This window comes from Rhodococcus tukisamuensis NBRC 100609 (assembly GCF_001894985.1).
GTDB lineage: Bacteria > Actinomycetota > Actinomycetes > Mycobacteriales > Mycobacteriaceae > Rhodococcus_G > Rhodococcus_G tukisamuensis.
In genome coordinates this window covers 1-42,991 of the sequence record NZ_BCXG01000034.1, presented here as the reverse complement: position 1 = coordinate 42,991, position 42,991 = coordinate 1, and the positions used below count along the sequence as shown (strand labels likewise).

The following is a 42,991-nucleotide window of genomic DNA, read 5'->3' as shown; positions in this document are numbered from 1 at the left end:
GCGACCCCGCAGAAGTCGACCACCACGGTGGCGATGGACTTCGGCCGGATCAGCCTCGCGGACGACCTGGTGCTGTACCTGTTCGGGACGCCGGGCCAGCACCGGTTCTGGTTCATGTGGGACGACCTGATCCGCGGCGCCATCGGGGCGATCGTGCTGATCGACACCCGGCGCCTCGACGAGTCCTTCGCCGCCGTCGACTTCTTCGAGGCCCGCAATCTTCCGTTCCTGATTGCGGTGAACGAGTTCGACGACGCGCCGCGTTACGCGACGGAGGACATCCGGCAGGCGCTGGCGGTGTCCCCGGACGTGCCGATCGTCTCCCTCGACGCCCGGGACCGGGAGTCGGCGAAGTCGGGGCTGGTCGCGGTCACCGAGTACGCGCTGAGCCGGGTCGACGCGCTGCTCCGCTGACACTCACCTGAGCCGCCCCGGGTTCGATGTCGCCTCCACTCTTGCGAAGGATGCAGAACCAAGCAGCGTGAGCGAGCTGTGACGATGGTCCTCGACGACCTCGACGGTGCTCGCCGAGCTGAGGTCGACAGTCGTCGTCAGGCGGTGGTCGGGACGAGTTCGGCGATGAGTGCCTGGACCCGGGCGCGGATCTCGTCGCGGATCGGCCGAACGGCGTCGACGCCCCTGCCCGCCGGGTCCTCGAGCGCCCAGTCCCGGTAACTGACGCCCGGGAACACGGGGCACGCGTCGCCGCAGCCCATCGTGACCACCACGGTGGACGATTCGACGGCGTCCGGGGTGAGGATCTTCGGAGACTGTGCCGAGATGTCGATGCCGACCTCGGCCATCGCCTCGACCGCGGCCGGGTTGACCTGGTCGGCGGGGGCGGAGCCGGCCGATCGAACCTCGACTGCCTCGCCGGCCAGGTGTGCGAGGAACCCGGCGGCCATCTGGGATCGGCCGGCGTTGTGGACGCAGACGAACAGCACGCTCGGTGTGGCCATCGGTCAGGACTCCTTCGGTGCCACCGAGATCGGCGGCGGCGAGATCAGGGGCGGGGGTTGGTGGAAGCGCTTGCGCAGGGCGAGCGAGACGTAGACGAGGCCGACCAGGACCGGGACCTCGATGAGCGGGCCGACGACCCCGGCGAGCGCCTGGCCGGACGAGGCGCCGTAGGTGGCGATGGCGACGGCGATCGCGAGCTCGAAGTTGTTGCCCGCCGCGGTGAACGCGAGGGTGGTGGTGCGCTCGTATCCGAGCCCCATCGCGGCGCCGAGCAGGTAGCCGCCACCCCACATGATCGCGAAGTACGCCAGCAGCGGGATGGCGATCCGCACCACGTCCACCGGGTTCGAGGTGATCTGGTCGCCCTGCAGGGCGAAGAGGATCACGATGGTGAACAGCAGTCCGTACAGCGCCCACGGCCCGATGCGGGGCAGGAACCGCTCCTCGTACCAGCTGCGCCCCTTGGCCTTCTCCCCGTATCGGCGGGTTAGATAGCCGGCGAGCAGTGGAATGCCGAGGAAGATCAGCACCGACTTCGCGATCTGCCACACCGAGGTGTCGATGGTGGTCTGCTCGAGGCCCAGCCAGCCCGGCAGGACCGAGAGGTAGAACCAGCCGAGGGCCGCGAACATGACGACCTGGAAGACGGAGTTGACGGCCACCAGTACGGCGGCGGCCTCCCGGTCGCCGCACGCGAGGTCGTTCCAGATGATCACCATTGCGATGCAGCGGGCCAGGCCGACGATGATCAGTCCGGTCCGGTACTCGGGCAGATCCGGCAGGAAGGTCCAGGCGAGGGCGAACATCAGCGCCGGGCCGAGGACCCAGTTCAGCGCAAGGGAGCCGACCAGCAGCCTGCGGTCGCCGGTGACGGTGTCGAGGCGGTCGTAGCGGACCTTCGCCAGCACCGGGTACATCATGATCAGCAGGCCCAGTGCGATCGGCAGTGAAATCCCGTCGAGCTCAACGGCACTGAGGGCGTCCCCGAGTCCCGGGATCATCCGCCCCAGGAGCAGGCCGGCGACCATGGCGACGCCGATCCACACCGGCAGGAACCGGTCGAGGGTCGAGAGCTTGCCGATGACGGCGGGGTGCGGGGCGGTGGTGGCCTCGCTCATGCCGTGACCTCCGCGCACCGCGGTGACGGTGCCGCGGGTTCACCCTCGGTGAGCAGCACCGCGGAAAGTTGTTGCAACGCTGACGGGATCACCCAGTAGTACACCCAGGTTCCCCGCCGCTCGCAGTCGAGAAGGCCCGCTTCACGGAGCACCTTGAGGTGGTGGGAGATGGTCGGCTGCGACAGGTCGAACGAGGCGGAGATGTCGCACACGCACGCCTCGCCGCCGGCATGGGAGGCCACCAGCGACAGCAGGCGCAGGCGTACCGGATCGGCGAGGGCCTTGAACATCCGGGCCAGGTCGCCGGCCCGGACCTCGGCCAGCGGCTCCCGCATCAGCGGTGAGCAGCATGGGCCGTCGTCGGGCCGTTCTTGATTCGACATCTGTCGATATTGACACTCGTCGAATCAGGGTGCAAGTTCAGCGACCGCGGACCTAGGGGACCCGGAGGACCACGACGCCCGGGCTGACGGGGAGGTGATCCCCGGTCTGCCAAGCGTCGGCGGTTGCGGCGACGACGCCGCTGCCGGTGTCCACCGTCGAAGGGGTGTACGCGCACAGTCCTGCGGAGTTGTGCGGCTGTAGTCGATCGGGACGCGTCGGACCTGGGTGGTGCCGGTCGCGCGGGTCGTCAGGTTTCGCCAGTTCACGGTCACGCCGATGCAGTCGTACGGGGCGATCAGGTACGTCGTCGGTCGGGCCGGCTGAAAGGTCACTTCGCCCGGCGCTCCCGTCGTGAACATGCCCGCCCACCCCTGCCCGGGGTGGGCGGCCGCTCACGTCGACAGCGGCCTGTCGTCCGGACCCGCCGCCTCGACCTCGTCGAGCCGTCGCCGCAGGTGCGCACGCTCCGGCGCGGTGCCGACCAGGTCGAGTGCCTGCCGGTAGGCCGCCGCGGCCTCCGGGAACCGGCCGAGCCGGCGCAGCAGGTCGGCGCGGGCGGCCGGGTACGGGTGATGCCCGCGCAGCCGCGGTTCGCCGGCCAGGTCGTCGAGCAGGGCCAGCCCGGCCTGCGGGCCGTCGCGCATCGCCACCGCCACGGCCCGGTTCAGCGCGACCACCGGGGACGGCGTCAGCGCGAGCAGCACGTCGTAGAGCGCCACCACCTGCGGCCAGTCGGTGCCCGCGAGACCGGTGGCCTCGTCGTGCAGCGCGGCGATCGCGGCCTGCACCCCGTACGGGCCCGGCGGGCCGCCGGTCAGCGCGACCAGCACCAGGGCGGAGCCCTCGTCGATCATCGCGCGGTCCCAGCGGCCCCGGTCCTGGTCGTCGAGCAGCACCAGCTCGCCCGCGGGGTCCGTCCGGGCGTCGCGCCGGGCGTGAACCAGCAGCATCAACGCGAGCAGGCCGGCGACCTCCCGCTCGGTGGGCAGCAGCCGGTGCAGGATCCGCGCCAGCCGAATGGCCTCCTCTGCCAGGTCGAGCCGCTGCAGGTCCGGCCCCGAACTGGCCGCGTAGCCCTCGGTGAAGACGGGGTAGACGACCTGGAGCACCCCCGGCAGGCGTCCGGGTAGCTCGTCCGCACCGGGCACCCGGAACGGGATGCGGGCCTCGCGGATCTTCTTCTTGGCCCGGACGATCCGCTGCGCCATCGTCGCGGTCGGCACCAGGAACGCCCGCGCGACCTCCGGCGTGGTCAGGCCTGCCAGGCAGCGCAGCGTCAGGGCGACGCGGTCGTCGGGGGCGAGGGCGGGATGCGCACACGTGAAGAACAGCTGCAGTCGCTCGTCGGGGAGGTCGCTGTCCGCGCCCGCCGGCGGGGCGGGTTCGGAACGTTCGAGTTCCACCTGCAGCACGGCGAGCCGCGCCGCGTAGGTCTGGTCGCGCCGCAACCGGTCGACGGCCTTGCGGCGCGCCGTGGTCAGCAGCCAGGCCCCGGGCCGGGTCGGCACGCCGTGGACGGGCCAGTGCACCAGCGCCGCCTCGACGGCCTCGGAGGTGACCTCCTCGGCCAGGTCGAGGTCGCCGTACCGGTGGACGAGGGCCGCGAGGAGCCGCCCGCGTTCCTCTCGGAAGACCGACTCCACCGCCGCGTCCACCGGTACGGCGGCGCCCTGGCCGTCCATCGAGGTCACACCCCGAAGTCGGCGATCGGTCGCACCACCACGGATCCGCCGCCGCGCGCACCGGGGCAGCGGGCCGCCCAGTCCAGCGCGACGTCGAGGTTCGGCACGTCGATGACGTAGAAGCCGCCGAGCACCTCACGGGTCTCGGCGAACGGGCCGTCGGTGACAGTCCGGGTGCCGTCCGCGTCGACCCGGACCGCGGTCGCGGTGGTGAGGTCCGCCAGCGACTCGCCGCTCACGAAGATGCCGGCGTCCTGGACCGACTTGTCGTAGACCATCCAGTCCTCGACGGTGCACTGGTCGCCGGCGTCGGCGGACTCGGCGTTGATCAGCATCATGTACTTCATTTCGGACTCCTGGTGTGTGGGTGTCTCGCGCGGCCGGGTTGCCGTACAGCATGACGACGAACGGGGCGCGGCCGAATCGACACGCCCCGGGCAGAATCTTTTGACCTCTGGCGTTCACCGCTGCGCCGGCGCGACCTCAGAGGTCGAATCCGGCTTCGAGGTGGGCCAGCGACGTGTCGACGAGGGCGAGCAGGTCGGCGGAGGGGTCGTCGGTGAGGGCGAAGGCGGCCGCCATCATGGCGCCCACCACGGCCCCGGCGAGGGTGCGCACGGCCAGGTCGCCGGGATCGTGCCCGGTACGAGCGGCGATCGCCTCGGTCAGCCGGTGCATGGCGTCCGCGAACTGGTCCAGCATGGCCGCGCGCAGGTCGGGCACGGAGAAGACCAGGTGCATGCGCTCGCGCATCGCGAACACCTCCGGTTCCGACAGCCGCGCGAAGGCGGTCCGGAACGAGACCCGCAGGGCCTGAATCGAATTGAGTTCCGGCGGCTGCGCGAGGAAGGCCTCGACGATCAAGGGGTCGAAGTCGTCCGAGAGCACCACGTCGGCCTTGGTGGGGAAGTACCGGAAGAAGGTGCTCTCGGAGACCTCGGCCTCGTCGATGATCTGCTGCACCGTGGTGGCATCGTAGCCCTGCTCCTGGAAAAGTCGGAAGGCGTGCGCCGCGATGGTCGCCCTGGTGCGCGCCTTCTTCCGCTCCCGCAGCCCGAGAGTGTGGTGAAGCGAAGGTTTCTCCTGCAGGTCAACGGGTTTCGACATGCTGACTTTCCTGTTCCTGGCCGCTCGGCAAGGCCACCCGGGGGAGGAAGATGACGGTGAGCACCAGACCGACCACCGCGATGCCCGCCGACACCACCATGGAGCTGTCCATGCCGTGCACGAACGCCGCCCGCACGGAGTCGAGCAGGGCCGCGGACCCGGTCTCGTGCGCCACCGCCACGCCACCGAAGATGCTCTGGCGCACGGCCGTCGCCGCCGGTTCCGGCAGTCCGGTCAGGTCGAGGCGGGACAGGTAGCCGGCCGTGAGCACGCTCCCGAGGACCGCCGTGCCGAACGGCCCGCCCACCTTGTTCACCGCCTGCAGCACGGCGGAGCCGACTCCGCTGCGATCCGGTGTCAGCTCGGCGAGCGCGGCGGCGGACGCGGTGGCCATGGCCAGGCCCAACCCCATCCCGACCACCGCCATCCAGGCCGCCACGAAGGTGCCGCTCGACGTCACGTCCGTCCTCGAGCCGAGTAGGAATCCGGTTGCGAGCAGCGCGAATCCGGCTGCGACGGTGACCTTCGCGCCCAGCAGGGCGGCGACCCGATCCGCGGGCAGGGCGCCGACCACCAGGCCGCCGATCAGCGGCAGCAGGCGAACACCCGAGCCCATCGCGTCGGTGCCGAGCACGCCCTGGAAGTACTGCGGCATGGTGAACAGTCCGCCGATCATCGCCATCACCGCGACCGCGGCCAGCACCACACCCCAGGTGAACGACGCGGACCGGAACAGCGTCAGGTCGAGCAGTGGCTGACCCTCCGGGCGCCGGGTCAGGCGGCGTTCCCAGCCGACGAACCCGACCAGGATCGCGACGCCGACGATCTGCGCGAGCAGTGCGTGGGTGTCGGTCCACCCCGCCTGGCCGGCCGTGATCAGGCCGTACGTCACGGCCACCAGCCCGGCGGACGACGCGGCGACCCCGACCGGGTCCAGGCCCGGAGCCTGGGCCGCCCGGGACTCCGGCACCAGGGCGGCGACGGCGACGCAGCCGACCGCGACCACCGGCAGGTTGAGCAGGAACACCCAGCCCCACCAGTAGTGGGTGAGCAGCCAGCCGCCGAGGATCGGCCCGAGTGGGAGCGCGAGGAAGTTGGCGGCCGCCCACACCCCCACCGCCTTCGGGCGCTCGGCCGGGTCGAAGAGCACGGTGAGCGCGGAGATCGCCATCACGATCACCCCGGCGCCGGCCAGGCCCAACAGCACGCGGGAAGCGAGGAACTGCGGCACCGTCGTCGAGTACGCGGAGGCGACAGAGCCCGCCCCGAACAGCGCCAGGGAGGTGAGCAGCACCCTCTTGTGGCCGTAGCGGTCGCCGAGCAGGCCGGCGGGCAGCATCGAGGCGGCGAGGACCAGGAAGTAGGCCGACGAGAACCACTGTAGGTCCGACTCCGAGGCGTGCAGGGCCCCGGCGAGGGTCGGGATCGCCACCGAGAGCACCGTGCCGTCGAGGCCGACCGCCAGTACCGCGAGGCTGACTGCGCCGAGGGCCCACCACCGCCGCGTCCCGAGATCCGTCATGACCGGGTCATTCATGACTGTCTCCTTCAACTGAAGGCAACTGTCTTATCAGCGTAACTCTCGGAATCGGTGGCGGGAAGGGGGCGGAACCCGCGGGGATTCGGCCGCGTCAAACCTCGGTGAGAGCACGATTCGCCCACGGAGGGGAGTCCCACGATGACCGGGTGCACGGCGGCGCAGGGGTGGCGTCAGGGGATCGGCCGCAGCGATCGGCGGCGACAGTCGGGGCCTCGGGGTGCCGGGTGCCGCGATGCGGGAGGTGTTCGCGGAAATCCGTGCGCCAACGGACATCCGGCGACCCGGTCGACAGTGGCGGACGACGAACAGACCGACGGCCCGACGCGGGAGTGAGTCACACGTCGGGCCGTCGGCCGGGTTTCGCGGTTCGCCGCGTCGGTTGCTACCTGTCCGCGGGCAGGTCGGCCGCCGCGGCCCGGTCCAGCATCCACACCGTGGACTCGGAACCCAGCGCGCCCGCGGCGGGGATGTCGGCGGGCTTCGCCCCGCCGATCGCGGCGGCCACCGCCTCGGCCTTGTCCGCGCCCGCGACCAGCAACCACACCCGGCGGGCCCGGCGGATCGCGGGCAGCGTCAGGGTGACCCGCTCGGCAGGCGGCTTGGGGGAGTCGGTGACGGCCACCACGTGGCGGGTCTTCTCCCGGACGGCGTCGGTGTCGGGGAACAGCGAGTTGACGTGTCCCTCGCCGCCCATGCCCAGCAGGTGCACGTCGAACTCGGGGATCGGTCCGCCGTTCGCGTGCGCGGCGAGCACGTGCTCGTACGCCACCGCCGCGGCGTCCGGGTCGCCCGCGTACTGGCCGTCGCCGTAGGGCATCGGATGCAGCCGGGCCGGCGGCACCGGCACGTGGTCGAGCAGGGCGTCGTGCGCCTGGACCTCGTTGCGGTCGGGGTCGCCCGCGGGCAGGAACCGCTCGTCACCCCAGAACACGTCGACGGCGGACCAGTCGATCTTGCCCGGGTTCGCGCGGACCTTGCGCAACAGTCCGATTCCGTTGCCGCCGCCGGTGAGGACGATGGAGGCGGACCCGCGTTCGGCCTGCGCCGCCTCGATCACCGCGACCAGTTGGGCCGCGGCTGCTGTGGTCAATTCCTCGGCATCGTCGTACGTCTGAACTGCGATGTCAGTCATGAGCACCCATCACTCGTAGATGACCTTGGCCAGTCCGGCCAGGGCTGCGTGGTAGATCTCGTCGGGGTCGAGTCGGCGCAGGTCCTCGGCCAGGCAGTCCCGCGTCTCCCGGCGGGCCAGCGAGACCAGGGAGTCCGGCGCACCGGTGCGGCTGAGGGTTGCGGTCTTGCCGGTCTGCGGCCGGCTGAGCGACAGTGTGCTGGTCTCCCGGTGCAGGTCCGCCCGCAGCAGGCCGGTGCGCCGGTGGACCGGGCCGTCGATCCGGCTGGCCAGCCACCCGGCGATGAGGTCGACGGCGGGCTCCTCCGCGAGGCCGGAGACCGTCGCCGAGAGGATCTGCTCGTGGGGCGGCTGGTCGAGCGCCGAGGTGAGCAGGGCGCGCCACGGCGTGATCCGCGCCCACGCCAGGTCGGTGTCGCCGTCGGTGTACGACGCCAGCCGCGAGATGATCGTGGACCGCGGGTCGGGCGCGCCGGTGGCATCGGTGATCCGGCGGACTGCCAAGCGGCCCAAGGGGTCCTGGGCCGGGACCGGGGGTGACTTGTCGGGCCACCAGGCGACCACCGGGGTGTCCGGCAGCAGGAACGGGGTGACCACCGACGACTCGTGGCCGGCCAGCTCTCCGTACAGCCGCAGCACCACCACCTCGGACGCGCCCGCGTCGCCGCCCACCCGGATCTGGGCGTCGAGCCGGGACTCGACGGACCGGTTGCCGCGGGTGACCACGATGACCCGGCAGGGGTGCTCGCGGCTGGCCTCGTTGGCCGCGTCGATGACGGCCTCGGAGTGTTCGCTGTCGTCGGTGCTGACCACCAGCGTCAGCACCCGGCCCAGGGTCACGGCGCCGCCGGTCTCCCGGAGTTCGACGAGCTTCTTGTTGACGGTCCCGGTGGTGGTCGCGGGTAGGTCGATGATCACCGGCGGGCCCCCTCGGGCGTCGGTCCTGCGTGGAATGCGCTCACGGCCTTCTCCATTCGCGTCCGGTGCGGCGCAGCATGTCCTGTGCGGACTGCGGGCCCCAGGTGCCGGACTCGTAGGGCTCGGGGGTGCCCTCGGCGGCCCAGCGCTCGAGCACCGGATCGAGGATCTTCCACGACAACTCCACCTCGGCGTTGACCGGGAACAGCGACGGCTCGCCCAGCAGCATGTCGAGGATCAGCCGCTCGTAGGCCTCGGGGGAGGACTCGGTGAACGCCTGGCCGTAGCTGAAGTCCATGTTGACGTCGCGGACCTCCATGGAGGACCCGGGCACCTTGGAGCCGAACCGCATGGTGACGCCCTCGTCCGGCTGGACGCGGATCACCAGGGCGTTCTGCCCCAGTTCCTCGGTCATGGTGGCGTCGAAGGGCAGGTGCGGGGCACGCTTGAACACCACCGCGATCTCGGTGACCCGGCGGCCCAGGCGCTTTCCGGTGCGGAGGTAGAACGGCACGCCCGCCCAGCGCCGGGTGTCCACCTCGAGGGTGATGGCCGCGTAGGTCTCGGTGACCGAGTCCTTGGAGAAGCCCTCCTCGTCGAGCAGGCCGACCACCTGCTGGCCGCCCTGCCACCCGGCCGCGTACTGGCCGCGGGCCGTCGTCTCGTCCAGCGGTTCGGCGAGCCGGGTCGCGGAGAGCACCTTGATCTTCTCCGCCTGCAGTTCCGACGGCTCGAAGCTGACCGGCTCCTCCATCGCGGTGAACGCCAGCAGCTGCAGCAGGTGGTTCTGGATGACGTCACGGGCGGCGCCGATCCCGTCGTAGTAGCCGGCGCGACCCCCGAGACCGATGTCCTCGGCCATGGTGATCTGCACGTGGTCCACGTAGTGCGCGTTCCAGATCGGGTCGAACAGCTGGTTCGCGAAGCGCAGCGCCAGGATGTTCTGCACCGTCTCCTTGCCGAGGTAGTGGTCGATGCGGAACACCGAGTCCTCGGGGAAGACGGTGTTGACCACCGCGTTGAGTTCCTTGGCGCTGTCGAGGTCGTGACCGAACGGCTTCTCGATCACCACTCGGCGCCACTGTTCCTCGGTCTGCTTCGCCAGCCCGGAGCGGGAGAGCTGCTCGCACACGGTGGGGAAGGCCGCCGGTGGGATGGCCAAGTAGAAGGCGTGGTTGCCGCCGGTGCCGCGTTCCTGGTCGAGCGACTCGAGCGTGCTGCTCAGCTCGGCGAAGGCCGCGGCGTCGTCGAAACTGCCCTGCACGAACCGGATTCCCTCGGCGAGACGTTCCCACACCTCCTCACGGAAGGGGGTGCGGGAATGCTGCTTGACCGCGTCGTGGACGACCTGGCCGAAGTCCTCGTCCGCCCAGTCCCGCCGCGCGAAGCCCACCAGGGCGAAGCCCGGCGGCAGCAGCCCGCGGTTGGCCAGGTCGTACACCGCCGGCATCAGCTTCTTGCGCGCCAGGTCGCCGGTGACCCCGAAGATCACCAGCGAGCACGGGCCCGCGATACGGGGCAGCCTCTTGTCCCGCTCGTCCCGCAGCGGATTGACCCACTGCGGCGCGGCGCCCGTGCTCGGCATCGATCAGCCCTTGTCGGCCGCGGCGGCGAGCTGGCCGGAGATGGCCTCGAGCAGCTCGTTCCAGGACGCCTCGAACTTCTCCACACCCTCGGACTCGAGCGTGTCGAAGACCTCGGGCAGCGACACACCGACGCCGGTCAGCTGGTCGAATACCTGCTGGGAGGCGGCCGCGGTGCCGGAGATGGTGTCCCCGGAGACGGTGCCGTGGTCGGCGACCGCGTCCATCGTCTTCTCCGGCATGGTGTTGACGGTGTCGGGCGCGACCAGTTCCGTCACGTAGAGCGTGTCCGGGTAGGCCGGGTTCTTCACACCCGTCGACGCCCACAGCGGACGCTGCAGCCGGGCGCCGGACCTGGCGAGTGCGGCGAACCGCTCACCCTGCTCGAACACCTCCTGGTAGGCGGCGTAGGCCAGGCGCGCGTTGGCGAGGCCGGCCTTGCCGCGCAGGGCGAGGGCGTCGTCCGTGCCCAGCGCGTCCAGGCGGGCGTCGATCTCCGAGTCCACGCGGGAGACGAAGAAGGAGGCGACCGAGTGGATCTTCGACAGGTCGTGCCCGGCGGCCTGAGCGGCCTCGAGGCCGGCCAGGTAGGCGTCGATGACGGCCTTGTGCCGCTCGACCGAGAAGATCAGCGTGACGTTGACGCTGATGCCCTCGGCGATGACCCGGGTGATCGCGGGCAGGCCCGCGAGGGTGGCCGGGATCTTGATCAGCAGGTTGGGCCGGTCGACGATCTTCCACAGCTCGACGGCCTGCGCGACCGTGGCGTCGGTCTCGTGCGCGAGACGCGGGTCGACCTCGATCGAGACCCGGCCGTCGACGCCGGCGGTGGCCTCGTACTGCGGGGCCAGCAGGTCGCAGGCGGCCCGGACGTCGTCGGTGGTCAGCGCGCGGACCGTGTCGTCGACGTTCGCGCCGTGGCCGGCGAGCTCGTGCAGCTGCGTCCGGTACTCGGGGCCCTTGAGCGCCGCCTGGAAGATCGACGGGTTCGTGGTGACACCGACGACGGACTTCTCCGCGACGAGCTGGGCGAGGTTGCCCGACTCGAGTCGTGCGCGGGAGAGGTCGTCGAGCCACACCGACACACCGGCGGCCGACAGGTCGGCGAGATTCTGGTTCTGTGGCATGGCGATCAGCCCTTCACTCGGTCCAGGGTGCGGCGAGCCGCGGCGGTCACGTTCTCGGCCGTGAAGCCGAACTCGCGGAACAACGTCTTGTGGTCGGCGGAGGCGCCGAAGTGCTCGATGGAGACGGCCTCACCGGCGTCGCCGAGGATGCGCCACCACGGCATCGCGATGCCGGCCTCGACCGAGACGCGGGCACGCACCGCGGGCGGCAGCACCTCGTCGCGGTAGGCCTGGTCCTGCTCCTCGAACCAGTCGAGGCAGGGGACCGAGACCACCCGGGTGCCGATGCCCTCGGCCTCGAGGGCCTCGCGGGCCTCGACGGCCAGGTACAGCTCGGAGCCGGAGGCCAGCAGGATCACCTGCGGGGTCCCGGTGGACGCCTCGGCCAGCACGTACGCGCCGCGGGCGACGCCGTCGACGGCCTTGTCCTTGGTGCCCTCGAGCACCGGGATGTCCTGACGGGTCAGGGCCAGGGCGGACGGGCCGGTCTTGTTCTCCAGGGCCGTCTTCCACGCGTGCGCGGTCTCGTTGGCGTCACCGGGACGGATCACGGCGACGTTCGGGATGGCGCGCAGCGCGGCGAGGTGCTCGATCGGCTGGTGGGTCGGGCCGTCCTCGCCGAGGCCGATGGAGTCGTGCGTCCACACGTAGATCGCCGGCGTCTTCATCAGCGCGGCGAGCCGCACGGCCGGGCGCATGTAGTCGCTGAACACCAGGAAGGTGCCGCCGTAGGGGCGGGTCGGCCCGTGCAGCGCGATGCCGTTGAGGATCGAGCCCATGGCGTGCTCGCGGATGCCGAAGTGCAGGGTGCGGCCGTACGGCTGCGCGGTCCAGTCCTTCGTGGAGATCGACGCGGGACCGAACGAGTCGGAGCCGTCGATCGTGGTGTTGTTGCTGCCGGCCAGGTCGGCGGAGCCGCCCCACAGCTCGGGCAGGATCGGGCCGAGCGCGTTGAGCACCTTCGCCGAGGCCTTGCGGGTGGCGGCGCCCTTGGCGTCGGCCTCCCACGTCGGCAGGGTGTCGGTCCAGCCGGCCGGGAACTCGCCGGACTCCAGGCGGTCGAAGAGCGCCTTGCGCTCCGGCTCGCGGGCGGCCCAGGCGTCGAACTCGCCCTGCCACTGCTGGTGCGCCGCCGCGCCGCGGGCGACGACCTCGCGGGCGTGCGCCAGGGCGGCCGCGTCGACGTCGAAGCTCTTGTCGGGGTCGAAGCCGAGCGCCTTCTTCACGCCGGCGACCTCGTCCGCGCCGAGCGCCGCGCCGTGCACGTCGCCGGTGTTCATCTTGGTCGGCGCCGGGTACCCGATGATGGTGCGCAGCACGATGATCGACGGCTTGTCGGTGACGGCCTTCGCGGCGGCGACGGCGTCGAGCATCGCGGAGACGTTCTCGCCGCCCTCGACGCGCTGCACGTGCCAGCCGTACGCCTCGTAGCGCTTGCCGACGTCCTCACCGAACGCGATCGCGGTGTCGTGCTCGATGGAGATCTCGTTGTCGTCGTAGAAGACGATCAGGTTGCCCAGCTGCTGCACACCCGCCAGCGACGACGCCTCGGAGGTGACGCCCTCCTGCAGGTCGCCGTCGGAGGCGATCACGTAGATGTGGTGGTCGAACGGGCTGGTGCCCTCGGGGGCGTCCGGGTCGAACAGGCCACGCTCGCGGCGGGCGGCCATCGCCATGCCGACCGCGGAGGACAGGCCCTGCCCGAGCGGGCCGGTGGTCATCTCGACGCCGACGGTGTGGCCGAACTCGGGGTGGCCCGGGGTCAGCGAACCCCAGGTGCGCAGCGCCTCCAGGTCGGCGAGCTCGAGGCCGTAGCCCGACAGGTACAGCTGCGTGTACAGGGTGAGGCTGCTGTGGCCGCAGGACAGCACGAAGCGGTCGCGGCCGACCCACCCGGCGTCGGCCGGATCGTGGCGCAGGACACGCTGGAACAGCGTGTAGGCCAGCGGGGCGAGGCTCATCGCGGTGCCGGGATGGCCGTTGCCGACCTTCTGCACGGCGTCGGCGGCCAGCACCCGGGCGGTGTCGACGGCCTTGGTGTCCAGCTCCGTCCAATCGGCGGGGTGGACCGGCTGGGTGAGGACACGGATCTCGTCAGTGATCGACACGAGCAGAAGTCTCCTGAGATAGATGTGAGCGCAACGCGGGTAGGACCCAGCGTAGTTCTCCACTTCTGGTACGCAGGGTTCGGACACAACAGTAGTGGTCGGGCGCGTCGAGGTCGATTTGGAAACGCCAACCGGTGACCTGCGGTTCGGTCCTGAAGCGGTGGCCGTCTACCATCGGTTGTAGTAGTGGCTGGGTCCGCGCCGAGTGGTGTGTCCGGGATCCGCCGTCGAATGTGTGTCGCAAGGAGAAATGGTGCGGATAGTGGAGCGTGGCGGACATGGTCTCGCTGGTGGCTCCGCCGCCACCCCGGCAGGGGGATCCGACACCCTCTGGGGCGCGGTCAGCGGCAAGGTGCTCGCCTACGTGGCGTTGACGAAGCCGCGGGTGATCGAGCTGCTCCTGGTGGCGACCATCCCCGCGATGCTGCTGGCGTCGCGCGGCACCGTCGACTTCCCGCTGATCCTGAGCACCCTGTTCGGCGGCTGGCTCGGCGCGGCGAGCGCGAACACCCTCAACTGCGTGGTCGACGCGGACATCGACAAGGTGATGAAGCGCACCGCCCGGCGCCCGCTGGCGCGGATGGCGGTGCCCACGTCGCACGCGCTGGTCTTCGGCCTGGCCCTGGGCATCGCGTCGTTCGTGTGGCTGTGGTGGGCGACGTACCCGCTGGCCGCCATCCTGATCGCGTTGACCATCGCGTTCTACGTGCTGGTCTACACCATGGTGCTCAAGCGGCGGACCTGGCAGAACGTCATCTGGGGCGGCGCCGCCGGCTGCATGCCGGTGATGGTCGGCTGGGCCGCGGTCACGGGCAGCCTCAGCTGGGAACCGGTGGTGCTGTTCCTGGTCATCTTCTTCTGGACGCCGCCGCACACCTGGGCGATGGCCATGCGGTACAAGGAGGACTACAAGGCCGCGGGCGTGCCGATGTTGCCGGTGATCGCCAGCGAGGAGCGCGTCACCAAGCAGATCCTCGTCTACACCTGGCTGACCGTCCTGACCACACTGGTCCTGGTGCCCGCCGCGGGCGTCGTCTACGCCGCGGTCGCGCTGGTCGCCGGCGCCTGGTTCCTGCTGATGGCGCACCAGCTCTACGCCGGCGTGCGCCGCGGTGAGCCGGTCAAGCCGCTGCGGTTGTTCCTGCAGTCGAACAACTACCTCGCCATCGTCTGCCTGGGCCTGGCGATCGACTCGGTGTTCGTCACCAACACCATCGGGTCCTACTTCGGCTGACCCGTCACACGTAGAGAGGCTCGCCCCGGTCGCACAATGCGACCGCGGCGAGCCTTTTGTGGTTTCCGGGCCGGTGCGCGACTCCTCCCAATCTTTGAGAGGGTTCGTTGACAATGGGATTCGCGTGGCCGACTGTTTGCGCGGGAGTTGTTGCGCAGAACACACTCGGGAGGAAATGTGACGAACGCCAAGCCGCCGGACGGCATGAGGATTCAGCGAACGAGCCGGGACATGACCGTCGTGCCGGCCGCCTTGGCCGGATGGCTCGGCGCGTTGCTCCCCGCGGGCGCGGAGCCCACCGTCACCCTTCACTCCGGGATCGACGCCAACGGGATGTCCTCCGAGACCCTGGTGTTCGACGTGTCCTGGCGCGAAGGCGGCGAGGAGCGGACCGCCGAATACATCGCTCGAGTTGTTCCCGCGGCCGAGGACTTCCCGGTTCTCGAGCGCTACGCCTTGCAGGACCAGTACGACACGATGCGGATCATCGGCGAGTTGAGCGACGTCCCCGTGCCCAGCGTGGGTTTCATGGAGCCGTCGGGTGACGTGCTGGGGATGCCGTTCTTCCTCATGGACCGTCTCGCCGGAGTCGTCCCGCCCGACATGATGCCGTACAACTTCGGCGGCAACTGGCTCTTCGACGCCTCGCCGGAGGACCAGCGGCGCCTGCAGGACAGCACGGTGAAGGCCCTCGCGGACCTGCATTCGATCCCGGCGGCGGACGAGGTGTTCGCCTTCCTCGACCCCAGACAGCCCGGCGCCACCGCGTTGCAGCGCAACCTCGCCCGCACGCGCGCCTGGTACGAGTTCGCCGTCCGTGACCTCGAGCGCTCACCGCTGATCGACCGCGCGCTGAGGTGGCTCGAGTCCAATCTGCCGGACACCACCGAGTCGGTGCTGGTCTGGGGGGACGCCCGCCTCGGCAACGTGATGTACGTCGACTTCGAGCCGGTGGGAGTCCTCGACTGGGAGATGGCGAGTGTCGGTCCGCGCGAGCTGGACCTGTCCTGGCTGATCTTCGCCCACCGGGTGTTCGAGTCGATGACGACCGGCTTCGATCTTCCCGGCATGCCGGACTTCATGCGGGAGGAGGATGTCGTGGCGAGGTACGCCGAGCTCACCGGCGTGGAGATCGGCGACCTGACCTGGTACCACGTCCACAGCGCGGTCAACTGGGCCGTCCTGTTCATGCGCACCGGAGCGCGATCCATCCACTTCGGGGAGGTCGAACGCCCCGACGACATCGAGACGCTGATGTTCCACCGACCGCTGTTCGAGAGCCTGCTCGACGGTCTGGACGCGGTGGCCCCGTGAGCGAGCAACTGAACGAGCTCGGCTACTACGCCGTGACCCGGCACCCGGCAGACGCGCGGGTGATCTTCTCGGAGGCCCGCGCGGCGGAGGAGCTCGGGCTGGGCTCCTGCCACGTCGGAGAGCGATTCACGGTGAAGGACGCGGCGGTCCTGTCCGGCGCGCTGGCGGGCTGCACGTCGACGCTGGGTATCGGCCCGTCGACCAACCCCCACACCCGGCACCCGACCGTCACGGCGACCGTGGGATCGACGATGCACGCGCTGACCGAGGGGCGCTACTCCATGGCGTTCGGCCGGGGCATGGCTGCCTACTGGCGGGCCGTCGGGCTTCCCGTGGTGACCGAGGCCCGGCTGCGCGACTACTTCGGCATCCTGCGGCGCCTGTGGGACGGCGAGACGATCCTGAACCACGACGGCCCGGCAGGGAAATGGCCGATGTTGCGCCACGCGAACGGGCTGGACGACGCGCCACCCATCGGCCTGGTGGCAGTCGGCCCCAAGACGATGGAGCTGGCCGGCGAGATCGGCGACTTCGTGGTGCTCCACACCTTCTTCTCCGACGAGGCGACGGTCGCGTCCGTCGAGGCCGTGCGTCGCGGTGCCGAGCGGGCGGGCAAGGACCCCGACAGCGTCCGGATCTGGGCCTGCCTGGCGACGGTCGGCGACAACCTGCCGGAGGAGGACCGCCTGCGCCGCCGGGCAGGGCGGCTCGTGACCTACCTGCAGGCCTACGCGGACGTGCTGATCGGAGCCAACGGCTGGGACCCTGCCGTGTGGGATCGGATGCGCCGGACCGAGCTCTACACGCACGCGGCCGCAGCCGGCCCCATCGACGCCAGTGCATCGGTCGAGACGCTGGAGCAGCTCGCCGCGATGCTCCCCGACGAATGGCTGGACTCGGCCGCCTCGGGGTCGCCGGAGGACTGCGCGAAGACCATCGCCCGGCAGTACGACCTGGGCGTGCACTCGGTCATCATGCACGGGGCGACCCCGCAGGAACTCGCGCCCGTCGTGGCTGCGTACCGCGCCGATCGACCGACGCTACGCAGGGCGGTCGCGGCGAATCCGGGAAGGTTCGCCTGATCGTGTCCGGTAGGTTGTGCCCCATATGACGAGCCACTTCCCTCAGGCCGCCCGTGCCCTGGAGCAGTGGCGGGTGGCGGTCCCGTCGCCGGTCACGCAGTCTGCCGCCGGGACCCGGCTGAACAAGCGTGGCCTCGAGACCCGGGCTCGGCTGCTCGATGTGGCCATCGCCTGCCTGGCCGACAGCGGCAGCGAGCCGGTCTCCGCGAACCGCGTCGCCAAGGAGGCCGGCGTCACCTGGGGCACGGTCCAGCACCAGTTCGGTGACCTGGACGGCCTGTGGGTTGCCGTCGTCACCGAGATCCACGCCCGCAGCTGGGTCGAGATGCCGGGCCCGTGGCCTGCCCGGAGCGGTTCGCTGCGCGAGCGGGTCGAGGGGGCCATCGACTCCGTGTGGACCTACCTCGACACGACCGAGGGACGGGCACTCACCGCGCTGCGTACCTGGCTGCCCCCGCGCCCCTCGGACCTGGCGGCCGAGTATCCGAGGACGGCCGCCGCCCTCGCCGCCCGCGAGCACGACTGGATTCATGGCTTCGACTACCTCATGGACGGCCTCGACCTCGACTCGGCCAAGCTGTACCAGGTGCGGTGCCTGCTCCCGGCCGCTGTGCGAGGCCTGAGCAACGAGCGCCAGCTCGGCTTCACTTCAGAGCTCGATGTCGCCCGTCGGACCCTTGCCGAAGCCCTCGTGGCCTTCTTGACCTGATCGGCGTTGTCGTCTTGCCCAGGCGATGTTGCCTCAGGGGATGAGCACCACCGACCCCGTGGTCTGACGGCCCTGCAGGTCGCGGTGCGCGTCGGCCGCCCGGTCCAACGGGTACTGCGCGCCGACCCGGATCCGCAGGCGGCCGTCGGCGATGGCGGCGAACACGTCACCGGAACGCCACAGCAGTTCCGCGCGGTCGCGGGTGTAGTGCGCGAGCGTCGGACGCGTCAGGAACAACGAGCCCAGCGCGTTGAGCCGCTGCGGGTCGAACGGCGGCACCGGGCCGCTGGCCGCGCCGAACAGCGCCACCGTGCCGCGGATCCGCGTCGAGGTCAGGCTCGCCTCGAACGTGCTCGCGCCGACCCCGTCGTAGACGGCGGCGACGCCCTCGCCGCCGGTGAGGCCGCGGACCTGCTCGGCCAGGTCGTCGCCGTACCGCAGCACCTCGGCGGCCCCCGCCGCGCGCGACAACTCGGCCTTGGCGTCGGTGGAGACCGTGGTGATCACCCGGACCCCGCGGGCCGCGGCGAGCTGCGTGAGGATCAGCCCGACGCCGCCCGCTCCGGCGTGCACCAGCACCGTGTCGCCGGGCTGCGCCGGGTACACCGAGTGCAACAGGTAGTGGGCCGTCATGCCCTGCAGCAGCGCGGACGCCGCCTGCGGGGCGGGCACGCCGTCCGGCACCGGCACCGCGGCGGACGCGGGCACCACGACCAGTTCCGCGTAGCTCCCGGGCGCCGACGACCACGCCACCCGGTCGCCGACACGGACGTCGCGCACCTCGGCGCCCACCTGGGTCACCACGCCGGACCCCTCGGCACCGGCCACGTAGGGCAGGTCGACGGCGTAGGCGCCGGTCCGGAAGTAGGTGTCGATGAAGTTGACGCCGATCGCCTCGGTGCGGACGAGCAGGTCATTCGGACCCGGTGTGGGGTCGGGTACGTCCGCGACCTCGAGGACGTCGGGACCGCCGAACCGGCTCACTGTGATTGCGCGCATGCCGCCATCCTTGCACTCCCGTATCCTCACTCCCATGAGTGTCGACACCCACGATTCGGGCGCGCCCGCCGCCACTGTCACCGTGCCGCAGCGCACCGTCGCCGCGGTCCAGAAGTTCGTCGCAGAGCACGGTGGTTCGGCGACCGCCGTCATCCAGCCGGTCGGCTACGCCGGCGTGCGGATCACCCTCGTCGGTGCCGACGGCATCCTCGGTGACCAGGTGGTCGAGGACGTCGCGACCGCCAACGCGGTGGTCGCCGCGGTGGCCGGGGTGACGGTCTCCGAGTGGGAGCGTGAACTCGTCAGCGTTGTGACCCCGCGCGTGGGCCACTGGCGCAAGATGGCCGGCTGGGTCGCGAACCAGACCCGGTTCCCGAAGGCGCGCAACGGGCTCTGACGGCCAGCACAGACAGCGAAGCCGGGTGGTCCCTGAGAGGGGGCCACCCGGCTTCTGTGTATGCGCGGGCCTGTGTGCCGGGTGTCGGTCAGGCCGCGCTGGTGGCGGGCGCGTCGACGCCGGTCGGTTGGAGCTCGCGGACCCGGCCGGCGGCGTACAGGGCGGCGGTGGCGGCCACGCAGGCTCCGGCCAGCGCGACGTGCACGGTGACCAGGACGGCGGGCACGTGGGTCCAGAACTGGACCAGGCCGACGCCCGCCTGCGCCACCACCAGAGCCACGACCACCTTCAACCGCAGCGTGATCGCGGGGCGGGCCGCGATCGCGTACAGCGCGAATCCGAGGCCGACGAGCAGGGCCAGGTACGCGACCAGCAGTTCGGCGTGCAGGTGCACCAGGTTGGTGATGTCCAGGTTGAGCCGCTCCACCGTGCGCTCAGGGTTCTTGTCACCGGCATGTGGCCCGGCGCCCGTCACCATGGTGCCCGCGACCAGCGTCCCGGCCAGTGCGACGCCGGACAGCGCGGTCAGCCAGCGCAGCTGCTTCGGCAGCGGGTACACCTCGACGCCGTCGTCGGGCTGGTCGATCTTGTGGAACAGGATCACCGACAGCCACACCATTACCATCGACACCAGCAGGTGCACGGCCACGGTCCACCAGAGCAGGCCCGTGAGGACCGTGATCCCGCCGATCACCGCCTGCGCGACGGTGGACAGCGGCATCAGCCACGCGTAGAACAGCACCTCCCGGCGACGGGCCGCGCGGGTCACCGCCAGCACGATCGCGGCCGCCGTCGCCACCACCAGGAAGGTGAGCATCCGGTTGCCGAACTCGATGGCCTGGTGGAACCACGGTGCGGTCGACGCCGCGGTCGGCACGAAGCTGCCGGGGTGGCACTGCGGCCAGGTGGTGCAGCCCAGGCCCGACGCCGTCACGCGAACGACGGCGCCGGTGACGGCGATGCCGCCCTGGGTGAGGATCACGGCGACCGCGATCCACTTCTGCACCGCCAGCGAGGGCAGCGGGAGACGATTGACCAGGCTCACAAACCCGCGATACAGCACGTCCCCGATGGTAGTGGCCGATCAACTACAGCCTGTCGTTGGGGCTGTCAGCTGGCGGAACTCCCGAGGCCGCCCAGGCTGCCGAGGCTGCCGCTGCCCCCGCCTTCGCCGGCGCTCACGCGGACCATCCCGGTGACGGTGCCCTGGAGGTAGTCGCCCTTCGCGGTGATCAGCGCCGACATCTGCAGGGTGTCGTTCGCGGTGGTGCCGGGCATGCCGGTGGTGGAGAGCACCTGGCCGGTGGCCGGGTCGATCACCGTGAACTCGTACCCGTCCAGTGGCCCCCCGGTGCCCTTGCGCTGCACCGTGTACAGGTGGCCGTCGGCGGTCGAGAGGTGCGGTACCGCGGAGCTGCGCACCGTGTTGTCCCACACCTCGTGGCAGCCGGTGCCGTCCGCGTCCACGTCGACGCGGGTCATGCCGCCGGTGAAGGGGGCGGTGGCCGGGACCGCGGGCCCGGCGCCCTCGGGCACCGCCGGGTAGGGGTAGCCGTAGGTGCTCGCGACGAACACGGAGTTCCCGACGCCGATCGGCGAGTTCTCGCTGCCCGGTCCGCCGGATCCGAGCACCGGCACCTTGCAGACCTCCTGCCCGTTGTCGGTGCGGTGCACGAGCAGATTCACCCGGGTGTCGGCGCTGTCGACCATGGTCACGTACTCGTAGCCGGTGTTCGGGCCGAAGAACGTGGGTGTCGATCCGGTGCCCCAGCTGAGCTGGCCGGGCTTGCGGGCGGACCCGCGGTCGTAGCCCTGGCGCCAGTCCACCTTCGGGGTGCCGTCGGCGGCCAGGCTCAGCTGGTAGAGCGCGTGGGTGGTCGCGACCGAGACACCGGCGGGGGAGCTGGAGATGCTGTTCTGCACCTGCTCGCCCTCCGGCACCCGCACGGTCCGGGCGACGCCCGCCGCGTCCACCGAACCGATCACTCCGGCGCCGGTGGCGAACCAGACATTGCCCTGCCAGTCCGGCACCAGGCCGGTGACCGCGTCCCCGTCGGGAACCGCACCGGTCAGGTCCACCGTCGAGTCGACGGACAGGCTGTTGCCGGTGTGACCGATCCGCAGCAGTTTGCGGGACCCGTCCACCACCACCAGGCGGTTCTCGTCGTCGAGGAAGGCGTAGACGCCGCCGAGCAGGCTGCCCTTGGCGAGTTCGAGCTTGGCGAGGGGGCTGGCCGGCGCGTCGGGGTTGATCAGGTGGACGGTCGGGATCCGGCTGACGATCGGGGTGCACAACGCGACGACCAGGCCATCCGAGCCCTGCAGCAGCGTCGGGCAGGCGGCGAGTAGGGACTGTGCGGTGGCGGAGACCTCCGTGCCGGGGCCGGCCAGGGTCGTGACGTCCGACGAACCGGCGTCGCCGTGCATTGTCGAGGTGCCGTCAGGACCCAGGAACGGGTTCGGCGGTGCGAGCGGACCCCACGGTTGGGCCAAGGCGGTGCCCGACCCGAGAACGAGGGAAAGCGAGAGGGCGGCGAAGGCGGATGCGGTCCGCAGCGAAGTTTTCGGCACGCTGTGCATGATGCCGGTTCGGGGCGAAAATGTGATTCGTTTCACCCTGTGACGTCAGGTGAACTTGAACAGCCTGGTCGCGAGCCACGCGGCAATCGAACCCCACAGCGCCAGCACCACGACGGCGAAGACGTCGACCGAGCCGGCGAGCGCGTGGTCGAGTGCCTCCGCGAGCGCGCCGGACGGGACGATCCGGGCCGCGGTGTGCAGTGCGCCGGGGATCGAGTCGCCCGCGAACACCACGCTGCCGATGCCGGCCATGACGAACCACAGCACGTTGGCCAGCGCCAGCACGATCTCCGCTCGCAGCGTTCCGCCGAGCAGCAGTCCGAGTGCGGCGAAGGTCGCGGTGCCGAGCGCGATGACAACCGCGCCGAGCATCAGTCCGGCCGCGTCCGGCCGCCAGCCGAGAGCAAACCCGATGGCGCCCAACAAGATCGACTGCAACGCGACCACGATCACCACTGCGGCGCTCTTGCCGGCGATGATGCCCCAGCGTGGGAGCGGGGTGGCGCCGAGCCGTTTCAGGGCGCCGTAGCGTCGGTCGAAGCCGACTGCGATGGCCTGCCCGGTGAAGGCGGTCGACATGATCGCGACCATCATCACGGCCGGGACGACGGTGTTCACCCGCGGGTCGCCGAGGTCGCCGACGGGCAGCAGGCAGAGGCCGATCAGCAACGTGACCGGGATGAACATGGTGAGCAGGAGCTGCTCGCCGTTGCGCAGCAGCAGCGTCAGTTCGAGGCGGGTCTGCGCGGCGAGCATCGACAGCGGTGCGCTGGGCCGCGGGTCCGGGGTGAAGGTGCCGACCTCGAAGCGGTTGTCCGCGAGGCGTTCCGATCGGGTCATGCTCGTCCCCTCGTGCTTGTCGTCGTCATCCGCGCACTTCCCGACCGGTGAGGTCGAGGAAGACGTCCTCGAGACGGCGCTGGTCAACCTGCAGTTCGGTGGCGAGGACGTCCATCTCCGCGCACCAGGTGGTGACGGCGACCAGGGTGGCCGGCTCGATGGTGCCCTCGACGACGTAGGAGCCGGGGGAGACCTCGCGGGGGGTGTAGCCGGCGGGCAGCGCGGCGTGCAGTCCGCCGAGGTCCAGCCGTTCGGGCGCGGTGAAGCGCAGGTGCCCGTCGGCGCCGTGCCGGGTCAGTTCGCTGGGGGTGCCCTCCGCGACGATCCGGCCGTGGTCGACGATCACCAGCCGGTCTGCCAGCGCCTCGGCCTCGTCCATCAGGTGCGTCGTGAGCAGGACCGCGACGCCGTCGCGGCGCAGCGCGTCGATCAGTTCCCACACCATCAGCCGCGCCTGCGCGTCGAGGCCCGCGGTCGGCTCGTCCAGGAACACCAGTTCGGGGCGACTGACAAGCGCGCACGCCAGCGCGAGCCGCTGCTGCTGGCCGCCGGAGAGCCGCCGGTAGGGGGTGCGCGCGGCGTCGGTCAGCCCGAGGGTGCGCAGCAGCCAGTCCGGGTCGAGCGGATCGGCGGAGTAGGAGGCGACCAGTCGGAGCATCTCGCCCGCCTTCGACCCCGGGTACGCGCCGCCGCCCTGCAGCATGACGCCGATCCGGGCCCGGACCTGGCCGGAGTCGGCGACCGGGTCGAGGCCGAAGACGCGGACGGTGCCGCGGTCGGGGGCGGTGAAGCCCTCGCACATCTCGACGGTGGTGGTCTTGCCCGCCCCGTTCGGGCCGAGCAGGGCCAGCACTTGGCCGCGGTCCAGGGACAGCGACAGGCCGTCGACGGCGGTCACGTCGCCGAAGGACTTCACCACGCCGTCGAGGCGGAGAACAGGTTGCGCCGTGCCGGACGCGGGAGAGCTCACGGGGTCCCAGCGTAGGCGGCAGCCGAACCGTCCTCGGCCGGTGCCCCGTCCCGGACCCGCCAGGGCAGGCGATGACGCGTGAGGAAGATGAGCAGCCCGACCACGAGAATGGTGGACACGGCGGCCTGCACGATGATGAACGGCTGGTACTCGCCGCCGTTGGGCATCACCATCAGGCTGACCACCGACGAGAACGCGACGGCCGGGATGCGGAACCCGGGACGGGTCGCCCACGCGGCCAGCGGGATCACCGCCCACAGCAGGTACCAGGGCTGCACGACAGGGAACAGCAGCACCAGCACACCGAGGGACACGCCGAGCGCGCCGACCGGGTGCAGTCGGCCGACGAGTACCGCGACCAGCATCCGCAGCGCGACGAACGCCGCCGCCAGGGAGGCGATCGGGCGGGTCAGGCTCAGCACGGCGGTGGTGTGGTCGCCGAGGCCGAGCAGCACCCCGGCCAGGCCGGTCCCGAGGCCGAGCAGCGTGGGCAGCGACATCCAGCTCCGCACCTCGTTGGCGGTGCCGAGGGTGTCCGGGGAGAGCCAGCCGAAGCCGAGTCCGCTGGCCAGGCTCACGGCGAGGATGACCGCCACGGTGACCGCGAGGAGCAGCGCGGCCGCCGCCAGGACCGAGCGCGCCGTGGCCCCCCAGCGGCGCGCCAGGGCCATGCCGACGAAGCCGAGGGCCAGCAGCGACGGGATCTTCACCGTCGCGGACACCCCGATGAGTGCGGTCCCCGCCAGCAGATACGTCAGGTTGCGGCCGCGGATCGGGTCGGCGGACTCGACCGCCCGCAGCGCGATCTCCATGCCCGCGAGCATCAGCCCGAGCATCAGGGCCTCGTTGTGGATGCCCGCGACCAGGTGGAACAGCAGCAGCGGGTTGGCGGCGCCGAGCCAGAGGGCGGTCACGCTGGCGACCCCGCAGCGGCGGGCCAGCCGGGGCAGCGCCCACACGATCAGCGCCACGCCCGCCAGTGCCAGGAGCCGGTGCAGGAAGATGCCGGCGACGATGTTCTCGCCGGTCAGCCAGGTGATGCCCTTGCCGAGCCACAGGAACAGCGGGCCGTACGGGGCGGGGGTGTCTCGCCAGATGTTGGGCACCGTGCGGGTCAGGACGTGGTCGACGCCCAGGGCCTGTGCCGGTCCGATCGCGTACGGGTCGAGGCCGCGGGCGGCGATCTCGCTCTGCGCGAGGTAGGAGTAGACGTCCTTGCTGAACATCGGCGGCGCGACTGTGAGGGGAATCACCCACATCAGCAGCGTCCGGTCGAGTTGGGAGCGGGTCAGCCGCCGCGGGACGGCGCCGCCGCGGAAGCGGCCGACGGCGAACCGGCCGAGCAGCAGCCAGGCCAGCACCACCATGACGCTGCCGGTGATGGTGATGGTGAGCGCGACGCTGGGCATCCGGGCGGGCAGGCCGAGGATGCGCAGGCCCTGGACGGGGTTCTGTAGGACCGGTTGGGCGCCCGCGCCGAGCGCGCCGAGCGCCATGAGCAGGGCGCCCGTCGCGCCGAAGCGCCGGACGCCCGTCAGCTGGGCGGTCTCGCGGGCGTCGAGCCCCGGGGCCTCGGACTCGTCGCCGTGCAGGTGAGAGACGACAAATCGGTCACTCGGGCCGTCCAGGCCCACCGCCCGTCGTGCCAGTGCCACGGCGCGGTGGGCCCGGCTCGGGCCGTCCGGGCGCGCGACGAGGCCGCCGTTGCTGGTGGCACCGGAGTCCGGTGCGTCGTCGGTCTGTGGCACGGGGGCAGCCTAGCGGTGCGTTTGGCGTGCGGAATCAGGCGCGGCGGTGTAATGCAGGGCACCCTTGGTGGACCCTGCCCGGCAATTCCGTCACACTGGTGTTGTGAAATCGGCAGCGGCTCAGGTCTCTCGTGGCGAAGGCGCAGGTCATGTACCTGTTCCCGCATCGCCCGGTGCCGTCACGTCCGCTGCCGCGCCGCGCGCGGCGACGCTGAACCCCACGGCCGGCGCCCACGAGGGTCACACTCGCGCCGCGGTGGTGCAACTGCTGCTGCAGCGGGGCCCGATCACCGCGACGGAGATCGGCGCGGAACTGGGTCTGAGTGCGGCCGGGGTGCGTCGGCACCTCGAGGCACTGATCGAGACCGGTGAGGCGCGTTCGGCCCGGGCGGCGAGCTGGCAGCACAAGGGCCGCGGGCGCCCGGCGAAGCAGTTCCAGCTCACGGCCGCGGGCCGGTCCCGGCTGGGGCACTCGTACGACGACCTGGCCGGCGCCGCGATGCGTCAGCTCCGGGAGGTCGGCGGCGAGGCCGCGATCGTGGAGTTCGCCCGTCGCCGCGTGCAGACCATCGTCGCCGACATCGACCCGGCAGCGCACGACAGCGCCGAGGAGGTCGAGCAGACCGCGGACGCCATCGCGGACGCGTTCACCTCAGCCGGGTTCGCGGCCACCACCAGGCCGGTGGGCAACGGCGTGCAGATCTGCCAGCACCACTGCCCGGTCTCGCACGTCGCGTCCGAGTTCCCCGAACTGTGCGAGGCGGAGACGCAGGCGTTCGCCGAGCTGCTCGGCACCCACGTGCAACGGCTCGCGACCATCGCGAACGGGGACTGCGCCTGCACCACACACGTGCCGCTGGTGCCTCCGGCCGCGCTGCACCAGGAAGCGACATGACCCCACCGACGTTGATCTCGACCAGTTCGACCCCCGAAACCTCACCTCCGCCGGTACCCAGCCCGTACCGGTACGTACCAAGACTCCGGAAGGAGCTCGCATGACCGTCACACCAGACCAGGTGACAACCGAGGCGCCGCTCACGCAGGACGAGACGATTGCCTCGCTGGGCCATTACGGCTACGGCTGGTCGGACTCCGACGTCGCCGGTGCCAGCGCGCAGCGCGGGTTGTCCGAGGCCGTCGTGCGGGACATCTCCGCGAAGAAGAGCGAGCCCGAGTGGATGCTCGACATCCGGCTCAAGGCGCTCAAGACGTTCGACAAGAAGCCGATGCCGCACTGGGGTTCCAACCTCGAGGGCATCCACTTCGACAACATCAAGTACTTCGTGCGGTCCAGCGAGAAGCAGGCGGAGTCCTGGGAGGACCTGCCCGAGGACATCAAGAACACGTACGACCGGCTCGGCATCCCCGAGGCGGAGAAGCAGCGCCTGGTCGCCGGTGTCGCCGCGCAGTACGAGTCCGAGGTCGTCTACCACTCGATCCGTGAGGATCTCGAGCAGCAGGGCGTGATCTTCCTCGACACGGACACCGGGCTCAAGCAGCACCCGGAGCTGTTCAAGGAGTACTTCGGCTCCGTGATCCCCGCGGGCGACAACAAGTTCTCCGCGCTCAACACCGCGGTGTGGTCGGGCGGCTCCTTCATCTACGTGCCGCCGGGCGTGCACGTCGACATCCCGCTGCAGGCCTACTTCCGGATCAACACCGAGAACATGGGCCAGTTCGAGCGCACCCTGATCATCGTCGACGAGGGCGCCTCGGTGCACTACGTCGAGGGCTGCACCGCGCCGATCTACAAGTCCGACTCGCTGCACTCCGCGGTCGTCGAGATCATCGTCAAGAAGGGCGGCCACTGCCGCTACACGACCATCCAGAACTGGTCGAACAACGTCTACAACCTGGTGACCAAGCGCACCAAGGTGGACGCCGGCGGCTCGATGGAGTGGGTCGACGGCAACATCGGGTCCAAGGTCACCATGAAGTACCCGGCCGTGTGGATGATGGGCGAGCACGCCCGCGGCGAGGTCCTCTCGGTCGCCTTCGCGGGCGAGGGCCAGCACCAGGACACCGGCGCGAAGATGCTGCACCTGGCGCCGTACACCTCCTCGACCATCGTCAGCAAGTCGGTGGCCCGCGGCGGCGGACGCGCGTCCTACCGCGGACTGGTCCAGGTCAACAAGGGTGCGCACGGGTCGAAGTCGACCGTCAAGTGCGACGCCCTGTTGGTCGACCAGATCAGCCGCTCCGACACCTACCCCTACGTCGACATCCGCGAGGACGACGTGTCGATGGGTCACGAGGCGACCGTCTCGAAGGTCAGCGAAGACCAGTTGTTCTACCTGATGAGCCGCGGCCTCACCGAGGACGAGGCCATGGCCATGGTGGTGCGCGGGTTCGTCGAGCCCATCGCCAAGGAGCTGCCGATGGAATACGCCCTCGAGCTCAACCGCCTGATCGAACTGCAGATGGAAGGGGCCGTGGGTTAGTGGCCAACGCAAACGAGGCGACGACCGGGGTCAAGGCCGCCGTCGCCGGTGAGAACATCGTGCCCGCCACCAACGCGCAGGCGGTGCCTGCCACGAACAAGGGCGAGGTGTTCACGTCGTACGACGTCAACGCTTTCGAGGTCCCTGCGGGACGCGACGAGGCGTGGCGCTTCACGCCGCTGCGCCGGCTGCGCGGCCTGCACGACGGCACCGCGGTCCGCTCCGGCGCCGCGACCGTCGAGGTCCAGGCGGTCGAGGGCGTCAGCGTCGAGACCGTCGGCCGTGACGATGCTCGTCTCGGTCAGGCCGGTGTACCCGCCGACCGCGTCGCCGCGCAGGCGTACTCCGGCTTCGAGTCGGCCACGGTGATCACCGTGGCCAAGGAGCATGAGGTCGCCGACGCCGTCAACATCGTGGTGACCGGGCCCGGCGTGGACAAGGTGGCCTACGGCCACATCCAGGTTCGGCTCGAGGCGTTCGCGAAGGCCACCGTCGTGCTGGACCAGCGCGGCAGCGGCACCTACGCCGAGAACGTGGAGTTCATCGTCGGCGACAGCGCCAAGCTGACCGTGGTCGCGGTGCAGGACTGGGCCGACGACGCCGTGCACGTCGCGGCGCACCACTCGCGGCTCGGCCGGGACTCGGTGCTGCGGTACACCTCGGTGTCCCTCGGCGGCGACCTGGTCCGGCTCACCCCGACCGTCAAGTACGACGGTCCCGGCGGCGACGCCGAACTGCTCGGCCTGTACTTCGCCGACGCCGGCCAGTTCTTCGAGCAGCGGCTGCTGGTGGACCACTCGGCGCCGCACTGCAAGTCGAACGTCGTCTACAAGGGCGCGCTGCAGGGCGACCCGCACTCCGGCAAGCCTGACGCGCACACCGTGTGGGTCGGCGACGTGCTGATCCGCGCGTCGGCCGAGGGCACCGACACCTTCGAGCTGAACCGGAACCTGGTGCTCACCGACGGCGCCCGCGCCGACTCGGTGCCGAACCTGGAGATCGAGACCGGCGAGATCGTCGGCGCCGGACACGCCAGTGCCACCGGACGTTTCGACGACGAGCAGCTGTTCTACCTGCGGTCGCGGGGTATCCCGGAGGACCAGGCCCGGCGCCTGGTGGTCCGTGGCTTCTTCCACGAGATCATCGACCGCATCGCCGTCCCCGAGGTGCGCGAGCGCCTCGAAGCCGCCATCGAGGTCGAGCTCGCCGCGGTCGGCGTCTGAGACCGCCGCCACCACACTTCTCAAAGGACTTTATTCAATGACTGAAACGACCAACGTCGAAGCGGCCACCACCGGAACCTCGGTTCTGGAAATCAAGGACCTGCACGTCAACGTCGCCACCACCGACGAGAACGCCGAGCCGATCAACATCCTCAAGGGCGTGAACCTCACGATCCGCTCGGGTGAGACGCACGCCATCATGGGCCCCAACGGCTCCGGCAAGTCCACCCTCTCGTACGCGATCGCCGGCCACCCCAAGTACGTGGTGACCTCGGGTTCGATCACGCTCGACGGCGAGGACGTCCTCTCGATGAGCGTCGACGAGCGGGCCCGCGCCGGCCTGTTCCTGGCCATGCAGTACCCCGTCGAGGTGCCCGGCGTCTCGATGTCGAACTTCCTGCGCAGCGCCGCCACCGCGGTCCGCGGCGAGGCCCCGAAGCTGCGGCACTGGGTCAAGGAGGTCAAGGGCGCGCTGACCGAGCTCGAGATCGACCCGTCGTTCAGCGAGCGCAGCGTCAACGAGGGCTTCTCCGGCGGCGAGAAGAAGCGTCACGAGATCCTGCAGCTGGGCCTGCTCAAGCCGAAGATCGCGATCCTCGACGAGACCGACTCGGGCCTCGACGTCGACGCGCTGCGCGTCGTCTCCGAGGGTGTCAACCGCTACAAGGAGCGCGAGCACGGCGGCGTGCTGCTGATCACGCACTACACCCGCATCCTGCGCTACATCACCCCCGAGTTCGTGCACGTCTTCGTGGGTGGCCAGATCGTCGAGTCCGGCGGCGCCGAGCTCGCCGACGAACTCGAGGAGAACGGCTACGTGCGGTTCACCCAGGCAGCAGCGGGAGCGTAACGACCATGACCGCGACGGTGGGGCAACTCGACATCACCAGGATCCGGGCCGACTTCCCGATCCTGGCCCGCACGGTGCGGGACGGGAAACCGTTGGTGTACCTGGATTCCGGCGCGACCTCGCAGCGGCCGGTCCAGGTGCTCGACGCCGAGCGTGAGTTCCTCACCACCTGCAACGCGGCGGTCCACCGGGGCGCGCACCAGCTGGCCGAGGAGGCGACCGACGCCTACGAGGACGCCCGGACCGCCATCGCGGCGTTCGTGGGCGCGGACGCCGACGAGCTCGCGTTCACCAAGAACGCGACCGAGGCCCTGAACCTGGTCACCTACGTCTTCGGCGACGAGCGCTTCGATCGGCACGTCGGGCCGGGCGACGAGATCGTGATCACCGAGCTCGAGCACCACGCGAACCTGGTGCCGTGGCAGGAGCTGGCCCGGCGTACCGGTGCCACCCTGCGCTGGTACGGGGTGACCGACGACGGCCGCATCGACCTGGACTCGCTCGAGCTGACCGACAAGGTGAAGGTCGTCGCGTTCACCCACCAGTCGAACGTGACCGGGGCGGTGGCACCGGTGGCGGAGCTGGTGCGGCGGGCACGGGCGGTCGGCGCACTGGTGGTGCTCGACGCGTGCCAGTCGGTGCCGCACATGCCGGTCGACTTCCACGCGCTCGACGTCGACTTCGCGGCGTTCTCCGGGCACAAGATGCTCGGGCCGTCCGGCGTGGGCGTGCTCTACGGCAAGCGGGCGGTGCTCGCTGACATGCCGCCGTTCATCACCGGCGGGTCGATGATCGAGACGGTGACCATGGAGGCGACCACGTACGCGGCGCCGCCGCAGCGGTTCGAGGCCGGCGTGCCGATGACCTCGCAGGTGGTGGCGCTCGGCGCGGCCGTGCACTACCTGAACGAGCTGGGCATGGACGCGGTCGCGGCGCACGAGCACGAGCTCACGGTGCTGGCGCTCGAGCAGCTGTCGGCGATCGACGGCGTCCGGATCGTCGGGCCGGCGACGGGCGAGGACCGGGGCGGCGCGGTGTCGTTCCTGGTCGACGGGATCCATGCCCACGACCTCGGACAGATCCTCGACGACGAGGGCATCGCGATCCGCGTCGGCCACCACTGCGCGTGGCCGCTGCACCGCCGGCTCGGGATCGCCGCCACCGCCCGCGCGTCGTTCGCGGTCTACAACACCGCCGACGAGGTGTACGCGCTGGCCGCGGGCATCCGGCGTGCGCAGGAGTTCTTCGGTGTCAGTGTGGCGGCGCAGCCCGTCGTCGACGAGCCGGAGACCACACCGATCGACGGGGCGTCCTAGTCATGCGGATGGAACAGATGTACCAGGAAGTGATCCTGGACCACTACAAGCACCCGCACGGGCGCGGACTGCGTGAGCCGTTCGGCGCCGAGGTGCACCACGTCAACCCGACCTGTGGTGACGAGATCACCCTGCGGGTGGCACTGACCGACGACGGCCGGGTGGCCGACGTGTCGTACGACGGTCAGGGCTGCTCGATCAGCCAGGCCGCGACCTCGGTGCTCACCGACCAGGTGGTGGGCATGGCGGTCGGCGACGCGCTGGCCACCGTCGACGCGTTCGGCGAGATGATCACCAGCCGCGGTGCGATCGAGGGCGACGAGGACGTGCTCGGCGACGGCATCGCGTTCGCGGGCGTCTCGAAGTACCCGGCCCGGGTGAAGTGCGCGTTGCTCGGTTGGATGGCGTTCAAGGACGCCGTGGTTCAGATTGTCGACAGCAGCGAAAATTTTGCCGGTACCGCGGTGCCGGCTCAGACCGGAGGACACGCATCATGACCGAAACCCAGGCTTCCGAGGCGCAGGCCTCCGAGACGCCGGCCGCGGAGGAGCCGACCCCGCCGACCCCCGAGCAGCAGCTGTTCCTCGACGACCTCGAGGAGGCCATGCGCGACGTCGTCGACCCCGAGCTGGGCATCAACGTCGTGGACCTCGGCCTGGTCTACGGCATCTCGGTCGACGACGACAACGTGGCGACGGTCGACATGACGCTGACCTCGGCCGCGTGCCCCCTGACCGACGTCATCGAGGAGCAGGCCCGCGGCGCGCTGGTCAAGAGCGGCCTCGTCGAGGACCTCAAGCTCAACTGGGTGTGGCTGCCGCCGTGGGGCCCGGACAAGATCACCGAGGACGGCCGCGAGCAGCTGCGCGCGCTGGGGTTCACGGTCTAGCGACGCGTTCTTGCCGAACGGGAATTCGCGGCTCGTATTCGCAAGAAGACGAGCACCGAGTTCCCGTTCTGCGTATCGGAGGTCAGCAGCAGGTCGGATCCCACATCAGACCGGTGAGACCGAACTGCTTCAGCGCGCCGTTGATGAAGTCGCCGATCGGGTCTGCCGCTTTGACCTGAATGTTGTTGACGGTCGTCGCATAGTGAGCTCCGCAGGTGATGTCGACGGAGTGGGTTCCTGGTGCCAGATTTCTGAAGGTCGTCGACCCGACGCCGTTACCAGGGACGTTGAGTCCGAAATCGTCGCCCTCGGGGGTGACCTTTGCCCTGCATGACGCGTTGGTACCCGTCGTGCTCGTCAGCGTGACCAGAATCCTTTCAGGTCCACCTACGGCTGTGGGGTTGGTCAGGTGGGCTCCCTGTGCAACTCCAGACCCGGTAACGATCAGTGCGGGTACCGCCATGGCCACTGACGCCACGCGGATTGCTCTGTTCATGGTGTGCTCCTGCGCTGGTATCGAGCTCGAAATGTCAGCAGCAGGTCGGATCGGTCACGAACATCGTGAGGCCGACCTGCTTGAGGAATCCGTTGACGAGGTCGCCGAACGGGTCGGCCGCCTTGACCTCCACGGTCGCGGGCGAGCGTCCCATGCCGCCGCCGCAGTCAAATGTCACGGCGTGAGTGCCTGCGGTTACGTTCCGGAAGGTGACGGATCCCGGCGCATCCACGGTCGCGTCATAGTGCTGATTCGGGCCGCTGTCGACTCTCGCCATGCAATGAGAGGTACCTCCCGGCGTCGACCGATCGGTGGTGACGAGGACCCGGGTCGGCCCACCCGTCACGGTGGTCGTGAGATGACTACTCGCCTGGGCCGGCCCGACGCCGACGACCAACGCGATCGGGACGATCGCAACGGTGGACATCGTGGTGCCCAGAATTGATTTGAACATGAGGAGTACCCCGCGTTCGATTCGATCAGCCCGGATTGGCTGAGGGGCATTTCGATCGTCCCACCGCCCCGAACGGATCAAAAGGGGAACGAAGGTTCGACAACCAGGGCGAACGCTGTGCTCGCCACCCGCTGGGCCGGCGGCCGGCAGGTGAGCGTCACGGCTGAGTCGGGAGGATCCGGCCGACTCAGCCGGTCTTGCGGACCCGGGCGCGTTTGGTCTTGGGCTCCTCGCGCTCTTCGCCGGCCTGCTTGCCCGACTTCGCCGCGTCCACGCTGCGCTGCAGGGCCGCGACCAGGTCCACCACCTCGGCGTCCGCCTCGTGCGCGGCCGCCGCCGGGTGCGTGACCTTCTGGCCGCCGTTCGCGATCGCCTCGTCGAGCATCTTTTGCAGCTGGATCTGGTACTCGTCGGTGTAGGTCTCCGGGGCGAAGTCCTCCGACATCGACTCCACCAGCGACTTCGCCATCGTCAGCTCCTTGCCGGACGGCTCCGACGCGTCCTCGAGCGACCCGAACTCCGTCTCCCGCACCTCGTCGGGCCACAGCAGCGTCTGGATCAGCAGCACCCCGTCGCGCACCCGCAGCGCGGCCAGCCGGGTGCGCTGGCGCAGGGTGAAGTGCACCAGGGCGGTGCGGTCGCTCTCCTCGAGCGTCGACGCCAGCAGCACGTAGGCCTTCGGCGAGGCCGAGTCCGGTTCGAGGAAGTAGCTCTTCTCGAACAGGATCGGGTCGATCTGCTCGGACGGCACGAACTGCAGCACCGGGATCTCGTGCTTCTCCGCGGCGGGCAGCTTGTCGAAGTCGTCGTCGGTGAGGATCACCTGGGCGCCGTCCTCGGAGGTGTACGCCTTGTCGATGTCGGCGAACTGGATCACCTGGCCGCACTCGGAGCAGACGCGGTTGTACTTGATCCGGCCGCCGTCCTTGCCGTGGACCTGGTGAAACCTGATGTCGTGGTCTTCGGTCGCGGTGTAGACCTTCACCGGGACGTTCACCAGACCGAACGCGATGGAGCCTTTCCAAATTGACCGCATGGAACCATGATGGTCCACACTGTGGGATCAGGCCAGGCGAACGGACCAGGGCGGCGGTAGATGGAGCACGACGTCGAGGTGGTGGTCGAGGGCCGACGCGTGTCCCTGACCAACCTGGACAAGGTGCTCTACCCGGAGGCCGGGACCACCAAGGCGGAAGTGCTGCAGTACTTCACCACGGTCGGACCGCTCATGCTGCCGCTGCTCGCCGGCCGGCCGGTGACCCGCAAACGCTGGCCCGACGGCACCTCGGCGACCCCGTTCTTCCAGAAGAACGTCGACAGCGCGACGCCGTCGTGGGTGCCGCGGACGGTGATGCGGCACTCGTCGAAGACGATCACCTACCCGGTGGTCGACTCACTGGCGGCGCTGGTCTACTTCGCCCAGTCCGGCTCGCTCGAGTTCCACGTCCCGCAGTGGCGCTTCGACGCGGCCGGGCAGCCGCGGGACCCCGACCGGTTGGTCATCGACCTGGACCCGGGCCCCGGGGTGAGCCTCGACGAGTGCGCCGAGGTGGCACTGCGGGTGCGCGACCGCCTCGGCTCGCGGGGGCTGGACGCCCTGCCGGTGACCAGCGGCAGCAAGGGAATTCACCTGTACGCCGGGCTGGGGCGCGGCTGGCCGGCGACGCGCTGCGTGGAGGTCGCCAAGCAGATCGCCGTCGAGTTGGAGCGGGAGACGCCGAAATCGGTGACCGCCACGATGACCCGGTCCGAACGGGCGGGCAAGGTGTTCGTCGACTGGAGCCAGAACTCGGCATCCAAGACCACGGTGTCGCCGTACTCGCTGCGTGGGACGGCGTTGCCGACGGTGGCCGCGCCCCGGACCTGGGACGAGCTGGCCCGGACCGGGCTGCGGCAGCTGGACTTCCGGGAGCTGCTCGAGCGCGTCGAGGCGGGCGAGGCCGACGCGACGGTGCCGCAGCCGAGCGCGCCCGACGCGCCCGTGCGACGCCGGGGTTCCGCGGCGGACGCGGCGCCGATGCTGGCGTCGGCCACCACACCGGAGGAGTTCGGGCCCCGCGCGGACCCGGACCAGTGGGCGTTCGAGTTCAAGCTCGACGGCATCCGGGCGCTGGTCGAATTCGACCACGACACCCGGTCGGGCGGGTCAACCGTGCGACTGGTCAGCCGCAACGGGGTGGACCTGACGCCCGGCTACCCCGAACTGCTCGCCGTACCCGAAGGGCTGCACGGGCATTCGGGGATGCTGGACGGGGAGATCGTGGCGTTCGGCGACGACGGCGCGCCGAGTTTCGGGCACCTGCAGCGGCGGATGGGTCTGACGAAGCCGGGGGAGGCGCGCGCCGCCGCGCAACGGGACCCGGTGGTGCTGCTGGTCTTCGACGTGCTGCAACTGGACGGCACCTCGTTGCGGGCCAAGACCTACCGGGACCGGCGCACCGTCCTCGACGCGATCCGGCTCGGCGCCGGCGACCGGTGGCGGGTGCCGCCGCTGGCGCCGCCGGACCTCGGCGAGGCGCTGGCGAGCAGCCGGGAGCAGCGGATGGAGGGCGTGGTGGCCAAGCGCTGGGACTCCACCTACCGCTCCGGGCGGTCGCCGTCGTGGCTCAAGCTCAAGCACGTTCACGAGCGCGAGGTGGTGATCGGCGGCTGGCAGCCGGGGGAGGGCGGCCGGTCCGGCGGCATCGGCTCGCTGCTGCTGGGCGTGCCCGACGGCGCCGGCGCGCTGCGCTACCTCGGAAGGGTGGGCAGCGGGCTCACCGGCGCGGCGTTGGCCCGGCTGACGGAGGCCTTCGGGGAGCTGGCCTCGCCGGCGTCGCCGTTCGGGTCGTCCGTGCCCGCGGCCGACGCGCGGACCGCGCACTGGGTTCGGCCGGAACTCGTTGCGGAGGTGCGGTACTCGGAGCTGACCGAGGACGGCCGGTTGCGGCACCCGGTGTGGCGTGGGCTGCGGCCGGACAAGAGCCCCGACGAGGTCGCGGAGCAGTGGTGACGCTGCATTCGGCCCTCCTTGAACCGTGCGGTCGGTGGCAGGTGAGCGTGTCGACAGCCGGTCGGGTCGGTGGGCAGTAAACGGGTTGGACGGGATTCGGGAGCTTGATAGCGTGTGCGAGACCGTGACATCACGCGAGGAGGTGGGACCCATGAACGCAACAACCATGTGGGTGCTCCCACTCGTGTCCACGGTTCGGCGATTGACGTAGGTGTCGCCGGGAGCGCCTCGCTAACAAGGCAATCCCGAAAGGCAACACCATGCATTTCACCTCTGAGACATCGTCGAACGGTGTCATCGAACGTAATTTCACCCTGGATGAGATCACCGGCGTGCTCTGGTCGCCCACATCCGGAACCGTCGAAGCACCGCTGCTGCTGTCGGGGCATTCCGGCGGCATGCACAAGAAGGCGCCGGGGCTGGTAGCCAGTGCACTCCACGGCGTGGCCACCTGTGGGTTCACCGTCGCCGCCATCGACGCGCCCGGTCATGGTGACCGGCCGCGAAACCCTCAGGATCAACGGTGGGCCGAGGCGATCCGTCGGGCCCGGGCGGCGCGCGAGCCGATCGCCCCGATCGTCATCGACTACAACATGTCGCTGGCGGAGCGTGCGGTGCCGGAATGGCAGGCGACCCTGGACGCCCTGCAGGCGCTGCCCGAGATCGGCGCCGAAGCGCCGATCGGCTACGGCGGCGTGTCGTTGGGTGTCGTGACCGGGCTGATGTTGGCGGCGGTCGAATCCCGGATCGCTGCCGTGAGCTTCGGTGGGGTTTTCGTGAACGACGCTCTGATCGAGGCGGCAGGAAAGCTCACCCTCCCGGTCGAGTACCGGATTCCGTGGGACGACGAGGAAATCGACCGCGCATCCGGGGTCGCGTTGTTCGAGGCCTTCGCTTCGAAGGAGAAGACATTGCACGCCTACTCGGGCAGGCACTACCCGGTGCCCGAGTACCAGCGCGACAGCTCGGCTCGGTTCTTCGCCCGCCACCTCGGTCGGGCCGCCGACACGGCTTCGGACTGACGTGAACAGGTATCAGTGTCCGGCCCCGTGCCGGACGCCGATACCGCCACTTCCACCTGCCGGTCCGTCCGCTGTCAGTCGACCGTGATCGGCCGGGCTCCGGTGGCGAGGAAGACGATCCGTTCGGCGACGTCGACGGTGTGCTGCGCGAACCGCTGGTAGAGGCCGGCGAGCAGTGCGAGGTCCACCGTGCCGGTGGCGCCCTGCCAGGACTCGCCGGCAACCGCCCCGGTCGACTGAGCGCGCAGTTCGTCCATCCTGTCGTTGTCGCCGCGGGTCCGGGTGAGCAGCGACAGGTCCGGTTCGGTCAGGGCGTGGCGAACCCGGTCGGCCATGGCGCTCGAGAGCGCCCCCATCTCGGCGAAGTGGCTGCCCGTTTCGGGAGGGACGACGCGGTCGGGGAAGCGTCGGCGGCCGGCGTCGGCCACCTGTCCGGCCAGCCCGCCCATTCCGGCCAGGTCGCCGCTGATCCGGATGGCGGAGACGAGCATTCGACGGTTGGCCGCCGCGGGCGCGTGCAGCGCGAGCATGGAATGCGCCCGGTCCTCGCAACCGCGGCGGAGCACCCGGACCTGTGCGCCGAGGGCGATGGTCTGCTCGGCTGCGATCGGTGCCACCTCGAGCAGTGCCGTGGTGGCGTCGGCCATCGACCGGCCCGCGAGTCCGGCGAGCTCGCCGAGCATGACCGTCAGATCGGCGAGTTGACCGTGAAAACCGCTCCTCACGCGCGCTGCCCGGTCCCGGCCGTGGCGCTCACTGCGCCGGCCGGGTCCCGCTCCGTGCCTCGGGTCCGGTGTCCTCGCGGTCGAACATGGCCGCGATACGAAACTTGATCTCCGCGGTGCTGATCGCCGTGCCGGACGTTGTCGTTCGGACGGAGGCCGGCGCTGTCACGGATGTAGGCATTGTGACCTTCCTGTTCGGGCGAGAGATTGTCGGTCCTGAGTGTGTCATGCCGTCACAGTCTGTTGTGAGCGGGATCACAAACTGTGTCGGCCGTACCGTTGTACACCATCTTGCATCGCTGCTGCCAGTTTGGTCCGCAGTGTGGGATGAGCACGCGGCGGCGCTCTCGACCGATCCTGCGGGAGCGGCCATTTCGGTGCGGGCGAGTGTGTGTCCGGGGTGGGCTGCGATGTGCATTTCGGCCGTCGGCGGCCCGCCCGGGGATCTTGACAGGTTCCTGTCGAAATGACAGCATGTTGTCATGACAACTCGTGAGGTTCTTGTAGCTGTGTACGACGGTCTCGCCGACTGGGAGATCGGATATGTCACCGCGGGCCTGAACAACCCGGCCTTCCAGCGCGCGCCGGGCACCTTCCGCGTCCGCACCGTCGCCGAGACGGCGGGCGAGGTGACCACCATGGGCGGCCTGCGGGTCGCGCCCGAACTCACCCTTGACCAGGCCGACGTCCAGGGGGCCGCGCTGCTGGTGCTCCCCGGCGCCGACTCCTGGCTCGAGGGCGGCCATCCGGGATTCGCGGACGCCGCGACCGCGAGGCTCGCGGCCGGCGGCGCCGTCGCCGCGATCTGCGGTGCGACAGTGGGCCTGGCCGGTGCCGGCCTGCTCGACGACCGCGACCACACCGGAAACGCGCCCGAGCAGCTCGCGATGGCCGCCGGCTACGCCGGGCAGGGCCGCTTCCGGCCCGACCGCGCGGTCCTCGACCGCGGCCTGGTCACGGCCGGTGGGGCAAGCCCGCTCGAGTTCGCGCGCGAGGTGTTCAGGGTGCTCGACGCCTACGAGCCCGACGTCCTCGAGGCCTGGTACCAGCTCTACGCCACCGGCGACCCGCAGTGGTTCGGCGCGCTCATGGCGGCGGTGGGGGAGTGAACACTGCGCCGGCACGCACGCCCGCCGGCGATGCGCTCACCGACATCATCATGCGGACGTTCGCGCTCAACGGGGCATTCCTGCGGGCGTCGGAGCACATCGCGCGGCCCGCGGGCCTGACGCCCACCCGGTGGCAGGTGCTCGGGGCGGTGCTCCACGACCCACTCACGGTGTCCGGGATCGCCCGGGCGATGGGGATCACGCGGCAGAGCGTCCAGCGCACCGCCGATGTGCTCGTCGAGGAGGGGCTGGCGGAGTACCTGCCCAACCCCGCGCACCAGCGCGCCAAGCTCGTCCGGCCCAGCGAGACGGGCTGGGCGGCGATCCGGGAGATGACCGCGGCGCAGCACGTATTCACCAACCGCGTCTCGGCGCATTTCACGGAGGAGGAGCTGCGGCAGACACTCGAGGTGATGAACAGGCTTGTTGCGGTGCTGGACTCGGACGAACGGGCCTGACGCCGCGAACGTGCTTGGCGCAAACCGTCGTTCGACCGCATCCGAACGCATGTGCGTGCGGTGGTGTCGGTACGGGTTGCTAGGTTGGGGTCCTCTCCGCGCGGCCCGCCCCGGGCGTGGTCCGCTGGTCGACTTCCCCGAAAGGCCTTCGCTTCTATGGTGATGGGTGCTACCCATGCAGTCTCCGGTGCCGTCCTCGGCCTTGCCGTCGCGCAGGTGCTGCCGCCCGACTGGGGTGGCCCGACGTCCACGGCCGAGGCGTTCACGTTCGCGGGGGTGTGCGCGGGGGCCGCCCTGTTGCCGGACCTCGACACCAACCAGTCGACGGTCGCCCGGTCGTTCGGCCCCGCCAGCAAGGCGCTCGCCGGCGGCATCGACGAGGCCTCGCTGTGGTTCTACCGGCTCACCCGCGGTCGCAAGGACCCCAAGCGCCGGGGCGGGCACCGAACCCTCACGCACACAGCACTGTTCGCGATCAGCCTGGCCTTCGGCGTCTCCGCCCTGGTCGTCAAGTTCGGCCAGCCGGCGATCGTCGGGACCCTGTTCGTCACCCTCGGGTTGGCGCTGCGCGGGCTCGCCGGCGGCTGGGCGGCGAAGTACGGCTGGCTGGCGGTCACCGCGGTCGCGGCCGGACTGTCGATGCTGGTCTGGAACTGGTATCCCGACGAGGTCGGGTCCCGGGCGCTCGGCGTCGCGGTGGGCCTCGGCTGCGCGGTGCACTGCCTCGGCGACGCCATCACGAAGGAGGGCGTGCCGTTCCTGGCGCCGTTCGTGCCGTGGCGCGGCCGGCGCTGGTGGGAACTGCGGCTGCCGTCGATGCTCTCCATCCGGGCGGGTGGCACCTTCGAGCGTGCGGTGCTCGGCCCGGTGCTCACGCTGGCCGCGGTGGGCCTGGTGCTGTGGGCACTTCAGGGCGTCCCGGAGGCCCTCACCGATGCGCTGGGGGAGATCCGCGGCAAGAGCTGAACCGCACTCCGGTGTCGATGACGGCGGTGGCGGCTCGGGCTCAGAGTTTGTCGGCGAGGACGTCGAGGTAGCTGATCTCCGGTGGCGTGGAGAAGAGTTCGTCCGCGCGAGCGCCGAGCGCCTGCGCGACCGGCCCTTCCAGATGCGCCTCGCGGTTGGCCTCGTCCGGGAATGCGTCGATGATGCCGAACGACGACGGCCCGAACCGGACGGCGAACCAGGGTTTCGTGCCGGGCTCCTGCTCGACGAGCGGCAGGGCCGACAGCAGGAACTCCTCGACCGAGCCTTCCTTGCCGGGCCTGGCCTCTAGTCGAACCAGCAATGCCTTGGTGGCCATGGGGTGATCCCCTCTTCGGTGGAGTGGGCAGGCTCCAGCATCACACCTTCGGAAGGTCGAGGGAAGAAGTCGGAGTCCGCGCGGTGTGGTGTGGGCCGGCAGCCGAGGGTCCCGCGACGCTCAGGCCCGTCGCACCTCAGTCCTTCCGCACCGACCGGACCAGGGTCCGCCGGACCGGCCCCGGCGCCCGCCGGAACAGCGCCCACATGGCGCCGGCCACCGCCAGCGGGTCGTCGCGCCCGGACAGGTAGGCGTGCTGGCGGCCGGGGTCCAGGGCGAAGAACGCCTCGAAGAACCCGGCGGTCGCCTCCGGCTCGAGCCGCAGCAGCGACCGCAGTCCCACCTCGCGCAGCGCCCGGACGGCGCGCGCGCGGGCCGGCCACAGCGCCGCGTCGGGGTCCCGGCCCTCGGCGACGGCCCGCGCGACCACGTCGGCGGCGCCCAACGACGCCGCCACGCTGTACCCCGTGCCGGGATGGACCAGCCCGCCGCGGGCGCCGAAACCGGGCGCTCCTTGTCCCGGCCGCCCGGGCCGCGGCGCCTGCACCGGGAACCGCACCCGCTCCTGCACAGCATCGACGGGCGGCTCGACCCCCCGCGACCGCAGCCTCGTCTCGAGGCGGCCGCGCAACACCCCCAACGAGAGGCCGGGCCGGCCCACCAGGCACGTCTCCTCGAGCAGCACCCGGTCGGTGCCCAGCGGCACCGCGTAGAGGAACGACGGCGGGGCGTCCGCCGCGGCGCCGTTGTCCGGTCGCCAGTCCATGAACCAGGCGGGTCCGCCGCCGAGGGCGGGCGCCGCCGCGGCGGCGTCCACGACCACCCCGTACGCGGTCTGCTCGGCGAGCGCGGGACCCGGGTGCAGGCCGCGGGCGTCGAGCACCCGGGTGGCCCGGACCTCGGTGCCGTCACGCAGCGTCACCGCGTGCGCGGTCACGGTCGCCGCCGTGCCCGCGAGTACCCGCGTCCCGCCGAGGTCCAGGGCGGCGCGCAGGGCCTCGTTGTCGAGCACGCAGTAGGGCCGGTCGAGGGTGTGTTCCCGTCTCGCCCACACCCGTGGCCGGTCCACCCGGGCCCGGACCACGCTCGGCCCCAGCCATGCGGGCAGTTCGTCGAGCCACGCGGCGTAGGTGGGCGTCCAGGGCCGGGCCGGACGGGGGTCGACCGCGACCACGTCCAGCCCGGCGGCGGCGGCCCGGTGCGCGAGGGCGCGCCCGGCCGGCCCGAGTCCGACCACCGCGAGGTCGGCCCGCATCAGCGGCCGCCCGCGGCGTCGTCCGGTCGGCCGTCGAGGCCGCGGACCGGGAATTGGCGCATGGCCGTGTCCTACAGCGAGCCCGTCGCCAGCAGTCCGCCGTCCACCCGGATCGTGTCGCCGGTGATCCAGGCCGCCGCGTCGGAGACCAGGAACGCGACCAGGCCGGCCACGTCCTCGGGCGTGCCGAGCCGCTTCATCGGGTACATCGCCGCCGTCTGCTCCTCGCCGCCGGCGACGAGCGCCTCCGCGAACTTGGTCTTGACGACACCGGGGGCGACGGCGTTGACCCGGATCGACGGACCCAGCTGCCAGGCCAGTTCCTCGGTGAGCCGGATGAGGGCCGCCTTCGAGGCGCCGTACGCGGCGATGGCACCGGTCGAACGCAGGCCCGCGACGCTGGCGAGGTTCACCACCGCGCCGCCGTGCTCGCCCATCCACGCCTTGTGCGCCTGCTGGATGAAGCCCAGGGCGGCCACCACGTTGACGTCGAAGATCTTGCGGACCGCGTCGAGGTCCGCCTCCATCAGCGACCCGAAGACCGGGTTGATGCCGGTGTTGTTGACCAGGATGTCCAGGGAACCGAGTTCGGCGACCGTGCGGGTGACGGCCTCGGCGCGGGCGTCGGCGTCACCGGCGTTCCCGGCGATGGGCAGCACCACGGCGCCCTCGCGGCCGGCCCGCAGCGCGCGGGCGGCCTCCTCGAGCGGTTCGGGCTTGCGCGCGGTGATCGCCACCTTCGCGCCGCGGGCGAGAAACTCGGCCGCGATGGCCATGCCGATGCCGCGGCTCGCGCCCGTCACCAGCGCGGTACGTCCTGCCAGATCCTGGATTTCGCTCATGTCACCGCACGTTAGCGGACTCACTTCGGTGGTGGCGGGAGGCGGTCGTAAACTCCGGTAAACTCGGCAGGCGTGATTACCGCC

At 70.7% G+C, this 42,991-nt stretch carries 44 protein-coding genes; 18 read left to right on the top strand and 26 right to left on the bottom strand.

All coding sequences use genetic code 11. From position 1 onward, the window contains the following. A partial coding sequence (locus tag RT2_RS23080; RefSeq protein WP_072847146.1) for a GTP-binding protein occupies nt 1-414 on the top strand: 414 nt, incomplete at its 5' end. 137 nt (nt 415-551) lie between these two features. Here the strand turns inward: RT2_RS23080 and RT2_RS23075 are convergent. The 12 genes from RT2_RS23075 to tkt form a co-directional block, all read right to left on the bottom strand. Continuing rightward, a complete protein-coding gene (locus tag RT2_RS23075; protein ID WP_072847145.1) occupies nt 552-959 on the bottom strand; it encodes an arsenate reductase ArsC in 408 nt (135 codons plus the stop codon). Between the two features lie 3 nt (nt 960-962). Then, nucleotides 963-2,078 carry an ACR3 family arsenite efflux transporter gene (arsB, locus tag RT2_RS23070; RefSeq protein ID WP_072847144.1) on the bottom strand — a complete coding sequence of 372 codons (1,116 nt, stop codon included), beginning with the start codon at nt 2,076-2,078 and terminating at the stop codon, nt 963-965. After that, the gene (locus tag RT2_RS23065; protein WP_072847143.1) at nt 2,075-2,461 is read right to left on the bottom strand and encodes an ArsR/SmtB family transcription factor; all 387 of its coding nucleotides are present in this window, start codon (nt 2,459-2,461) and stop codon (nt 2,075-2,077) included. The genes arsB and RT2_RS23065 overlap by 4 nt, the downstream gene beginning before the upstream one ends. A 393-nt stretch (nt 2,462-2,854) precedes the next feature. Continuing rightward, nucleotides 2,855-4,144 (bottom strand): RNA polymerase sigma factor, encoded by a 1,290-nt coding sequence (locus RT2_RS23060; protein WP_174556747.1) that lies wholly within the window; start codon nt 4,142-4,144, stop codon nt 2,855-2,857. A 5-nt stretch (nt 4,145-4,149) separates the two neighbouring features. Beyond that, complete coding sequence (locus tag RT2_RS23055) at nt 4,150-4,491, bottom strand: YciI family protein (RefSeq protein WP_072847141.1); 342 nt, start codon at nt 4,489-4,491, stop codon at nt 4,150-4,152. A gap of 136 nt (nt 4,492-4,627) precedes the next feature. Then, nucleotides 4,628-5,251, bottom strand: coding sequence for an acyl-CoA-like ligand-binding transcription factor (locus RT2_RS23050; protein ID WP_072847140.1), 624 nt, complete (start codon nt 5,249-5,251; stop codon nt 4,628-4,630). Next, nucleotides 5,235-6,788, bottom strand: a complete 1,554-nt coding sequence (locus RT2_RS23045) for an MFS transporter (RefSeq protein WP_245709561.1) — start codon at nt 6,786-6,788, stop codon at nt 5,235-5,237. The genes RT2_RS23050 and RT2_RS23045 overlap by 17 nt, the downstream gene beginning before the upstream one ends. 385 nt (nt 6,789-7,173) lie before the next feature. Next, nucleotides 7,174-7,923 (bottom strand): 6-phosphogluconolactonase, encoded by a 750-nt coding sequence (gene pgl, locus RT2_RS23040; protein ID WP_072847139.1) that lies wholly within the window; start codon nt 7,921-7,923, stop codon nt 7,174-7,176. A gap of 9 nt (nt 7,924-7,932) precedes the next feature. After that, nucleotides 7,933-8,841: a glucose-6-phosphate dehydrogenase assembly protein OpcA gene (gene opcA / locus RT2_RS23035; RefSeq protein ID WP_072847138.1), complete on the bottom strand. Its 909-nt coding sequence runs from the start codon at nt 8,839-8,841 to the stop codon at nt 7,933-7,935. Between the two features lie 40 nt (nt 8,842-8,881). Then, the gene (gene zwf / locus RT2_RS23030) at nt 8,882-10,426 is read right to left on the bottom strand and encodes a glucose-6-phosphate dehydrogenase (RefSeq protein ID WP_072847137.1); all 1,545 of its coding nucleotides are present in this window, start codon (nt 10,424-10,426) and stop codon (nt 8,882-8,884) included. 3 nt (nt 10,427-10,429) lie between these two features. Then, nucleotides 10,430-11,551: a transaldolase gene (gene tal, locus RT2_RS23025; RefSeq protein ID WP_072847136.1), complete on the bottom strand. Its 1,122-nt coding sequence runs from the start codon at nt 11,549-11,551 to the stop codon at nt 10,430-10,432. Between the two features lie 5 nt (nt 11,552-11,556). Then, entirely contained in the window at nt 11,557-13,659 is a 2,103-nt protein-coding gene (gene tkt, locus RT2_RS23020; RefSeq protein ID WP_072847135.1) for a transketolase, read from the bottom strand. 250 nt (nt 13,660-13,909) lie between these two features. Here tkt and RT2_RS23015 point away from each other — a divergent pair, with 250 nt between their 5' ends. From RT2_RS23015 to RT2_RS23000, 4 genes are all read left to right on the top strand, one after another. Beyond that, on the top strand, nt 13,910-14,893 hold the full coding sequence (locus RT2_RS23015) for a heme o synthase (RefSeq protein WP_072847134.1): 984 nt from the start codon (nt 13,910-13,912) through the stop codon (nt 14,891-14,893). A 231-nt stretch (nt 14,894-15,124) separates the two neighbouring features. Continuing rightward, nucleotides 15,125-16,207 (top strand): phosphotransferase family protein, encoded by a 1,083-nt coding sequence (locus RT2_RS23010; RefSeq protein ID WP_245709560.1) that lies wholly within the window; start codon nt 15,125-15,127, stop codon nt 16,205-16,207. Continuing rightward, a complete protein-coding gene (locus tag RT2_RS23005) occupies nt 16,204-17,289 on the top strand; it encodes a TIGR03857 family LLM class F420-dependent oxidoreductase (protein WP_072847132.1) in 1,086 nt (361 codons plus the stop codon). Before RT2_RS23010 ends, RT2_RS23005 begins: the two co-directional genes overlap by 4 nt. Nucleotides 17,290-17,314: 25 nt before the next feature. Continuing rightward, on the top strand, nt 17,315-17,998 hold the full coding sequence (locus tag RT2_RS23000; RefSeq protein WP_083577566.1) for a TetR/AcrR family transcriptional regulator: 684 nt from the start codon (nt 17,315-17,317) through the stop codon (nt 17,996-17,998). Between the two features lie 33 nt (nt 17,999-18,031). Here the strand turns inward: RT2_RS23000 and RT2_RS22995 are convergent, their stop codons facing one another. Next, the gene (locus tag RT2_RS22995) at nt 18,032-18,997 is read right to left on the bottom strand and encodes a quinone oxidoreductase family protein (protein ID WP_072847149.1); all 966 of its coding nucleotides are present in this window, start codon (nt 18,995-18,997) and stop codon (nt 18,032-18,034) included. A gap of 34 nt (nt 18,998-19,031) precedes the next feature. Between RT2_RS22995 and RT2_RS22990 the strand changes: the two genes are divergently transcribed. Beyond that, a complete protein-coding gene (locus RT2_RS22990; protein WP_072847131.1) occupies nt 19,032-19,394 on the top strand; it encodes a hypothetical protein in 363 nt (120 codons plus the stop codon). Nucleotides 19,395-19,482: 88 nt separating this feature from the next. Here RT2_RS22990 and RT2_RS22985 read toward each other — a convergent pair whose 3' ends face one another. Genes RT2_RS22985 through mptB form a run of 5 tightly spaced genes read right to left on the bottom strand, consistent with a single transcriptional unit; the run spans nt 19,483 to nt 25,532 of the window. Beyond that, on the bottom strand, nt 19,483-20,457 hold the full coding sequence (locus RT2_RS22985) for a COX15/CtaA family protein (RefSeq protein ID WP_072847130.1): 975 nt from the start codon (nt 20,455-20,457) through the stop codon (nt 19,483-19,485). Nucleotides 20,458-20,504: 47 nt separating this feature from the next. Continuing rightward, nucleotides 20,505-21,974: an SMP-30/gluconolactonase/LRE family protein gene (locus RT2_RS22980; RefSeq protein ID WP_072847129.1), complete on the bottom strand. Its 1,470-nt coding sequence runs from the start codon at nt 21,972-21,974 to the stop codon at nt 20,505-20,507. A 45-nt stretch (nt 21,975-22,019) separates the two neighbouring features. Continuing rightward, nucleotides 22,020-22,814: an ABC transporter permease gene (locus tag RT2_RS22975; RefSeq protein WP_072847128.1), complete on the bottom strand. Its 795-nt coding sequence runs from the start codon at nt 22,812-22,814 to the stop codon at nt 22,020-22,022. Nucleotides 22,815-22,839: 25 nt separating this feature from the next. After that, nucleotides 22,840-23,784, bottom strand: a complete 945-nt coding sequence (locus tag RT2_RS22970; RefSeq protein ID WP_072847127.1) for an ABC transporter ATP-binding protein — start codon at nt 23,782-23,784, stop codon at nt 22,840-22,842. Then, the gene (gene mptB, locus RT2_RS22965; protein ID WP_083577565.1) at nt 23,781-25,532 is read right to left on the bottom strand and encodes a polyprenol phosphomannose-dependent alpha 1,6 mannosyltransferase MptB; all 1,752 of its coding nucleotides are present in this window, start codon (nt 25,530-25,532) and stop codon (nt 23,781-23,783) included. Before mptB ends, RT2_RS22970 begins: the two co-directional genes overlap by 4 nt. Before the next feature lie 67 nt (nt 25,533-25,599). On the opposite strand from mptB, the gene RT2_RS22960 reads away from it, so the two are divergent. The 7 genes from RT2_RS22960 to RT2_RS22930 all read left to right on the top strand — a co-directional run bounded on the left by RT2_RS22960 (nt 25,600) and on the right by RT2_RS22930 (nt 32,251). Beyond that, complete coding sequence (locus tag RT2_RS22960) at nt 25,600-26,427, top strand: helix-turn-helix transcriptional regulator (RefSeq protein ID WP_072847126.1); 828 nt, start codon at nt 25,600-25,602, stop codon at nt 26,425-26,427. A 100-nt stretch (nt 26,428-26,527) separates the two neighbouring features. Further along, nucleotides 26,528-27,973: a Fe-S cluster assembly protein SufB gene (sufB, locus tag RT2_RS22955; RefSeq protein ID WP_072847125.1), complete on the top strand. Its 1,446-nt coding sequence runs from the start codon at nt 26,528-26,530 to the stop codon at nt 27,971-27,973. After that, nucleotides 27,973-29,196, top strand: coding sequence for a Fe-S cluster assembly protein SufD (sufD, locus tag RT2_RS22950; protein WP_072847124.1), 1,224 nt, complete (start codon nt 27,973-27,975; stop codon nt 29,194-29,196). Before sufB ends, sufD begins: the two co-directional genes overlap by 1 nt. A 37-nt stretch (nt 29,197-29,233) precedes the next feature. Further along, complete coding sequence (gene sufC, locus RT2_RS22945; protein WP_072847123.1) at nt 29,234-30,046, top strand: Fe-S cluster assembly ATPase SufC; 813 nt, start codon at nt 29,234-29,236, stop codon at nt 30,044-30,046. A gap of 5 nt (nt 30,047-30,051) precedes the next feature. Continuing rightward, on the top strand, nt 30,052-31,362 hold the full coding sequence (locus tag RT2_RS22940) for a cysteine desulfurase (protein WP_072847122.1): 1,311 nt from the start codon (nt 30,052-30,054) through the stop codon (nt 31,360-31,362). Between the two features lie 2 nt (nt 31,363-31,364). Next, a complete protein-coding gene (gene sufU, locus RT2_RS22935) occupies nt 31,365-31,859 on the top strand; it encodes a Fe-S cluster assembly sulfur transfer protein SufU (RefSeq protein WP_072847121.1) in 495 nt (164 codons plus the stop codon). Continuing rightward, nucleotides 31,856-32,251, top strand: a complete 396-nt coding sequence (locus tag RT2_RS22930; RefSeq protein ID WP_072847120.1) for a metal-sulfur cluster assembly factor — start codon at nt 31,856-31,858, stop codon at nt 32,249-32,251. The genes sufU and RT2_RS22930 overlap by 4 nt, the downstream gene beginning before the upstream one ends. An 82-nt stretch (nt 32,252-32,333) precedes the next feature. Here the strand turns inward: RT2_RS22930 and RT2_RS25665 are convergent, their stop codons facing one another. The 3 genes from RT2_RS25665 to ku form a co-directional block, all read right to left on the bottom strand. Continuing rightward, entirely contained in the window at nt 32,334-32,747 is a 414-nt protein-coding gene (locus tag RT2_RS25665) for a hypothetical protein (protein WP_139191329.1), read from the bottom strand. Between the two features lie 34 nt (nt 32,748-32,781). After that, entirely contained in the window at nt 32,782-32,925 is a 144-nt protein-coding gene (locus tag RT2_RS26085; protein WP_169888522.1) for a hypothetical protein, read from the bottom strand. A 463-nt stretch (nt 32,926-33,388) separates the two neighbouring features. Further along, complete coding sequence (ku, locus tag RT2_RS22920; RefSeq protein ID WP_072847118.1) at nt 33,389-34,237, bottom strand: non-homologous end joining protein Ku; 849 nt, start codon at nt 34,235-34,237, stop codon at nt 33,389-33,391. 60 nt (nt 34,238-34,297) lie between these two features. On the opposite strand from ku, the gene ligD reads away from it, so the two are divergent. Further along, a complete protein-coding gene (gene ligD, locus RT2_RS22915; RefSeq protein WP_072847117.1) occupies nt 34,298-36,193 on the top strand; it encodes a non-homologous end-joining DNA ligase in 1,896 nt (631 codons plus the stop codon). A gap of 260 nt (nt 36,194-36,453) precedes the next feature. Beyond that, nucleotides 36,454-37,215: a dienelactone hydrolase family protein gene (locus tag RT2_RS22910; protein ID WP_072847116.1), complete on the top strand. Its 762-nt coding sequence runs from the start codon at nt 36,454-36,456 to the stop codon at nt 37,213-37,215. Nucleotides 37,216-37,289: 74 nt separating this feature from the next. Here RT2_RS22910 and RT2_RS22905 read toward each other — a convergent pair whose 3' ends face one another. Together RT2_RS22905 and RT2_RS26080 are read right to left on the bottom strand one after the other, a co-directional pair. Then, nucleotides 37,290-37,940 (bottom strand): phosphate signaling complex PhoU family protein, encoded by a 651-nt coding sequence (locus RT2_RS22905; RefSeq protein ID WP_072847115.1) that lies wholly within the window; start codon nt 37,938-37,940, stop codon nt 37,290-37,292. A gap of 28 nt (nt 37,941-37,968) precedes the next feature. Next, entirely contained in the window at nt 37,969-38,121 is a 153-nt protein-coding gene (locus RT2_RS26080) for a hypothetical protein (RefSeq protein ID WP_169888520.1), read from the bottom strand. Between the two features lie 301 nt (nt 38,122-38,422). Between RT2_RS26080 and RT2_RS22900 the strand changes: the two genes are divergently transcribed. From RT2_RS22900 to RT2_RS22890, 3 genes are all read left to right on the top strand, one after another. After that, nucleotides 38,423-39,049, top strand: a complete 627-nt coding sequence (locus tag RT2_RS22900; protein WP_072847114.1) for a DJ-1/PfpI family protein — start codon at nt 38,423-38,425, stop codon at nt 39,047-39,049. A 50-nt stretch (nt 39,050-39,099) separates the two neighbouring features. Continuing rightward, nucleotides 39,100-39,507, top strand: coding sequence for a MarR family winged helix-turn-helix transcriptional regulator (locus RT2_RS22895; RefSeq protein WP_072847147.1), 408 nt, complete (start codon nt 39,100-39,102; stop codon nt 39,505-39,507). A 156-nt stretch (nt 39,508-39,663) separates the two neighbouring features. Next, nucleotides 39,664-40,473: a metal-dependent hydrolase gene (locus RT2_RS22890; RefSeq protein ID WP_072847113.1), complete on the top strand. Its 810-nt coding sequence runs from the start codon at nt 39,664-39,666 to the stop codon at nt 40,471-40,473. A gap of 40 nt (nt 40,474-40,513) precedes the next feature. On the opposite strand, the gene RT2_RS22885 is transcribed toward RT2_RS22890, so the two are convergent. The 3 genes from RT2_RS22885 to RT2_RS22875 form a co-directional block, all read right to left on the bottom strand. Next, nucleotides 40,514-40,810 (bottom strand): putative quinol monooxygenase, encoded by a 297-nt coding sequence (locus RT2_RS22885; protein ID WP_072847112.1) that lies wholly within the window; start codon nt 40,808-40,810, stop codon nt 40,514-40,516. 136 nt (nt 40,811-40,946) lie between these two features. Then, nucleotides 40,947-42,065, bottom strand: a complete 1,119-nt coding sequence (locus RT2_RS22880; protein WP_072847111.1) for a lycopene cyclase family protein — start codon at nt 42,063-42,065, stop codon at nt 40,947-40,949. A 71-nt stretch (nt 42,066-42,136) separates the two neighbouring features. Beyond that, nucleotides 42,137-42,907 (bottom strand): SDR family oxidoreductase, encoded by a 771-nt coding sequence (locus RT2_RS22875; RefSeq protein ID WP_072847110.1) that lies wholly within the window; start codon nt 42,905-42,907, stop codon nt 42,137-42,139. Between the last annotated feature and the right edge of the window lie 84 nt (nt 42,908-42,991).

What these genes read in the sequence shown, in the direction of transcription:
- RT2_RS23045 (WP_245709561.1), bottom strand. Translation starts at nt 6,788, where the DNA reads ATGAATGACCCGGTCATGACGGATCTCGGGACGCGGCGGTGGTGGGCC.
- sufU (WP_072847121.1), top strand. Translation starts at nt 31,365, where the DNA reads ATGCGGATGGAACAGATGTACCAGGAAGTGATCCTGGACCACTACAAG.
- RT2_RS22980 (WP_072847129.1), bottom strand. Translation starts at nt 21,974, where the DNA reads ATGCACAGCGTGCCGAAAACTTCGCTGCGGACCGCATCCGCCTTCGCC.
- RT2_RS22995 (WP_072847149.1), bottom strand. Translation starts at nt 18,997, where the DNA reads ATGCGCGCAATCACAGTGAGCCGGTTCGGCGGTCCCGACGTCCTCGAG.
- RT2_RS22910 (WP_072847116.1), top strand. Translation starts at nt 36,454, where the DNA reads ATGCATTTCACCTCTGAGACATCGTCGAACGGTGTCATCGAACGTAAT.
- RT2_RS22895 (WP_072847147.1), top strand. Translation starts at nt 39,100, where the DNA reads ATGCGGACGTTCGCGCTCAACGGGGCATTCCTGCGGGCGTCGGAGCAC.
- RT2_RS22940 (WP_072847122.1), top strand. Translation starts at nt 30,052, where the DNA reads ATGACCGCGACGGTGGGGCAACTCGACATCACCAGGATCCGGGCCGAC.
- RT2_RS22975 (WP_072847128.1), bottom strand. Translation starts at nt 22,814, where the DNA reads ATGACCCGATCGGAACGCCTCGCGGACAACCGCTTCGAGGTCGGCACC.
- pgl (WP_072847139.1), bottom strand. Translation starts at nt 7,923, where the DNA reads ATGACTGACATCGCAGTTCAGACGTACGACGATGCCGAGGAATTGACC.
- RT2_RS22885 (WP_072847112.1), bottom strand. Translation starts at nt 40,810, where the DNA reads ATGGCCACCAAGGCATTGCTGGTTCGACTAGAGGCCAGGCCCGGCAAG.
- RT2_RS22880 (WP_072847111.1), bottom strand. Translation starts at nt 42,065, where the DNA reads ATGCGGGCCGACCTCGCGGTGGTCGGACTCGGGCCGGCCGGGCGCGCC.
- zwf (WP_072847137.1), bottom strand. Translation starts at nt 10,426, where the DNA reads ATGCCGAGCACGGGCGCCGCGCCGCAGTGGGTCAATCCGCTGCGGGAC.
- RT2_RS22990 (WP_072847131.1), top strand. Translation starts at nt 19,032, where the DNA reads ATGAGTGTCGACACCCACGATTCGGGCGCGCCCGCCGCCACTGTCACC.
- RT2_RS22890 (WP_072847113.1), top strand. Translation starts at nt 39,664, where the DNA reads ATGGTGATGGGTGCTACCCATGCAGTCTCCGGTGCCGTCCTCGGCCTT.
- RT2_RS23010 (WP_245709560.1), top strand. Translation starts at nt 15,125, where the DNA reads ATGACCGTCGTGCCGGCCGCCTTGGCCGGATGGCTCGGCGCGTTGCTC.
- sufC (WP_072847123.1), top strand. Translation starts at nt 29,234, where the DNA reads ATGACTGAAACGACCAACGTCGAAGCGGCCACCACCGGAACCTCGGTT.
- RT2_RS22900 (WP_072847114.1), top strand. Translation starts at nt 38,423, where the DNA reads ATGACAACTCGTGAGGTTCTTGTAGCTGTGTACGACGGTCTCGCCGAC.
- RT2_RS26080 (WP_169888520.1), bottom strand. Translation starts at nt 38,121, where the DNA reads ATGCCTACATCCGTGACAGCGCCGGCCTCCGTCCGAACGACAACGTCC.
- ku (WP_072847118.1), bottom strand. Translation starts at nt 34,237, where the DNA reads ATGCGGTCAATTTGGAAAGGCTCCATCGCGTTCGGTCTGGTGAACGTC.
- sufB (WP_072847125.1), top strand. Translation starts at nt 26,528, where the DNA reads ATGACCGTCACACCAGACCAGGTGACAACCGAGGCGCCGCTCACGCAG.
- RT2_RS23050 (WP_072847140.1), bottom strand. Translation starts at nt 5,251, where the DNA reads ATGTCGAAACCCGTTGACCTGCAGGAGAAACCTTCGCTTCACCACACT.
- RT2_RS25665 (WP_139191329.1), bottom strand. Translation starts at nt 32,747, where the DNA reads ATGAACAGAGCAATCCGCGTGGCGTCAGTGGCCATGGCGGTACCCGCA.
- RT2_RS22930 (WP_072847120.1), top strand. Translation starts at nt 31,856, where the DNA reads ATGACCGAAACCCAGGCTTCCGAGGCGCAGGCCTCCGAGACGCCGGCC.
- RT2_RS23075 (WP_072847145.1), bottom strand. Translation starts at nt 959, where the DNA reads ATGGCCACACCGAGCGTGCTGTTCGTCTGCGTCCACAACGCCGGCCGA.
- RT2_RS23060 (WP_174556747.1), bottom strand. Translation starts at nt 4,144, where the DNA reads ATGGACGGCCAGGGCGCCGCCGTACCGGTGGACGCGGCGGTGGAGTCG.
- arsB (WP_072847144.1), bottom strand. Translation starts at nt 2,078, where the DNA reads ATGAGCGAGGCCACCACCGCCCCGCACCCCGCCGTCATCGGCAAGCTC.
- RT2_RS23055 (WP_072847141.1), bottom strand. Translation starts at nt 4,491, where the DNA reads ATGAAGTACATGATGCTGATCAACGCCGAGTCCGCCGACGCCGGCGAC.
- RT2_RS22875 (WP_072847110.1), bottom strand. Translation starts at nt 42,907, where the DNA reads ATGAGCGAAATCCAGGATCTGGCAGGACGTACCGCGCTGGTGACGGGC.
- RT2_RS23015 (WP_072847134.1), top strand. Translation starts at nt 13,910, where the DNA reads ATGGTGCGGATAGTGGAGCGTGGCGGACATGGTCTCGCTGGTGGCTCC.
- RT2_RS23000 (WP_083577566.1), top strand. Translation starts at nt 17,315, where the DNA reads ATGACGAGCCACTTCCCTCAGGCCGCCCGTGCCCTGGAGCAGTGGCGG.
- RT2_RS23065 (WP_072847143.1), bottom strand. Translation starts at nt 2,461, where the DNA reads ATGTCGAATCAAGAACGGCCCGACGACGGCCCATGCTGCTCACCGCTG.
- tal (WP_072847136.1), bottom strand. Translation starts at nt 11,551, where the DNA reads ATGCCACAGAACCAGAATCTCGCCGACCTGTCGGCCGCCGGTGTGTCG.
- ligD (WP_072847117.1), top strand. Translation starts at nt 34,298, where the DNA reads ATGGAGCACGACGTCGAGGTGGTGGTCGAGGGCCGACGCGTGTCCCTG.